Source organism: Microbacterium sp. Leaf288 (assembly GCF_001422925.1).
Taxonomy (GTDB): domain Bacteria; phylum Actinomycetota; class Actinomycetes; order Actinomycetales; family Microbacteriaceae; genus Microbacterium.
This window is the reverse complement of record NZ_LMNI01000013.1, coordinates 57,672-115,342: the sequence shown is the minus strand read 5'-3', so window position 1 is coordinate 115,342 and position 57,671 is coordinate 57,672. Positions and strand designations below refer to the sequence as shown.

The window sequence follows — 57,671 nt, the reverse complement described above, 5'->3', positions numbered from 1 at the left end:
GCGCGTGAGGAGCGACGTCTTCGGCCGACTCGGCGCGGGCCGGGTGGACGGATGCGGAGGTCAGAGACGGGTGAAGGTGCCGGGGGCGAGCTCCGCGGTGCGGGACTCGCCGCCGGGGAGCTCGACCTCGACCGTGCGCGCACGGCGGTCGAGGTTCGCGGCGAGCACGATGTCGCCGCCGGCGGTGCGGGCCCCGAGCGCCCACACGAGGCCGTCGGGGGAGTCGCCGCGCAGGCCCGGCTCGCCGGCGAGCGCGGCGAGCGCGGCGACGGCGTCGAACACGGGCAGGGTCGCGCCGTCGGCCGTGCGCAGTCCGCGCGGACCCCATTCCTCGAAGTAGGCGAGCGTCGCGACGCCGGGCACCGCGAAGGCCGCGGCGCTGGCGACGGTCCACGCGGCCAGTTCGGGGGCGGCCTGGCGCGCGTCGACGGCGTCCGTCAGCGCCGAGCCGTAGCCGTCGCGCAGGTCGTCGTGGTCGGGCATCGGCGGCGGGGTCGTCGCGACGTCGTTGAAGTGCGGGCGCAGCGAGATCGGCCCGATGTGCACCGGCAGGCCGCCCGCGAGGCGCACGGCCTGTGCGGCGGCGACCCGCTGCATGCCGACGGACTCGACCAGCTGGGCGGTGCTCAGGCTGTGGAACAGGGGCGTGCTGCTGAACACGATCCCGTCGAGGCCGCGCGGAAGGCGATGGTGCTCGCGGTTGAGTTCGGTGAAGTGCGAGCGTGCGCCGCCGACCACCTCGGCCTCGATGCCCGCCTCGGTGAGGGCGTGGCGGAGGGCGGCGATCGCATCGAGGTCGGAGACGTGTCGCGCCGGACCGGTCGGCGGGAACGCGGTGACGCGCGCGACCGACAGACCGTGAAGCGCGGGTACCGCGTGGTCGATGGCGGCCGGGTCGTCGTCCGCGAGGACGAACCTCACGTCCAGCGGGAGTCCGGATGCCGCGGCGCGGTCGAGCGCCGCGCGCCAGTTGCCGGTCGCGAGGTCGAGCTCGACGAGCACCGTCCCGCCGAGGGCTGCGAAGTCCGGGGCGGGGTCCGCAGCGGTCGATGCCGACACCCCGATCGCGGGCAGCGCCGGCCCCTCCTGGAGGCGGATGCGGGTCACCGGGTCGTCCACCACGGCGGCGGGGGTCCCCGATACGGCGATGTCGACCGATTGGACGACCCGCTCACCGGCGGCGAGAGCGTACGGGAAGGGGAGTGCGAGGGGGCGGCTGTACGTCTTGTACGAGGCATCCGTCCAGTTGCGCTGGTCCTCCATCTCGAAGACGTCGCCCGCGAAACGCACGTCGACGTCGAGGCCGTCGTGCGTCCAGGACAGGCCGGCGATGTCGAACGCGGGCTGATGGGGGCTGATGCCGGCCGGGAACCGGGAGCGCACCACGGTGCCGTCGGAGTGGCGGACGTGCAGAGTGGAGCCCGCGAGTGTCGGCGGGTGGAGCACGACGAGGCCGGTGCGGTTGGTCTCGAACTCCGAGGCGGACTCGAGGTCGGCGAGCACGCGCAGGCGTCCGGCGCCGCGCACCTCCGCGCGGACGATGCCGTGAAGGTCGGAGCCGAGCCCGGTCGAGTGCACGTGCAGCGTCAGCGCGATGCCGGACGAGTCGATGCGGTCGACCACGAGACCGGCGGTGTCCCAGTTGCGATCGCGCACCACCGCGCGCACCGAACGGAGCACGACGCGGCCGTGGTACGAGATGTCGGCGAGCTCGTCGTCACGGAGCTCGAGCGACCACGGGCCGCTCCGCCACTCGCGTGCGGGTTCGCCGTTCCACAGGTCCGTCATCGTCCCATCCTCGTCCTCCGCAGCGAGTCCTGCGCAACGTTCGTGGTCCTCGACCCTCGTCCCCCGTGTTCGGGGCGCGGAATCTCCGTTGGGGCGCAGAAGATGCGCCCCAACGGACGAAATGCGCCCCAAACCCCGAGTGGACGTGGGGTCAGAGCGAGGTCATGCCGCCGTCGACCTGGAAGGTCGCCCCCGTGGCGAAGGCGCCGTCGTCGCTGGCGAGGTACACCATGATGCCCGCGACGTCGTCGGGGGTGCCGGCGCGACCGATCGGGATGCGGCTGACGATCGCGGCGCGCGAGGCGGGGTCCTCGCTGATCGCCGCCACCAGGGGCGTCTCGGTGTACGCCGGCTGCACCGTGTTCACGCGGATGCCGCGGTCGGCGTACGCCGCCGCGACCGTGCGGCCGAGGCCGTGCATGCCGGCCTTCGACGCGCTGTAGGCGGTGAAGTCCTTGCCCTCGCCGTTGACCGCCGTCGGGCTGCCGGTGAGGATGATCGACCCGCCGCCGCGCGGCACCATGCTGCGCAGGGCGTGCTTGACCGTCAGGAACGTCCCTGTCAGGTTGATGTCGATCGTCCGGCGCCACACCTCCAGGTCGAGGTCGGCGGCCTGCGCATCCTGCCCGAACAGCTGCACGCCGGCATTGGCCACCACGACGTCGGGCGCCCAGCCGGCCGCCTCGACCTCGGCGAAGGCCGCGGCGACCGCGTCCTCGTCCGAGATGTCCATCGTGACGGCACGGGCGTTCTCGCCGATCTCGGCGGCCGCCGCGGCCGCCCCCTCGCCGTTGCGGTCGGCGAGGATCACACGGGCTCCCTCACGGGCGAAGCGCTGGGCGACCGCGAGGCCGATGCCCAGTGCACCGCCCGTGACGAGCGCGGTCTTGCCCTCGAGCTGTCCCATGGATCAGCGCTCGATGTGGTCGAGGTGCAGCATGCGCGCGAGGTTCTTGTCGAGCTCGTCGTCGCGGAAGATCTTCTTCCAGTCGTCCTTGATGATCGACTCGCGGCCGTAGTCCATCGCGATGAGGCACGCGTCCGAGAACGGGTTGTCGCCGCGCAGACCGTTGGCCAGCGCCACCTGGGTGTGGCCGTACAGGATGCTGCGCGCCGCCGCCTCGGGGACGCCCATGGTGTTGATCGCCTCGTCGAGCGCCTCGTTGAGGAGCGCGCCGATCATGCAGGCGACGGTCTCGACGAGGGTCGGCTCGAGCTGCGCGAGCTGCTTGACGGTGACGAAGTGCACGTCGATGACGGGGGCGTAGATCGCGCGGACCGTGGCCTCGACGATGGCCTTGTGGGCCGGGTCGTCGCTTTCCACAGCCGCGATGGCGTCCTGCGGGGCGGCGATGCCGCCGAACGTGTCGGCCCACTCCTCCTTGGTCGTGCGCTCGAGGAACACCGACGGGTGGCACGGGTGCGCGACCGCCTGGACGACGTCCTCACGCGTGGTGAGCAGGCCCGCGTAAGCGGCGGCCGGGTCGAGCGTCAGCACGATCGCGCCCGACTTCAGCTGCGGCACGAGGTCGGCCGTGACGGGGCCGAGGGCGAGGTCGGGCACGGCCAGGACGACGATGTCGGCGTCGGCGACGGCGGTGGCAGCATCCGTCAGCTCACGACCGGCGTCGATCGTGCGCTCCCGGCCGGCGGGAGAGTTCTCGACGTACCAGACGGTGTGGTCGGTCTTGACGAGATTGTTGGACACGCGCATGCCCATCTTCCCGCCGGCGCCGACGACGGCGATCTTGTACGTGTCGGTGGTCGTGCTCATGTCGTGCTCCTCAGATATTCGATGGTGCGGCGGGTCCATTCCCGCTCGGTGCGGACGGTGGTCTCGGCATCCCCCTGCCAGGAGAGCCAGTGCTCGACGACCTCGTTGATCCCGCGCTCGCGAGGGCGCACGGTCTCGAGCAGGTGGGGGTAGTCGTGGAGGCCGTCGCCCATGGGCGCGCCCCCGTACGTGAAGCCGACCCAGCCCGGCTGGCGGGCGAAGGCGAAGTCCTTGACGTGCACGTTCTTGACGTGCGCGGCGGTCAGCTCGACGCAGTCGCGCGGACGCTCGAGGCGGGCGACGACGTTGGCGGGGTCGAGGCAGATGCCGAGGCGCTCGCTGTCGATGCGTGCGACCAGGCCCACGAGGTCTTCCGTCGAGACCTGCTCGTAGGTCTCGAGCGCGAGGTCGACGCCAGCCGCCTCGAAGGAGGGGAGCACGGCGCCGAGCCACTCCGCGGCCTGATCGAGAGTGGGACGGGTGTCGGCGGAGTAGAGCATGCTGCGCACCAGGGTGGTGTCGAACGCGCTCGCGAGATCGAGGAACCGCGTGAGCCGATGCGGCTCGATGCCCTTGGTGCCCAGCTCGATCGTGAGCTCGAGGTCGCGCGCCGCGGCCGCAGCGTCGGCGAGCTCGGATCCGGTCATGGTCTCGAGCGGAGCGTAGTCGCAGATCTGGAACAGGTCGACGCCGAGCTCCTTGGTGGCCTCGAACGCCCCGATGAGCGACAGCGGCTCGGGCACCTGGTCGGAGTGCTGCCAGAAGAAGGCGTACGTCCCGAGGCCGATCATGCGTCCACCTCGCCCTCAGTCCCGTGAGACGACAGATGGCCGCCGAGACCCTGGGGTTCACCCACCGTCTCGGCCGCCGACTGGGGTCTCACTGAATCATCGGCGGGGTGGGGGCGGGAGGCGGCGAGGGCGGATGCCTCGTCGAGGACGGCGGTGAGGGCGTCGGGGTCGTGGGCGAAGCGGCCGAGGAAGAGGCCGTCGACGGCTTGGCCGAGGCGGGTGAGGAGGCCGGGGCCGGCGGAGCCGCCGTAGATGACGACGCTGCCGGCGCGGGCGGGGTCGGCGTCGACGGCGGCGCGCAGTGCCCTGGTGACGGTGGCGATGTGCGTGTCGGGGGCCGGCTCGGCGGCGCCGATCGCCCAGACCGGCTCGTACGCGACGATCACCGGACCGGCGGGGACGTTCTCGAGGTTCGCGGCGAGCTGCTCGACGTTCGCGAGCGCGGCGGCGGGTGCGCCGAGGTGTTCGGCTTCGCCGATGCAGAGCACCGGGGTGATGCCGTGGGTGAGGGCGGCGGTGGCTTTGCCGGCGGTGACGGTGTCGGTCTCATCGAACAGGCGGCGGCGTTCGGCGTGGCCGATCTCGGCGACCTGGACGCCGACCTCGGCGAGCTCGGCGGCGGTGACCTCGCCGGTGTAGGCGCCGGGCGGGTAGGCGGAGACGTCTTGGGCGCCGACCAGCACCGGGGTGCCCGCGAACGCCTGCAGGGCGGGGAGGATCTGCAGGTAGCTGGGGATGACGAAGAACCGCACGTCCCCGGCGGCCACGGCGGGGTGGCCGGCCGCGCGCTGCGCCACATCGGCGAACCACGCGCGTGCCCGCTCGTGCCCGAAGTACGTCTTCAGGCTCACTCCGACCGTGACCTGCGCCATCAGCAGGACCCGGTGGTCTCGAACTCGTCGATGACGGCGACCTTGTCGGCGGACGCGGAGGTGGTGTCGAACCGGTAGGTGAGCCACTCGCGCACGAGCCGGCGGGCGAGCTCGATGCCGATCACGCGCTGGCCCATGGTGAGCACCTGCGCGTTGTTGGACAGCACGCCGCGTTCGACCGAGAACGAGTCGTGGGCGGTGACGGCGCGGATGCCGGGGACCTTGTTCGCCGCGATCGCGACACCGAGGCCCGTGCCGCAGATGAGCAGTGCGCGGTCGGCGGTGCCGGCGGCGACCTGCTGCGCGGCCCCGATGGCGACCTTCGGGTACGGGGTGTGGCCGTCGGCGTCCACGCCCACGTCGATGACCTCGGCGACGCCGGGGTTGGCGAGGAGGTCCTTCTTCAGGATCTCCTTGTAGTCGAAGCCGGCGTCGTCGGCGCCGATCACGATGCGCAGCGGCTCAGCCATGTGCGTTCTCCTTGAGTGAGGTCTCGGCCGCGAGCGTCTCCCCCACGGCGGTCACGATGAGCGCGAGCGAGATCGCGCCCGGGTCAGGGGTGCCCACGCTGTTCTGGCCGTGCGTACGGGCGCGGCCCATGCGGGGCAGGAGGTCGGCGGTCAGAGCGGCGGCGCGGGTCGCGGCATCCGCCGCGGTCCGCCACGCGTCGGTGAGGCTCGCGCCGGCGTCGACCGCGCCGGTGAGGGTGGTGCTGAACGGCACGAGCGCGTCGACGAGCGTCTTGTCGCCGACCTCGGCCTTGCCGTAGTCGGTGACCCCGCGCGACCCTGCCGCGACCCCGGCGGCGATGGCGGCCGGGTCGGGGCGGCCGGTGTCGCCGAGCTTCGCGGCGACGGCGTTCAAGATGACGCCCCACAGTGCGCCCGAGGTGCCGCCGGCCTTGTCGGCCCACGCGTCGGCGGCGTGCGCGAGCGTGGTGCGCGCGCCGGCACCGGCGTCGACCGCGGCGGTCGCGGCGGCCAGCGCCGCGTGCGAGCCGCGCTGCATGCCGATGCCGTGGTCGCCGTCACCGGCGATCGCGTCGATGCGGCCGAGCTCGTCGACGTGCTCGTCGACGGTGGCCACGATAGTGCGGACCGCGGCGAGCACGGTCCGGGCGACGGACTGGGATGCCTCGTCCCCGGGCTCGATCGCCTCGGCCACGGTCGCAGCGGTGTCGGCGACGACGAGACGCTGCTGCGGGGCGACGGAGCCGCGCCGGTAGGCGGGGGTGTCCACGGGTGCGTCCCACAGCGCGGCGAGCTCGTCGTCCAGCCAGAACAGGGTCAGCGACGTGCCGGCCATGTCGAAGCTCGTGCAGTACTCGCCGACGTGCGGGTCGACGAGCTCGAGACCGGCGTCGGTGAGGAGCTGGGCGATGCGCCGGTAGACGACGAACATCTCCTCGTACTTCAGCGACCCCAGGCCGTTCAGGATCGGCACCACCCGGGCGCCGGCGACCTGCACCCCATCGGGCACCTCGCCCAGCAGCCGCGCGACGAGCAGCTCCGCAAGTCCGTCGGCGGTCGGGATGCCGGTCTCGTCGATGCCCGGCTCCCCGTGGATGCCGAGACCGATCGCCATCCGCCCCTCCGGGACCGTGAACAGCGGCTTCTCGGCGCCGGGCAGCGTGCAGCCGGTGAACGCGACCCCGAACGACCGGGTGCGCTCGTTCGCGAGACGTGCGAGCCGGGTCACCTCCGCCAGGTCGGCGCCCGCCGCGGCGGCCGCGCCGGCGATGCGGAACACCGTCAGGTCGCCCGCGATACCACGGCGCTTGTGCTTCTCATCCGGGGTGGCGCTGACGATGTCGTCGGTCACCGTGACGGTCTCGCACGCGATGCCCTCGGCACGCAGCCGCTCCTGCGCGGCGTTGAAGTTGAGCACGTCGCCGGCGTAATTGCCGTAGGAGAAGAACACGCCGCCACCGCCTTCGGCGGCCTTCGCCACGCTGTACACCTGCTGCGTCGAGGGCGACGCGAACAGGTTGCCCATCGCCGCGCCGTGCGCGAGCCCCGGACCCACCAGCCCCCCGAACGCGGGGTAGTGACCCGAACCGCCGCCCACCACGACCGCGACCTGACCCGCCGGTGACACCGTCGAACGCACCACGCCGCCCGGCACCCGCCGCACATACCGCTCGTTGGCCGCGACGAAGCCGTCGATCATCTCGTCGGCGAAATCCGCCGGCTCGTTCCAGAGCCGCGTCATCGCGCATCCCCCTTGGGCTCTGCCGCGGTGTGCAGAGCCTCGGCGTCCACGGCGGGTGCAGGGTCCGTGCTCACGGCTGCGTCGTCGACGACGACCGGGTTGATGCGGTTGCTGCGGGCCAGCAGCACCATCAGCACCGCCGAGACGAGCATGACGAAGCCGACGATGAACATCGGAACCTCGTAGCCGCCGGTCCAGTCGTGCACGAAGCCCGTGACGAACGGAGCCGAGAAGCCGGCCAGGTTGCCGATCGTGTTGATCAGCGCGACACCGGCCGCCGCGGCAGCGCCCGTGAGGAAGCGCGTCGGGAGCGTCCAGAAGTTCGGCAGCGCCGCGAAGATCGCGCACGCGGTGATCGTGATGACGGCGATGGTGGCCGCCGGCGATCCCATGAACAGCGCGAGCGGGATGCTGACGGCACCGGCGATCGCGGGACCCGCGATGTGCCACGTCTTGAGGCCGCGCTTGGAGGCGTCTCGCGACCAGAAGTACATGACGACGGCGGCCGGCAGGTACGGGATCGCGGTGATGAGGCCCTTCTGCAGCGTGTCGAAGGTCTGACCGGTCTGGCTCTGGAACCCCTCGATGATCGTGGGGAGGAAGAACGCGAGTGCGTACAGGCCGTAGATGAAGCCGAAGTAGATGAACGAGAGCACCCACACGCGACCGCTCTTGAAGGCGAAGCGCGCCGACACGTGGCCGTGCTCCTTCTTCTGCGTGGCGGCCTTCTCGCGGTCGAGCGCGTCGGTCAGCCAGACCTGCTCGTCACGGGTGAGCCAGGTCGCGTCGGAGGGCTTGTCCTTGAGGTAGAACCACGCGATGACACCGACGATGATCGCCGGGATCGCGACGCCGAAGAACATGAAGCGCCAGCCCTCGAGGCCGAAGAACACCTCGTGCTGCTGGATGAGCCACCCGGCCAGCGGGGCGCCGATGACCGTGGTGAGCGGCTGCGCCAGGTAGAAGAGCATGAGGATGCGGCCGCGGTACTGCGCGGGCACCCAGAGGCTGAGGAAGAGGATCGCCCCGGGGAAGAAGCCGGCCTCGGCGACGCCGAGGAGGAAGCGCAGCACGACGAGCTGCTCGAAGTTCTGCACCCACGTGAACAGCAGCGCGACGATGCCCCAGCTCACCATGATGCGCGAAAGCCAGCGGCGGGCGCCGAACTTGTGCAGCGCCAGGTTCGAGGGCACCTCGAGAAGGATGTAGCCGATGAAGAAGACGCCCGAGGCGAATCCGAACTGAGCGGCGCTCAGTGCGAGGTCTTCGTTCATGCCGTTGGGGGCGGCGAAGCCGATCGCGGTGCGGTCGAGGTAGTTGATGAAGAACATCAGCGCGACGAACGGCACGAGGCGGATCGACACCTTGCGGATGGCGGATCGCGCGACGGGGGGCGCGTCGGCGACGGTCTGGTTCTGGTCCACGGTGACTCCTGCTCATCGACGGTGATCGAGGTGGTTTCCGACGACCATTGTGACAAACCGGTTGACCAATTGCAAGTGAGAAGGGATGCCGCGGCCGCGCCGCCGCGTCACGCACGGAGCTGTGCGCACGCCGGCGCGGGGAAGCGCGGGTTCAGGCGACGCGGCGGGTCGCAGCATCCGCGATCTCGAACTCGAGCGTCTCGCCGCCGGGACTCGTCGCGGAGATGCGCAGCTCGACATCGCCGAAGCGCTGCGTCCAGACGTCGGGCTCGCCGGCGTGTGCGGCGATCGCGTCCTGCGCGGCGTCGTCGTCGAGCGTCTCGTACACGACCCAGCTTCCGCGGCCGACCCGCGCGGACCGCGAACGCTCGGGATCGCACAGCCAGGCGGCGATGAGCACGGTCGCGCCGGCCCGCGCGTGGGCGCGCAGCGCCTCGAGCGTCGTGCGGGGGAGCCGGCTGCCCGCGACCACGACCAGGCCCGCGTCGGCGAGCTGATCGGCACGCACGTGCTCGTCGAACACGAGCGTGCTGCGGGTCGGCTGGAACAGCCCGTGCATGCGGGTCGGCTCGGCAGCGCCCGCGTCGAGCGGGAACCGCGGCCGGGGGATGCCGTTCAGCTCGTGACGGGGGAAGTCGTAGCCGGGGATGTGGAGGCAGCTTCCGTGGTCGGGAAGCTGCCCGTGGCTGAGCGCGTGCCAGGCCTCGAAAACGCTGCGGGAGGTGGCGGGCGCCGTCGTCGCACGGTTGCCGAACGGCCGCGCGCCGCGGCCGAAGTCGCTGTCGTCGGCATGGACGAGGGCGATGTCGGCGCGGGCATCGCGATGGCTCCAGCGGAGTGGATGCCGCGGCACGAAGTCGCGGACGAACTCCCGCCAGACCTCGCCGTGGGCGGTGCGCTCGAACGCGCCCGAACCGCGGTGGCGCACCAGCACGTCGATGTTCTCGACGAACAGCCGCGTGGGGGCGAAGAGGTAGGCCAGGCGCAGCGCCGACGCGAACTCGGCGGGCGAGTGGCCGGGGAAGCCCGGGGCGCGGGTGAGCCACGGCCCGATGTCGGGGCCCCACAGATCCGCGCAGATCCACAGTTCGCGCCCGTACTGAACGGCCGCACCGAGCGCGGTGCCGAGCTGCAGCGGCTGGAACGACTCCTTCATCACCTTGGGCGCCGGCGTCATCCCGGCGCGGGCGAGCGTGTGGAACATCACGGGGAACACCTGCTCGGCGAGCACCGGAACGGACGCGGAGCCCGCAGCGGAGGTCGCGGCGTCGACGTCGCGCACGATGCCGCGCGCGGCGTCGTCGATCACCGCGACGGCCTCGTCCGCCCCGAGGCCCTCGGTCTGACCGAAGTGGGGCAGGTGGGCGTCGTGCCGGTACTGATCGGCGTGGATCTGGAGGTGTTCGGGCTCGTCGTACAGCACGCCGGCGAGCACGCCGGCGGTCGCAGCATCCCGGATCAGATCCGCCGGGAGGTCGTACCGGTTCGTGCCGTCGGCGAAGGGCCCGTTGATGTTGCCGTACTCGTTGCCCAGCACGAGGTCGATGCCGGCGTCGGCGAGGTCGCCCAGCAGCGCGCTGTGGTCGGCGTGGGTCGGGACCACGTGGTGCACGTAGAAGTCGGCGCCGAGGTCGCGCAGCACGCCCACGAACTCGCGCGGCGTCGGCGGCGGATCCTGCGACGGGATGGGGATGCCGGTCCCCGTGCGCATGATCTCGTCCGAGGCGGCTCCCGCCCAGGGGTCCTGGAACGCGACGACCGGCCCCTGGATGCCGAGCGACGGACGGGGCGGGGCGGGAGCGGATGAGGGGGCGGCGGATTCGTCGACGGGCACGGGGAGGCTCCTCGGAGGGTGAAAGCGAGGTGCGGCGGCCGACGTTCCCTGGAGTCGGCCGCCGCACGGAACGGGCTACTGGTTCAGCACCACGTCCATCTCGGCGAAGAACTGCTCGACGGCCTGGTCGACCGTGAGCGTGCCGAAGTTCAGCTCCTCCGTCAGCTCACGGAACTTCTCGTGCAGCGAGCCGTAGCCGACGATCGGCGCCGGCGGCGCCTCGCCCAGGCGGTCGGCGATCGACGCCTCGTAGTCCACGATGTCCTGGCTCACCGGATCGAGGTCCGCGGCCTCCCGCGCCGTCGCCGAGGCCGGCAGGCCGCGGTTGGTGCCGAAGATCTCGCCCGACTCCGGCGAGTTGATGAGGAAGTCGATGAGCGTGGCCGCCGCGGCGGGGTGCTCCGAGTTCGCCGCGATGGAGTACATCTGCGACGCCTTGAGGTAGAGGTCCTTCGCGCCGTCCACCGACAGCGGAGGTGCCTGCAGCGTGACCTCGTTGCCCTCGCCCAGGTTCGCGAGGTAGCCCGCGAGGAAGTTGTCCGTCTGCGTGTCGCTCGCGCCGAGTCCGGCATCGAAGGCGGTCAGCGGCTGCACCTCGGCGACCCGCTGCTGGGGCACGAAGGCGCCGCCCTCGCGCGCGTCGGCGCCCTCTTCCCAGTACTCCGTGAGGCGCTCCTCGTCGAAGCCGGGGTTGCCCTCGTCGTCGAAGAGATCCTTGCCCTCGGCGCGCAGCTGCATCTCGAAGTTCACGAAGCGCGAGGACGGGTCGACGCCGCCCCAGACGTCCGGCACGCCGGCCGCCTGCGCGGCGTCGGTCACCTCGGCGACCCACTCGTAGTACTCGTCCCACGTCCCGCCGGCGAACGGCTCGACGCCGACCTCGTCGAGCGTCGTCGTGTTCATGAACATCGACCAGGCGTTCGTGGAGATCGGCACCGCCGTGGTGACCCCGTCGACCACGCCGGCGCCGAGCACCGACGGCTCGATCGGGTCGGTCTGGATGATGCTGCCGAGGTACGGCTCGAGGTCGAGCAGCGACCCGCTCTGCGAGTACTGGCGGATGTAGGCGAGATCCATCGTGACCACGTCGGGCAGGCCCCCGCCGCTGGCTTCGATCTGGCGCTTCTCCCAGTAGTCGTTGGGGGAGAGGAACAGCACGGAGACATCGATGTTGGGGTGCTGCTCCTCGAACGCGGCGATCGCCTCGTTGTAGAGCTCGGCGCGCACATCGTTGCCCCAGAACGTGAAGGTGATCGATGCTTCCTCGTCGGGGTCGAGGGTCGGCTGGCTGCTCACGGGGGCAGCGGACGCGCAGCCCGTGAGTCCGGCGAGGGCGATCAGGCCCACTCCCGCCACTCCCGCGATGAGCCTCCTGTTTCGGAACTTCATTGTGATCGACCTCTCGTCTTCGAGCTTCAGGAAACGTTTTCTCGTTTGGCTGTGAGAAAGGCGACTGACGTCGCCGGTCCACAGTCTGACAAACCGGTTGACCGAAAGCAATCCCAGAGTCGTCGCGACTGCCGTAAGTTGTTCGCATGCCCGCCTACCCCGACGATCGCTCGGCCGAGATCACGGCGGCCCTGGGCGCCCTCCCGGCCGGCACGCCGGTCTCGGAGGTCGCTCGCCGCCTGATGGACCTCTTCACGAGCGGCGACCTCGAGGCGGGCACCCGCCTGCCGCCGGAGCGGCAGTTGGCGGCGACGCTGGGCGTCGGGCGGTCCGCGGTGCGAGAGGCCCTCGCTGCGCTCGAGATCCTCGGCATCGTCGACGTCCGCCCCGGGTCGGGCACGTACCTCCGCGGGACCGCGAGCGAGCTGCTGCCGCAGACGCTGCGCTGGGGGCTCCTCATCGGCCAGAAGAACACGGCCGAGCTGCTCGAGCTGCGCTCGGGGCTCGAGATCTACGTCGCGCGGCTCGCCGCGGGCCGGGCCGCAGCATCCGATCTCCGCGCGATCGCAGGGTCCCTCGAGCGCATGCGGTCCGGCGTGGGCGACCTCAAGGCCTTCGCGCGCGCGGACCTCGACTTCCATCACGCGCTCGCCGCGGCCGCGGGCAACGACACGCTGATCGACCTGCTGCATGTGGTGCGGTCGCTGCTGCAGGTGTACGCGGACCGGGCCGTCCACGACGAGGCCGAGGCCCGCACCGCCATCGACGAGCACGACGCCGTCTTCCGCGCGATCGAGGCGCAGGACGAGGATGCCGCCGCCTCCGCGATGGCCCTCCACATGGCGACCGCCTCGCAGCGCCTCGCGGCCGAAGCCGCACACTGACCCGGATCGTCCGAAGGAGGCGCGATGCCGCGCAATTGGGCTGGAACGTACGAGTACGCCGCGCACCGGATCGTCGAGGCGACGTCGGTCGACGACGTCCAGCGGGTGCTGCGTGAGCCGGGGCGCGTGCGCGCGCTCGGCACGCGGCACTCGTTCACCGACCTCCCCGACACCACCGGCACGCTCGTCGATGTGACCGGGTTCGCGGCCGAGTTCGAGCTGGACGAGGCCGCGCAGGCGGTCACGGTGCCCGCCGGCATCCGCTACGGAGTGCTCGCCGTGTGGCTCGACGACCGCGGGTGGGCGCTCGGGAACATGGGTTCGCTGCCGCACATCAACGTCGGCGGCGCGACGGCGACGGGCACCCACGGGTCGGGCGACGCGAATCGGGTGCTCTCGGCCTCCGTCCGGGCGCTGCGCTACGTCGGAGCCGACGCCGAGGTGCACGAGGTGCGCCGCGGCGAGCCCGACTTCGACGCCCTCGTCGTGGGCCTCGGCGCCTACGGCATCGTGGTGTCGCTCACCCTCGACATCGTGCCCGCGTTCCGCATGCGCCAGGACATCTACACCGGCATCACGTGGGAGGCCGCGCTCGCCGACTACGACGCCCTCACGTCCGCCGGATACAGCGTGTCGGTGTTCTCGCGCTGGGAGGAGCCGTCGGTCGGCTACGTGTGGCTGAAGACGCGCCTGGCCGCGGACGACGACTCGGTGCCCGACACGATCCTCGACGGCGTCCGCGCGACGGAGGGCGACTCGCCCCTCGGCGTGGAGGACAACATCACCGAGATCGCAGGCGTCCCCGGACCGTGGATGCTGCGCCTGCCGCACTTCCGCCTCGATGCCGAGCCGTCGTTCGGCGACGAGATCCAGAGCGAGTATTTCGTGGCGCGCGCCGATGCGCGGGCAGCGCTGGAGGCGGTGCGGACGCTGGGCGACAGCATCCGTCCCCATCTCATCTGGACCGAGCTGCGCACCGCCGCCGCGGACGAGCTGTGGCTGAGCCCGGCCTACCGTCGCGACGTCGTGATCATCCACTTCACCTGGCACAACCACCCCGACGACGTCGCCGCCGCGGTCGCACGCGTCGAAGCCGCGCTCGAGCCGTTCGACGCGCGCCCGCACTGGGGCAAGCTCCACGGCTTCGACCGCGCCGCGATCGAGCGCGTGCACCCGCGTCTCGCCGACGCACGCGCGGTGTTCGAGCGCCTCGACCCCGAAGGCCGCTTCTCGAACGCGCACCTCGAGCGCCTCGGCGTACGCGACCCCCGCTGACCCGGCGCGTCGCGTGGAGGACCGACAAGGCGGGAGTCGACCGTGAATTGGTCAACCGGTGTTACAGTGACCCGGGAGATCGTTCGTGACGCCGCGGCGAAAGGGAAAGTCGAAGATGACCCAGATTCCGAGCGGGGACACCCGCCCGACCGACCGCGCCGCGCGCAGCTGGAGCCTCGGGACCACGCCGTGGCAGAAGCTGCCCCCGCTGGGCCCTCCGCGCGCGAGGATCATCATCGACAACGACTTCTCGGGCGATCCCGACGACCTCTACCAGCTCGTGCACCACCTGCTGTCGCCCAGCGTCGAGGTGCGCCTCGTCGTCGCCTCGCACCTTCGTGCCGATGACGGCTTCGACCCCTCCGGCCGGAGTGCGCAGAACGCCGCCGTGATCGCGAACGACGTCTTCGTCCGCATGGGGCTGACCTCCACCGAGGTGATCGTGGTCGGGTCCGACGAGCCTCTCGCTGACCGGAGCACTCCGCGCCCGTCGCCGGCCGTCGACGCGATCATCGCCGAGGCGCTGCGCGACGACGTGTCGACCCCGCTGTTCTACGTCGCCGGCGGCGGGCTGACCGACATCGCCTCGGCCTACCTCGTCGAGCCGCGCATCGCCGAGCGGCTGACGCTCGTGTGGATCGGCGGCGAAGAGCACGAGGGGCTCGCGGTGCCGCCGCCGAGCGCCATGCCGATCGAGTACAACCTGCTCATCGACCCGGTCGCGGGGCAGGTCGTCTTCGGCGACTCGCCGATCCCGCTGTGGCAGGTGCCGCGCGACGTGTACCGCCAGTGCCTCGTCTCGGATGCCGAGCTGCGCGTGCGCGTCGCCGAGACGGGTCCGCTCGGGCGCTACCTGTACGACGAGGTGGCCTTCGTCATGCGGATGGTCGCGACCCACGTCGGCGGCGGAGCAGAGACCTACGCCCTCGGCGACTCGCCGCTCGTGCTGCTCACGGCGCTGCAGTCGGTGTTCGAGGCCGACCCGTCCTCGAGTCGGTACGTCGAGCGCCCGACCCCTGCCCTGAGCGACGACGGAGGGTATGTCGACGTCCCCGGTGCGAGACCGATGAGGGTCTACACGTGGGTCGACACGCGGCTCATGTTCGAGGACTTCTACGTCAAGCTGGCCGAGTTCGGCCGGTGGCAGGCGGCGGGCGCGTGACCGCCCCGCCGAACGTGGCCCCGCGGCCCCGGACCATCGTCACCGCCGACCCTGAGCTCGACGACCTCAACTCGATGATCCGGCTTCTGCTGTTCAGCAACGAGGTCGAGATCGAGGGCCTCGTCTACGCGAGCAGCAGGTTCCACTGGCGCGGTGACGGCGCCGGCACGGAGTTCTTCCTGCCCGGTCGCGAGTACGACGCCCCGCAGACCTCCTGGCGCTGGGCGCCGGGGGAGCGCTTCATCGACGACGCCGTCGACGCCTATGCCGAGGTGTACGACAACCTCGTCGTGCACGACCCGCGGTATCCGGATCCGTCCCACCTGCGCTCGCTCATCCGTGAGGGCAACGTCGACTTCGAGGGCGACATCTCGTCGGAGTCGCCGGGCTCGCGCCTCATCGCCGACGCGCTCCTCGACGATCGGCCCGGGCCGCTCCACCTGCAGCTGTGGGCCGGGCCGAGCACGGTCGCTCGCGCACTCCTGTCGATCGAGGAGCGCTTCGCCGACACCGCGGACTGGGAGCGGATCCGCGCAGAGGTGTCGGCGAAAGCCGTCATCACGAAATTCGCCTCTCAGGACGCCACCTACGACGAGTACATCGCGCCGACGTGGCCCGGCATCCGGGTGATCGAAGTGGCGACCCTCGCCTGGGGGTACATGGCACGCAAGACGGTACCGGCGCGTGATCAGCATCTGCTCGGTGCCCGGTGGATGCGCGACAACGTCACGAGCGTCGGTCCGCTCGGCGCGCTCTACCGCGTGTGGGGCGACGGGCGGCAGATGGTGCCCGGCGACGTCACGGACTACTTCCACCTCTCCGGTGTGTCGGCCTACGACCTGCGGGCGCAGGGCTACCAGGTGTGGATGGACCCGCAGCCCGCGGGCGAGTGGATCTCCGAGGGCGACACCACGAACATGCTGAACCTTATCGCGCCGGGGCTGCGCGCCCACGAGCATCCGTCGTACGGCGGCTGGGGCGGCCGCTACGTCCGGACCGACGAGGGCGCCGACACGTGGGGTCTCGCGGATGCCGCGTTCCGGCCCGGCGTAGCCGAATGGGCGGACGGCGCCCCCGCGGGCGACGAGGGATCGGTGGTGCGGTGGTTCGCCCACGCGCAGGCCGACTTCGCCGCACGCCTCCGGTGGAGCGTGACCCCGCGGTTCGAGGATGCCGACCACCACCCCACGCTGACGATCGAGCAGGGAGTCGACCTGGAGGTCGTGGCGGGCTCCGACACCCGGCTCTCGGTCGTGGTCGGCGGACCGGGCGGCGCGCATGCGCAGGTGGGCTGGTGGATCAACCGCGAAGCGGGCACGTGCACGGCCGACGTCGTGCTCGAGCCCGCCGAGGGTTCGCAGGTCACCGTCCGGGTTCCTGGCGACGCGCGCCCCGGCGACACGATCCACGTGGTGGCCGAGGCATCCGACCCCCGCACACCGCTGCCCCTCCACGCCTACCAGCGAGTGATCCTCACGGTCGCCGCCGGGTAGCGCCCCCGGTTCGGGTGCCCGGTTCGCCGAAACAGGGGACCCTCGCCGAACCAAGGGCCGAAGTCCTCGGTCTCGTCGCGGATCCCCTGTCTCGGCCCGCCGTCAGACGTCGTCGCCTTCTGCGACCCAGCGCAGCACGGCGACGTCGCCCTCGACGGCGTACACGCCGATCACGCGGCCGGTGAACGACTCCGTCGTCTCGGACGACAGGAAGCGGCCGTCGACCTCGGCGAGCTCGACACGCTCACCTCCGGCCGCGGTGAAACCGAGGTGGAAGACGTCGCTCGTGCGCGGGAACCCGCGAGTCGGCTCGGGCGCCCGCGACTCGAGATGCAGATCGACCACGCCGCCGCCGAAGGGCGCGCGCCACTCCTGCACGAGGCCGCCGAGGACGGCGCGGCCGACGACCTCGCCGCCGCGCGCCTCGATCTCGACGTGGAAGCGCTCGTCGTAGCGCACGGCCAGGCCGCCCACGCCGGCGGAGGCATCCACGGTCACCGTCACGGCGTTGGTGAGGTGCTCCTGGCGGCGTCCGACGAAGACCGGGTGCGCATCGTCGAGGGTCGAGCCGTCTGCGCGCAGAGTGAGCCAGCCCGGCCGCGCCGAGAGATCGGCGTGGTCGGCGGGCAGCGAGCGGACGGCGATCCACTCGCCGTCGAGCGCGCGGTCGGGGGCGAAATCCACCTCGACGCGCGTGCCGGGTCGAGGGTTGAGCAGCACCGGATCGATCGCGGGCCAGCCGTCGTCCTCCCAGCGCACGGGCGTGACGAAGGTCTCGCGACCGAGAGCCGAGAATGCGCGGGTCATGCTCCGGGGCCGCACCCCCAGCAGCACGCACAGCCAGTCGCCGTCCGGACCGATCACCAGGTCGCCGTGTCCGGTGTTCTGGATGGGACGGATCGTCGAGCGGGCCGAGACGAGCGGGTTGTGCGGCGCGGTCTCGAACGGGCCCTCGGGCGAGTCGCCGCGCGCGATCGAGATGCCGTGCCCACGCTCGGTGCCGCCCTCGGCGATCATCAGGTACCAGCGGCCGTCGACGTCGTAGAGGTGCGGCGCCTCGGGGAACTGGCCGCCCGTGCCCGACCACAGCGATCGGGGCTCCTCGAGGGCGAGGTGACGCTCGAGGTCGACCTTCACCTGCTGGATGCCGAGGTGCTGCCCGACGTTCTCGCCGCCGAGGATGAGGCCCGAGAACGTGATGTACACGTTGCCGTCGGAGTCCCACGCGATGTCGGGGTCGATGCCGTCGACGGATTCCGACCCGTCCGCCTTCAGGATGAGGTCGCCGTCGCTCCACGGGCCCGCGGCGTCCGTCGCCGTGAAATGCAGCATGCCGCGGCCCATCGCGTCGGTGATGACGAGGTGGAACACGCCGTCGCGGTGACGGATCGTCGGCGCCCAGGCGCCTCCGGCCGTGGGCACGTCCTCGACGGCGAGCTGCCCGGGCCTGGTCGCGACGTGGCCGATGAGCTCCCACGTCTCGAAGTCGGTCGAGCGGTGGATCGGGATGCCCGGCAGGTACTCGAACGTCGAGGTCGCGAGGTAGTACACGCCGTCCACCGCCACGACGCTCGGGTCGGGGTGGAAGCCGTTGATGAGGGGGTTGTAGAGCGTGGTCACGAGGTTCCTTCGGAGGCGAGGTTCAGGACGAGAGACGGATGCCGAGTTCCCGGGCGAGTGCCACGGCGCGCGGGTCCGCCCCGCCCGGCCACGGGCCGCGCGCGATGGTCCATGCGAACGCGAGGCCGGTGTCGGGGTCGACGCAGGCCAGCGCGCCGGCCGCGCCATCGTGGCCGAACGCGCGCGGCCCGCCGAACGCGAGCTGCTGCGACGGCTTCTGGAACACGATCGCGTGGGCGCGGTCCTGCTGGTGGAGCACCTCGTCGTACCCGCGGATCTGCTGCTGTCCGATCTCGGCGACCGTGTCGGCGCTGAGGAAGGGCTCGGCGCCGTCGACGCCGGTGACGGCCGCCGCGAACAGTCGCGCGATACCACGGGCCGTGCCGGTCCCCGAGCCGGCCGGGTGCCCGTACTCCCAGCTGCGGCGCGAGTTGCCGAGGTCGACGTCGCCGCCCATCGAGCCGAAGACGACGGGGCCCAGGGCCGAGAACGTCGGCGCGGACGTGTCGGAGACGGGCTTGATCATCGGCAGCACGTCGACGCGACGGCCCTCGTGCTCGGGCGGGAGGCCGAGGAAGAAGTCGATGCCGTGCGGCGCCCGGATCTCCTGCTCGTAGAACTCGTGGAGCGTGCGGCCGGTCACCCGGAAGACGAGCTCGTCGCCCAGGTTGCCGATCGTGATGGCGTGGTAGCCGAACGCGCTTCCCGGGTGCCAGTACGGCCGGCTCGCCGCCAGGCGCTCCGCCGCCGCGTGGTGGTCGAGCAGCTCGTCCCAGCTGAGCGCGGGGTCCGCCTGCGGGAGGCCCGCCTGGTGCGACAGCAGCTGCCGCACCGTCACATGCTGCTTGCCCTTCGCCGCGAACTCGGGCCAGTAGGTCGCGACGCGCTCGTCGAGGTCGAGCTCGCCGCGCTCGACGAGCAGGCCGATCGAGAGCCCGATCGTGTTCTTCGTGACCGAGTAGGGCACGATGACCGAGTCCTCGACCAGGTGCGGTCCGCCCCACGCGTCGAGCACCGGCTTGCCGTCGTGGAACGCCGCGACCTGGAACGACAGATCGGGGTCGGCGGCGAGCAGTCCGTCGAGGCGCGTGACGACCTCCTCCAACCGCTCGTCTGCGCTCCCGCTCAGGTGGGCGGTGTCGAGCGCCTTCACGCAGCGGTCCAGTCGACCGCGAGCGGCAGGTCCACCACCGACGCGCCGGCGCGGAGCGTGAACGCGCCCGGCTCGACGACCCACTCGCCCGCCCAGTGGGCGAGGCGGCGGGCCGGCACGGGGACGGTCGCGGTGACGGTCTCGCCAGGTGCGGCGTGCACGGTCGCGAAGCCGACGAGCCAGCGCTCGGGGCGCTCCACCGCGGACTCCGCGCGCTCGGCGTAGACCTGCACGACCTGCTTGCCGGCGCGGTCGCCGGTGTTCGCGAGCGTCACCTCGACCGCGTCGCCGATGCGCTGCGCCGCACCCCACGACCATGTCGTGTAACCGAGCCCGTGACCGAACGGGAACGCCGGCTCGGCATCGGCCTTCAGCCACGCGCGGTAGCCGATGTGCAGCCCTTCGCGGTAGTCGAGCCGGCCGTCGGTCGGAACGACCTCGGTCACCGGCACGTCGGCGAGGGCCGCGGGCCACGTCGTGGGCAGGCGCCCGCCGGGCTCGGCGGCTCCGGTCAGCACGTCGGCGATCGCGTGCCCGAACTCCTGGCCCCCGAAGTACCCCTGCACGACGGCCGCGACCTCGTCCGCCCACGGCAGCACGACCGGCGAACCGGCGTTCACCACGACGATCGTCGGGGTTCCGGTGGCGGCGACGGCGCGCACCAGGTCGTCCTGGCGGCCGGGGAGGTCGAGGCTGGTGCGGTCGTAGCCCTCCGACTCGACCTTCGCGTTCGTGCCCACGACGACGATCGCGACCTCGGATGCCGCGGCCTCCGCGACCGCGCGCGCGATGAGCTCGTCGGGATCGGTGCGCTCGGGCGCGATGCCCAGCGTGGCGCTGAGGGCGCCGGACAGCGCGCCGTGGCTCTCGCGCGTGAACTCCACGCGGACGGCGGTCTCGCGGCCGGCCTCGACGGCGACCGTGGCGGTGATCGACGGCGGGTTGAGGAAGGCCGCGCCGAGGTCGGTGCCCTCGATGACCGGGGCGTCGTCGAGGACGAGACGCTCGTCGACGTACAGCCTGCCCGGGTTCGCGCCGGCGAAGCCGAGCTCGATGTCGCCCGACTCGGCGGGCGTGTACACCGTCTCGAACACCACCGTGGCGCTCGCCGAGATCGGGGCGTCGCCGCCGAACCAGACCAGCGCCGTGGAGCGACGGTTCTCGGCGAACAGCTCGGTGCCGTCGGCGTCGAAGAACGCGACGCGGATGCCGGCCTCACCGGTCGCCGGGTTGGTCAGCTGTGCGAGGGGGATCTCGGCGACCCCCTCCTGCACGACTGCGCCGATCTCGAACTTCACCTCGGCCGCCGGCACCGCGGCGCGGATCGCCTCGAGCGGCGAGACCACGGACTCGGGGATCACCGTGGCGCTGCCGCCGCCCTGCGTGCGGGCCTCGCGGGCGTTCTGCCCGATGACGGCGACGCGGCCGAGGGACGAGGCATCCAACGGCAGGACACCCTCGTTGCGCAGCAGCACCGTGCCCTCGATGGCGGCGTCGCGCGCGAACGCGGGGCCGTCGAGTCGAGCGGGCTCGAGAGGGGTCGCGTCGCCGAGGGCGCCGACGCGCTCGGCGAGCAGCAGCAGGCGCAGCCCCTTGCGGTCGAGGTCGGCCTCGTTCACGCGGCCGTCGCGGATCGCGTCCACCAGGTCGGCCCACGCGGGAGCGGGACCGGGCATCGCGAGGTCCTGCGCGGCCGGCACGGAGCCGAGCGAACGGACGGCGGTCCAGTCGCTGATCACGACGCCGTCGAAGCCCCACTCCGAGTTGAGCGGCGTCTCGAGCAGGTCGTTCTCGGTCATCGTGACGCCGTCGACCGCGTTGTAGGCGCTCATGATGGTCCAGGCTCCGGCCTCGACGGCGCGCTCGAACGGGGCGAGGTAGAGCTCCCGCAGCGCCCGCTCGTCGACGCGGACGTCGACGGTGAAGCGGTCGGTCTCGGCGTCGTTGGCGACGTAGTGCTTCGGCGTCGCGGCGACGCCGTTGTCCTGCAGGCCGCGCACGTATGCGGCGGCGAGCTCGGCGCTCAGCTCGGGGTCCTCGCTGAAGCACTCGAAGTGGCGGCCGCCGAGCGGCGAGCGGTGCAGGTTGATCGTCGGTCCGAGGACGACGTCGACACCCTTGCGACGGGCCTCGGATGCTGCGGCCGCCCCGTACCGGTAGGCCAGGTCGACGTCCCACGACGCCGCGAGGGCCGAGCCCGACGGCAGGTTGAGCGACGGCTCGCGCTCGTCCCAGCGCGGACCGCGGACGCCGGCCGGGCCGTCCGACAGGGTCATCGCGCGCAGCCCGATCTCGGGAACGGGGACGGTCGTCCAGAAGTCGGCACCCTGCACGAGAGCCGCCTTCTGCTCGAGGGTGAGGCGCTCGAGCAGCGGCACGAGGTGCAGCACCGACTCGGGGTGCGTGGAGGTGGCGGTCTCGGTCATCGGGGGAGTTTCCGTTCTCGGAAGGAGGGTCAGTGGGGCGGATGCAGCGACCCGGCCCTCATGGGCCGGGTCGCAGCATCGGTCGTGTCAGAGGACGCCCGCGGCCGACTCAGCGTCGAGGAGTGCGCGCCGCGCGATGCGGCGCTCCTCCTGCTTGTCGGGGTCGGGCACGGGCGCGGCCATGAACAGCCGCTGGGTGTAGGGGTGCTGGGGGTCTGAGGTCACCCGGTCGCCGTCGCCCGTCTCGACGATCTCGCCGCGGTACATCACCGCGACGCGGTGGCTGATGTGGCGCACCACCGCGAGGTCGTGCGTGACGAAGAGGTATGCGACGCCGGTGCGGTTCTGGATGTCGATGAAGAGGTCCAGCACACGAGCCTGAGTCGACAGATCGAGCGCCGACACCGGCTCGTCGCACACGATGAGCCGCGGCCGCAGGGCGAGCGCCCGGGCGATCGCGACGCGCTGGCGCTGACCGCCCGAGAACTCGCGGGGCAGGCGTCCCCGCGCGTCGGCGGGAAGCCCCACCTGATCGAGCAGATCGCGCACCCGCGACTTCGCCTCGCTCGACGAGACCCCGGCCGCGGTGAGCGGCTCGGTGAGGATCTGCTCGATCGTCATCGACGGGTTCAGCGACGAGTACGGGTCCTGGAAGACGACCTGGATCTCGGAGCTGAGCGCGCGGCGCTCCTGGCGCTTGAGGTGCGAGATGTCCTTGCCGTCGTAGACGATCGACCCCTCGGTCACCGGTGCGAGGCCCAGGGCCGCGCGGCCGAGAGTGGTCTTGCCCGACCCCGACTCGCCGACGAGTCCGACCGTCTCACCCGGAAGGATGTCGAGCGACACGCCCTTGAGGGCCCGGAACGGCTGGGCGCGGAAGCCCTTGCCCGGGTACTCGACGACGAGGTCCTTGATGTCCAGCAGCGGAGTGCTCATGCCCGTGCTCCCTTCGTGACGAGCGGACCGCGGGCAGGACCCTCGTCGAGGATCGCGTCCAGCAGTGCCTGCGTGTACGGGTGCTGCGCGTCGTTGAAGATCGCGCGCACCGGTCCCTGCTCGACGAATCGGCCACTCTGCATGACGGTCACCCGGTCGCACAGGTCGGCGACGACGCCGAAGTTGTGGGTCACCAGGAGCATCGCCATGTGGCGCTCGGCCTGCAGGTCGCGCAGCAGCTCGAGCACCTCCGCCTGCACCGTGACGTCGAGGGCCGTGGTCGGCTCGTCGGCGATGATGAGGTCGGGGTCGGTCGACACGGCGCCTGCGATGAGCACGCGCTGCGCCATGCCGCCCGAGACTTCGAACGGGTACGCGTCGAACGTGCGCTTCGGGTTCGGGATGCCGACCCGGGCGAGCAGCTCGAGCGAGCGGTCGGTGGCCGCCCTCTTCGAGAGACCGAGGTTCTTGCGCAGCGGCTCGACCAGCTGGCTGCCGATCGTGAACGACGGGTCGAGGTTCGACATCGGCTCCTGCGGGATGTACCCGATGCGCTTGCCGCGCAGGCCCGCGTAGGCGCGGTCGTCGCCATCGGCGATCTCGGTGCCCTCGTACAGGATGGAGCCGCCGGTGACGTGGCCGCCGCGGGGGAGCAGGCCCAGCACCGCGAACGCGGTCTGCGTCTTGCCCGAGCCGGACTCGCCGATGAGACCGTGCACCTCGCCCTTGCGGATGTCGAGCGAGACGCCGTGGACGACCTCGATGTGCGAGCCGTCGGGCTGGTCGTAGCCGACGTGCAGGTCGCGGACGTCGAGCACCTTCTCGGTCGCCTTGCTGCGCGCGTCGCCCTTGTGGACGATGACGCCGTCGGTCTCGAAGATCGGCGGCTCGTCGAGGTCGACGACGTCGCCCCCGCTGAGTCCCACCGACGTCGTGACGGCGGCGACCGAGCCGGTCGCGGTCGCGACCGCGCGGCGGCGCTTGCGCCGCACCGAGACGGTGCGCTCGATCTCGTCGCGCATCACGTTGGCCAGGAGCGTCAGCGCGATGCAGGTCAGGGCGATCGCGAGCGACGGCCAGAGCATCAGGAGGGGCTCCTTGTAGATGTTCTTGAAGCCGTCGTTGAGCATCTGGCCCCAGGTGGGCACGGCGATGTCGCCGAGGCCGAGGAACTCGAGGCCGGACTGGATCGCGATGGCGATGCCGGCGATGATCGCGGACTGGATGATGATCGGAGCCCGCACGACCGAGAGCACGTGGCGGCCGATGATGCGCGTGTCGCTGAGGCCCGACACGCGGGCGGCGTCGACGTAGAGCTCGGTGCGCACCGCCGTCACCGACGCGTACACCAGCCGGTAGAACGCCGGCGCGAGCAGGATGCCGAAGATGAACATCGAGATCCAGACCGACGGGCCGAGCACGGCGCGCGCCGCGAGCAGCACCACGATGCCGGGAAGGGCCATGTTCAGCTCGGTGACCCACGTGGCAGCGTTGTTGAACCAGCCCTGGTAGTAGCCGGCGATGAGGCCGCTGACCACACCCAGGACGAGCGCGACCACGAGGGCGAGAAGAGCGGCCAGGACGGTCGTCTGGGTCGCGGCCAGCAGACGCGAGAGCACGTCGCGGCCGCTGCCGTCGGTGCCGAGGAGGTGCTCTGCGCTGGGCGACGCGAGGACGTTGCGGATGTCGGCGTAGTTGGGGTCCTGCGGAGCGATCCACGGCCCGATGATCGCGATGATCCCCAGGAACACGAGGAAGATCAGCGAGGCGAGGCCGACGGGGCGGCGCACCAGCCGGCGCCAGAGCGAGACGCGTACCGGCGCGACCGGTACGTCGAGGGGGACGTCGATGGCGGTCATGAGAGTCGCACCTTCGGGTTCAGCGCCGCCTGGGCGAGGTCGATGAGGAGGTTCACGATGACGACGATGACCGCGAAGGCGATCACGACGCCCATGACGACCGGGATGTCGCCGAGGGTGGTGGCGCGGACGGTGAGCTGGCCCATGCCGGGGATGGCGAAGACCTGCTCGACGATGACGGCCCCACCGAGGAGGCCGATGAACTGCACGGCGAGCACCGCCAGTGCGGGGCCGCCGGCGTTGCGGAGCACGTGGCGGTATACGACCGCGTTCGTGCTGAGGCCGCGCGAGCGGAGCGTGCGGACGTAGTCCCGCGACATCGCGTCGATGACCGAGCCGCGGACCTGCTGCGACACCGCCGCGATCGCGCCGATCGACAGCGCCACGATGGGCAGCGTCACGGACGAGAGCCAGCCCGACACCGAGGTGGTCGCAGGCACGTATCCGGTCGCCTTGAACCAGCCCAGGTTGATCGCGAACACGAGCACGAGGCCCAGTGCGATGAGGAAGCCGGGGATCGCGAAGCCGATGAGGGAGATCACCTGGACGCTGCCGTCGACCCAGCCGCCGCGGCGGGCGGCGAGGATGCCGAGCACGACCGAGACGATCGCCGAGACGACGGTCGCGCCGATCACGATCGCGAGGGTGACCGCGAGGCGGTTGCTGACGCTCGTCGAGACGAGCTCGCCGGTGAACCAGCTGCGACCGAGATCGCCCGTGAGGGCGCCGGTGACCCAGTTCCAGTACTGCTGCAGCAGCGGCTGGTCCAGCCCGAGCTGCTCAGTCTTCTTGGCGACGGTCTCGGCGGTGGCGTTCTCGCCGAGGATGCGGCGGGCGATGTCGCCGCCCGCGGCGTACAGGAGGACGAACGCGAGGAACGAGATCACCGCGATGAGGATGACGCCCGACAGTACGCGCCGGAGGATGAATGAGAGCATGTCGCTTTCCCGTGGGTGGTGTCTCCCCGCCCGCCCGCGGCGTGCGGGCGGGCGGGGAGAGGTTTCAGTTCTTCGGCGAGAAGTCGAAGATCGACGGGTAGGCGTTGGTGGGCCAGAACTCGAGGTTCGTGTTCGCGTCGGTCGCGTACGTGCCCTGGACCCGGTAGAACGGTGCGAACCAGGCCTGCTCGACCAGGTAGGCGTTGAGGTCCTTGGTCGCCTGGTCGGCCTCCTCCTGGGTGCCCATCTGGATCGTCGAGATGTACTCGTCGACCTGCGGGTCCTGCGAGTGGAACGGGTTGAACGTCGCATCAGGCGCGATCATGAAGTTGATCAGCTGCCAGTCCGGGTTCTGCTCGAGCGCCATCCACGTCGCCGGGTACTTCGGGGCGAGCATGTCGGTGATGAAGTTGCCCGTGCCGGGGTCGGTGTAGTTCACCGTGATCCCGATGTCGGCGAGCTGCTGCGCGACCAGGTCGAACGTGGTCTGGAACGCCGGGGTCGACATCATGTCGATCGAGAACCCGTCGGGGTAGCCGGCCTCGGCGAGGAGCTCCTTGGCGCCCTCGGGGTCGTACTCGTAGGTGCTGTCCAGGGCCTCGTCGTAGCCGACCGAGGTCGCAGGGAAGACCTGCTCGGTGACCGTTCCGTAGCCTGCCTGCAGCGCCTCCAGCAGCGCCTCGCGGTCGAACGCCATGTTGATCGCCTGGCGCACCTTGACGTCGGCGAGCTCGGGCGCCATCGTTCCGGCGCGGTCGAACAGCAGCAGACCCTGGAAGTCGAGCTCGTTGGACTCGATCGTCCAGCCGGATGCCTCGATCTCGGGGATCGTGTCGTTGTTCACGATCTTCGCGCCGTTGGCCTCGCCGGCCTTGAGGGCGTTGAGCGTCGCGGTCGGGTCCTCGATGACGTTGATCGTCAGGTTGTCGTACTTGACGGCATCCGGGTTCCAGTAATCCGGGTTGGCCGTGTAGACGTACGTGGTGCCGGTGACGGTCGCCGCGGTGTCGAGCACGTACGGGCCGGAGCCGATCGGCTCGGTTGCCGAGTCGGGGTCGTCGAACGTGGACGGCGCCTGGATGAGGCCGGGGGCGATCGAGAGCATGTTGACCAGGGACGGGTCGGGCGCGTCCTGCGTGATGGTCACGGTGGTGGCGTCGACGGCCGCGAACTCTTTGCCGGCCAGCGTCGCGGCCTGCGGCGAGGTGCCGTCGCGGAAGCGCTCGAGGCTCGCCACGACGGCGTCGGCGTCGAGCTTGGTGCCGTCGGTGAACTCGACGTCGTCGCGGAGCGTCAGCGTCAGCACCGTGTTGTCTTCGTTGTACTCCCACTCCGTGGCGAGCCAGGGCTCGATCTCACCGTCGGAGTTCTTCTGCAGGAGCGTGTCGAACACGGCCTGGAAGAAGGGGCTGCGGTTGCCGTACTCGGCGCCCTGCCCGATGTCGTAGCTCGTAGGGCCGATGATCGCGGTGAGCGTGAGCCGGTCTGCCCGACCGGAGTCGCTCCCGCCCGACCCGTCGTCTCCTGCACCGGCGCAGCCGGTGAGGGCGAGTGCGGCGATCGCGATGGTGGCTGCTGTGGCCTTCCAACGGAACATCCTTGGTCCCTTCATCTGTGGCGATGCCCCTGCGGATCGCCATCTGCCGGGAGACGCTAACAGCAATTTCTAGCGGCCGCTAGGTTTTTGGGCTAAAAAACTAGCGAGCATTAGGAATTCGTTATAGAACGGAAGAAGAGGACCCCGACGGGCATCGATGGAGGTGCCCCGGCTGATGCGGGGATACGGTGTGACGATGACCGAGACGACTGCCGCTCAGACAAAGGCGGGGACCGCTCCCACGAGGACGCGCAAGCCGCGGGGCGAGTACGCCAAGTCGGCAGAGACACGCACGGCGATCCTCGATGCCGCGCTCGAAGTGTTCTCGCAGTCGGGATACCGGGCAGGATCCCTCCGGGAGGTCGCGGAGCGCGTCGGCATGAGCGAGGCGGGCCTCCTGCACCACTTCCGGAGCAAGAGCGCCCTGCTGATGGCGCTGCTCGAGCACCGCGACGAGCTGTCGCGCGCCCGCGTCGACTTCGACCTCCCCGACGGCGTCGAGGCGCTGCGGGCGCTCGCCGAGCTGGCGCGGTTCAACGCGGCGCAGCCCGGCATCGTCGAGTTGTACACGACGCTGTCGGCAGAGGCGACCGCGCCGTCCCACCCCGCGCACGACTACTTCGTCAACCGCTACAACGAGGTCCGGACCAGCGTGACGGGCTCGTTCGAGCGCGCCGCCGCCGTGGGACGCCTGGTCGACGGCGTCGACCCCCGGCGTGCGGCCGTCGCCATCATCGCGCTCATGGACGGCCTGCAGGTGCAGTGGCTGCTCGCTCCCGACTCGACCGACATGGCGGAAGCGCTCCACGAGACCCTCCGCGCCCTCATCCGCGGCTACGACCTCGTCTCGATCGAGAACGCTCTGGATGCGCAGGCGGCAGCCGTCGAGGCCGGCAGCGAGTCCGCTTCGGAGCGGTCGGAGGAGCAGGCATGATCCGCGAGCCGTTCCTCGAAGGCTGGACAGCAGGTCCGAAGCTCGGGGCGTTCGAGGCGCCGACGCCCGAGTCCGCACCGCGACCGGTGCGGCTGCCGCACGACGCGGTGCGGGACCTCCCGCGCTCGGCCGACAGCGACCAGGGCGTGCACACGGGGTACGTCCCCGGCGGTGTCTTCGAGTACGCGAAGACGTTCGACGTTCCCGACGACTGGCGTGACAAGACCGTGCGCCTCGAGTTCGAGGGCGTCTACCGCGACGCCGTCGTGTTCGTCAACGGCGACGCCGTGACGCACGAGCCGAACGGATACAGCGCGTTCGAGGCCGTGCTCGACCCGTACCTGCGGCCCGGCGAGCCCAACCGCGTGACGGTCGAGGCCCGCGCACACCGCGACAGCCGGTGGTATTCCGGCGCGGGAATCTATCGCCCGGTTCACCTCGTCGTCGCCGATCCTGTGCACATCCCGCTCGACGGGACGCGCGTCACGACGCCCGACATCGACGCCGATCGGGCGGTGGTGCAGGTCGCGACCACGGTGCGAAACGGCACGCGCCGCACCCGCACGCTGCGACTCACCTGGACGGTGGAGGCGCCGGACGGCTCCGACGTCGCGACGGGAACGGCGCCGGTGACGGTGCTTGCGAACGCCGACGCCGTGGCCCGCGTGCGCCTCGCGGTCGACGACCCTGCGCTGTGGAGCGTCGACGCCCCCGCGCTGCACCGCGTGCGGACGATCCTCGCCGACGAGGGCGGGAACCTGATCGATACGGATGCCGCGACCTTCGGCATCCGTCGCCTGCAGGTCGATGCGGCGCGCGGGCTGCGGATCAACGGCGAGACCGTCAAGCTGCGGGGCGCGTGCGTGCACCATGACAGCGGGCCGCTCGGCGCGGCGACGTTCGCCGTGGCCGAGGACCGGCGTGTGCGTCTGCTGAAGGCCGCCGGGTTCAACGCGCTGCGGAGCTCGCACAATCCCATGAGTCGCGCCATGCTCGACGCGTGCGACCGGCACGGCGTGCTCGTGATGGACGAGCTCACCGACACCTGGACCCGCTCGAAGGTCGCGTTCGACGCCGCTCCGACCTTCCCCGACCGGTGGCGCCACGACGTCGAAGCGCTCGTCGCCAAGGACGTCAACCACCCGAGCGTCATCATGTACTCGATCGGGAATGAGATCCTCGAGCTGGCGACGCCCGCGGGGTCCGCGTGGAGCCGGCGACTCGCCGAGGCCTTCCGTGAGGCCGATGACACGCGCCTCGTCACGAACGGCATCAACGGGATCATCGCGAATCTCGACAAGATGGGCCGCCCCGAGGACTCCGATGAGACGGGGCCGACCGATCCGAACACGATGATGGCGACGATGGGCGACACGATGGCCCGCGCCAACGCGTCGGAGCTCGTCACCGCGTCGACCGAGGAGTCGGCATCGGTGCTCGACGTCGTCGGGTTCAACTACGCCGAGTCGCGGTACGAACTCGATCGCGAGCTGTTCCCGAACCGCGTGATCGTGGGGTCCGAGACCTTCCCGTCGCGCATCGAGAAGATGTGGGACCTCGTCGAGCGGCTCGACCACGTCGTGGGCGACTTCACCTGGACGGGCTGGGACTACCTCGGCGAGGCCGGCATCGGCCGCGTCGATTACACCGACGAGCCGGGCTACGAGCCGACCGGCACGGCGGGCCCGTATCCGCACCTGCTCGCCGGGTGCGGCGACATCGACATCACGGGCTTCCGGCGCCCGGTCTCGTACTACCGCGAGATCGTGTTCGGCCTGCGCGCAGAGCCCTACCTGGCCGTGCACCCGCCGCGGCACCACGGCCGGCCCACCGCGACGACGCCGTGGTCCTGGGACGACTCGGTGTCGTCGTGGACGTGGGATGCCGAGCCCGGCGCCCCCGTCACGGTCGACGTCTACGCGCCGGCCGACGAGGTCGAGCTGCTGCGGGATGGCGTCTCGCTCGGCGTCACCGCGGTCGGAACCGAGAAGGCGTTCCGCGCCCGCTTCGAGACCGAGTACCGCCCGGGCGAGCTCGTCGCGATCGCGCGCAGCGGCGGCGTCGAGGTCGGGCGCACGGCGCTGCGCACGGCCGGCGAGGTGGGGCTCGCAGCATCCGTCGAGGAGTCCGAGATCTCTTCCGACGGGCTGGGGTTCGTCGCGATCTCGCTGGCCGACGCGGACGGCGTGGTCGTCGTCGACGCCGACCGGCTCGTCACGGTGACCGTCGACGGCGACGCCGAACTCGTCGGACTCGGCACCGGACGCATCCGCACCGAGGAGTCGTTCGCGGGCCCCGCGATCACGACGCACGACGGGCGCGCCCTCGCGATCGTCCGGCCCACGGGGCCGGGATCGGCGACGGTGAGGGTGACCGCCGACGGGCTGGCCGCAGCATCCGTCGCGCTCACCGTCTCCTGAGGTCGCGGGATCGGCGGGTCAGCTTGCGCGGGCGCGAGCGCGGAGCTTGTCTTCCTCGTCGCTCGGAAGCACGCGGATCGGCGTGGTGCCGGCGACCTCGTCGCTGAACTCCTCGGGGGCGACGATGGTGAGCGGACGCGTCTCGTCGAGCGTGAGGCGGAACCGCTTCTGCTCGTGGCGGTGCAGGCGCCCCGACCAGAGCAGCCACGTGGCGCCGATCGCGAAGGCGACGAACGCGGCGACGGCGCCGACGAGGATCGCCGCGCGCGGTCCGAACTCGCCGGCCACCCATCCCACGATGGGCGCGCCGATCGGGGTGCCGCCCATGAGGATCGCCATGTACAGCGCGAGCACCCGGCCGCGCAGCACCGGGTCGGTGGTGGTCTGCACGTAGCCGTTCGCGGTGGTCATCATGGTGACGACGGCGAAGCCCGTGAACATGAGGGTGATCGCGTAGAGCCAGTACGTCGGCATGAACGCCGACACCACGGCGGCGATCCCGAACATCGCGGTGCCGCTGATGAGGACGCGCAGCCGTGCGCGGTCGCGGCGGGCGGCGAGCAGCGCGCCCGCGACGGAGCCGATCGCGAGGATCGAGCTGAGCAGGCCGAAGCCGTCGGCCTCCTTGCCGAACTCGACGGCCATGGTCGACGCGAGGATCGGGAAGTTCATGCCGAACGCGCCGATCAGGAACACCATCGCGCATGTCACGATGAGGTCGGGGCGGCCGGCGACGTAGCGGAATCCGTCGGCGAGGCGCGAGGACTGCGGCGCCTTCACGCGTGGCACGAGCTCATGGGTGCGGATCAGCACGAGCGCGGCGAGCATCGCGAGGAACGTCACCGCGTTGGCGACGAACACCCACCCGGTGCCGATCGCGACGATGACGATGCCCGCGACCGCGGGACCGATCATGCGGGCGCCGTTGAACGACGCCGCGTTGAGTGCGACCGCGTTCGACGCGTTCTCGCGGGCGACGAGGTCCGACACGAAGGCCTGGCGGGCGGGGTTGTCGAACGCGGCGACGACGCCCAGTGCGAGCGCGAACCCGTACATGATCGGCAGCGTCATCGCGCCGGCGAAGATGAGCACGCCGATCGCGACGCCGAGCAGGAGCAGCAGGCTCTGCGTGACGAGGAGCAGCTTGCGGCGGTCGAAGCGGTCTGCGACCAGCCCGGTGACGCCGACGAGAAGCAGCGGCGGGGCGAACTGCAGCGCCATCGTGACGCCCATCGCGGCGGCGTCGTTGTCGGTCAGCTCGGTGAGCACCACCCAGCTGATCGCGGTGGCCTGCATCCACGCGCCGATGTTCGACACCAGCGCGCCGATGAACCAGACGCGGTAGTTGAACGCGGAGAACGAGCGGAACATGGCGCTCATCGGGCCACCATCCGCTCCATGATGTCGGCCGCGGCGGCGAGGGTCTCGCGCTCGGCGGGCGAGAGCTCGGCGAGCGAGGCCTCGACCCACGCATCGCGGCGACGGGCGGTCTCTTCGACGACCGCCACGCCCTCGGGGGTGAGCGAGATGACGACCTTGCGGCCGTCCCGCTCGTCGGCGCCGCGCACGATGTATCCGGAGTCCTGCAGGCAGTTGACGGTGCGGTTCATCGACGGGGCAGAGACGCGCTCACGCTCGGCGAGATCGCCGAGCGTGTGGGGTCCGTGCACCTTGAGGGCGGCGAGCACCGCGAACTGCCCGTCGCTCATCGAGTCGACGGCGCGCTGCGTCCGCATGCGTCGGGCGAGGCGGAACGTCGCGATGCGCAGCTGCGAGGCGGCGGGGGAGAGGTCTGCGTGAGGGCCGGCATCGGGGCCGGTGTCTGAATCTGAAGTCTCGTTGCTGCTCATCCGGTTAGTTAGCATAGCTCATTAGTTTGGCTAAATAAAGCCGGATGAGACGGATGCTGCGGGCGGAAGCACCGCCGAGGGGCGGGGAGCGTCCCCCTAGACTTCTCCGCATGCCCGAGTTCATCGATGCGCACGACATCACGATCTACTACGACGTCCATCCGGCGCAGGTGGAGCCGCGGGCGATCGTGCAGCTGCTGCACGGCGTCGGTGAGCATGCCGGACGATACGGCGACCTGATCGCCGCCCTCACCGGCGCCGGGTACATCGTGTACGCCGCCGATCACCGCGGCCACGGCCGCACGGGCATGGCGCAGCACGGCGGTGACGTCTCCCGCCTCGGTCATCTGGGTCCCGGCGGCCTGCGCGGAGCGCTCGCCACGATGTGGCAGTTCACGCAGCAGATCCGCGCCGAGAACCCGGGGCTGCCGCTCGTGCTGCTGGGTCACTCCGGCGGCTCGGTGCTCGCCCAGATGCTCGTCAACGAGCACCCCGATGCGTACGACGAGCTCGTGCTCACCGGCACGGCGCTGCGCATGCCCGGTTCGATCCACACCAGCGGCCTCAACAAGCCGTGGGACGGTCCCGGCGCCATGGGCACCGAGTGGCTGTCGAGCGACCTGTCGGTGGGGCGGGCCTTCCTCGACGATCCGCTCACCACCAGCGAGGATCCGATCAAGCTCATCGGCGTGATCGACTCCTTGCGCATGTACGGCAAGCCGCGCAAGAACCTCGGCGTCGACATCCCGACGCTCCTCATGATCGGCCGCGACGACACCGTGGGTGGTCCGCGCAGCGTCCACCGGCTGGCCGATGCGTACCGCACGCGCTCGGGCTTCACCGACGTGACGACGCTCGTGTACCCGGACGCGCGCCACGAGATCTTCAACGAGGTCATGCAGGCAGAGGTCCGTGCGGACCTGCTCGCCTGGCTCGACAAGCACATCGCGGACCGCACCTGAGTGCGGCGGCGCCCGCCCGATCGGCGTCCGTGCCCGCCGCGCGAATAGGCTGAAGCCCATGCACGGCGAATACAAGGTGCCCGGCGGCAAGCTCGTGGTCGTCGACCTCGAGGAGCGCGACGGACGCATCGCGGACTTCCACCTCGCGGGGGACTTCTTCCTCGAACCCGACGACGCGCTCGCCGACATCGACGCCGCCGTCAACGGGCTCCCGATCGAGGCGGACGTCGCGGCCATCGCCGCCGCCGTCCGCTCGGCTCTCCCCGACGGGGCACAGCTGCTCGGCTTCACGCCCGAGGCCGTCGGCACGGCGGTCCGCCGCGCACTCGTGACGGCCCCGGGCTGGCGCGACTTCGACTGGGAGATCGTGCACGAGAAGCCGGTCTCGCCCCGCATGAACCTCGCGCTCGACGAGGTGCTCACCGGCCGGGTGGGCGACGGCCGCCGGCGGCCCACGCTGCGCATCTGGGAGTGGGACGAGAACGCCGTGGTGATCGGCTCGTTCCAGTCCCTCCGCAACGAGGTCGATCCCGACGGCGCTGCCGCGCACGGTTACGACGTCGTCCGCCGCATCTCCGGGGGCGGCGCCATGCTCATGGGCGCGAACTCGATCGTCACCTACTCGCTGTACGTGCCGGCATCCCTCGTCGCCGGGCTCACCTTCGCGGACTCGTACGCGTTCCTCGACGACTGGGTGCTGCAGGCGCTGCGCGCGCTCGGCATCGAGGCGACCTACCAGCCGCTCAACGACATCGCCTCGCCGCAGGGCAAGATCGGCGGTGCCGCGCAGAAGCGCCTCGCGAACGGGGGAGTGCTGCATCACGCGACCCTCAGCTACGACATGGACGGCGAGGTCATGACCGAGGTCCTGCGTATCGGCCGCGAGAAGCTGAGCGACAAGGGCACGACGTCGGCGGCCAAGCGCGTCGACCCCCTGCGCCGCCAGACGGGCCTGCCGCGCGAGGCGATCATCGCCAAGCTCGAGGCGACCTTCACGAACCTCTACGGCGCGGTCCCCGGGCACATCACCGACGACGAGTACGCCGAGGCCGAGGCGCTCGTCGAGTCCAAGTTTGCGACCGACGCATGGCTTCGCCGGGTCCCGTGATCGCGGAGCCCGCACCGGTCCCTGACCCCGCACCGGTCCCTGAGCCGGCCGGAGGGTCCGTCGAGATCCACCAGGGCGACAACCTCGAGGTGATCCGTCGGCTGCCCGACGCGTCGTTCACCCTCATCTACCTCGACCCGCCGTTCAACACCGGCCGTTCGCAGGAACGCTCGCTCGAGACCGCACGCTCGGTCGACCGTTCTCAGGACCGGTCCGCCGAAACCGCGTCCGTCGCCCCGGGTTCCCGCGGGGCCGCTGGCAGCGCGCCCGAGGCGGTCCTGAGAACGGCGACGGCGCAGGAGGCGGCATCCGTCGTGCGTCGGGGGTTCCACGGGCGCGAGTACGAGCGCATCCGCGGCGACCTGCGCGCGTACGACGACCGGTTCGACGACTACTGGGGCTTCCTCGAGCCGCGGCTCATCGAGGCGTGGCGGCTGCTGGCCGACGACGGCACCCTGTACCTGCACCTCGACTACCGCGAGGCCCACTACGCCAAGGTGCTGCTGGACGCGCTCGTCGGGCGCGACCGCTTCCTCAACGAGCTCATCTGGGCATACGACTACGGCGCGAAGACGCGCAAGCGCTGGCCCACGAAGCACGACACGATCCTGGTGTACGTCAAGGATCCGAAGGCGTACTGGTTCGATTCGGATGCCGTCGACCGCGAGCCGTACATGGCGCCCGGGCTCGTCACCCCCGAGAAGGCCGAGCGCGGAAAGCTCCCGACCGACGTCTGGTGGCACACGATCGTGCCGACCACGGGCCGTGAGAAGACCGGGTACCCGACGCAGAAGCCCGAGGGCATCCTCCGGCGCATCGTGCAGGCCTCCTCGCGCCCCGGCGACCGCGTGCTCGACTTCTTCGCCGGCAGCGGTACGACCGGCGCGGTCGCGGCGGCGCTCGGCCGCGATGCGGTGCTCGTCGACCACAACCCCGCCGCGATCGCGGTGATGCGCGAGCGGATGCCGCACGCCCGGGTGTTCGGTGCGACGCCGGAGCGGACGCGTCCCTAGGCTGGGGACCATGCGCTTCGGAACCTTCATCCCCCAGGGCTGGCGATTCGATCTCGTCGGCATCGATCCCTCCGAGCAGTGGGCGGTGATGAAGGGGCTCGCCCAGCGCGCCGACGCCGGGCCGTGGGAGTCCCTCTGGGTCTACGACCACTTCCACACGACCCCGGTGCCGAGCGACGAGGCGACGCACGAGGCGTGGACGCTCATGGCGGCCTTCGCGGCCTCGACCGACCGCATCCGTCTCGGCCAGATGTGCACCTGCATGGGCTACCGCAACCCCGCCTACCTCGCCAAGGTCGCGGCCACCGTCGACATCGTCTCGGGCGGACGCACCGAGATGGGCATCGGCGGCGGGTGGTACGAGCACGAGTGGGAGGCGTACGGCTACGGCTTCCCGCCGGTTCCCGAGCGGCTCCGGATGCTGCGCGAGGGCGTCGACATCATGCAGCAGGCCTGGACGACCGGGCGTGCCACGCTCGACGGCAAGTACTACCAGGTGGACGGCGCCATCGTGCAGCCGCTGCCGCTGCAGGACGGCGGAATCCCCCTCTGGGTCGCCGGCGGCGGCGAGAAGGTCACGCTCAAGATCGCGGCGAAGTACGCGTCGTACACGAACTACGCCGGGTCGCTCGACGACATCGACCGCAAGAGCGCGATCCTGCGCGAGCACTGCGACGCGCTCGGCCGCGACTTCTCCGAGATCACGCGCACGTCGAACTTCAACACGATCGTCGGTGCGACCGAGGCTGAGGCGCGCGACCGCCTGGCCGCGGTCAAGGCGCGCCTGCTGCCGCACGTCGGGCAGGAGCGCGCCGACCACATCGAGCACGACTACCTGACGTCGCCCGCGTTCGGCACCCCCGAGCAGGTCGCCGAGCGTCTCGCCGAGCGCGAGCGCCACGGCATCGCCTACGCGATCCACTACTTCCCCGAGGCCGCCTACGACCTCTCGGGCGTTGAGCTGTTCGAGCGCGAGGTCGTCGCCGCGCTGTCCTGACGCACCACGCACACGAAGAGGGTGGGTCCTCACCTCTGCATCGGCGGGGACCCACCCTTTCGCGATTCCCGCGCTGCAGGGGCGGCGGGAGTCTGAGGTCAGAGCAGCGACGCGACCGCGGCGTAGCCGTGGGGGTCGACGTCGGGAGATCCCGCCGGCCCGCCGAACACGCGCGTGGTGCCTGGAGCGCCCGACCATGCCGGCCAGCCGGGATCGGCGTCGACGATGAGGCCGACCGCGGCCGAGTGCGTCTGGTCGGCGAGCATCTGCGGCGGGTTCGGGCCGGTGAGGGGCTCGATCTGCACCGAGTCGAGGCAGTCGAACCAGAACGGCACGTCGATGCAGTGCACGGCCGAGCCGTTCACCGCGCCGGGCTGCGACGAGCGGAACGCGTAGCGGTACACCCACGTCGGGGCGGCGCCGCGCGCCCGCGCCGTGCGCACGACGGCGCTCCGGAACATCCGGTCGGTGATGTAGCGGCCGAGCACGGCGGCATGACCACGTGCCACGACATCCCGGTTCGCCGCGAGGTACGCCTTGCGCTGCGGCCCTTTCAGTCCGGACCGGCCGAGCAGGAGTCGCAGCGGGATCCAGCGGAGCGTCTTCGCGCGCCCCGCCACGACCATCGAGAACTCGTCGTCGGTGGCGCCGAGCACGAGCGGCTTGTCGGCGCCGACGCCCGCCGCGAGCGAGGCGATCGTGGGCCGGGTGAGCAGGTCGCCGTCGATCGACGGGCCGAGCAGCAGCCCGTCGTCGAGCAGCTTGGTGATCGCGTCCGGGCCGGCCACGCTCGTCGCCTTCTTCTGCGCGTCGATGATGCGCTCCTCCGGCACGGTCGACAGCGCTCGGCGGGTCGGTGCGACCCCGACGCGCGCCGCGACGTCGCGCCCGATCGCCTCCCAACGATCGGCGGCCACGTCTGCGGTGGCGCCGGACAGCGCCCACACCGAGTGGAAGAGGTGCTGGGCCGCCGGCATCCCGAGCAGGGTCAGCACCGCACCGCCGCCCGCGGACTGTCCCGCGATCGTGACCCGCGACGGGTCGCCGCCGAAGCCCCGGATGTTGTCCTGCACCCACTGCAGCGCCAGCAGCCAGTCCCGCACACCCCGGTTCGAGGGGGCGTCCTCGATCCAGCCGAACCCGTCGAAGCCGAGCCGATACGAGATCGTCACGGTGACCACGCCGTCGCGGTTGAACGCACGGCCGTCGTACCAGGGGCTCGCGGGCGAGCCGGCGAAGTAGCCGCCGCCGTGGATCCACACGAGCACCGGGAGGGCCGCATCCGTCTGTCCGGGAACCGGCGTGAAGACGTTGACATTGAGGGTCGACTCGCCCGGCACGGACGGCTCGGGGATGAGGGTCACGCCGGGGTCGCCGCGCTGGGCGGTCGCCCCGAACGCGAGGGCGTCCCGCACGCCCTCCCAGGGCTCCGCCGGCACCGGCGCCGCGAACCGCAGCTCGCCGACCGGCGGCTTCGCGAACGGGATGCCGAGGAACGCGGCCGATCCGCCGGCGCCCGGCTCGCCCCGCCAGAAGCCGCGCACCCTTCCGGTGACGGTGCCGGCCTCCGCGTAGCGGGTGGTCGTCGTGGTGTCGGTCATGCACTCTCTCCTATCGCATGGTTCTAGATGTCTACCGTGGATCCGTCGGCTACCGCACGCTCTTGATCGGGATGAGCGCGAGCGCGGCGAGCACCACGAAGACCATGCCGAACACGAACAGCGAGGCGTAGCCGCCGAACGCCGAGATGATCGCGAGCGCGATCACCGAGCTGAGCGCCTGCGGGATGTTGGTCGCCACATTGAGGATGCCGAGGTCCTTGGCGGCCGCCTCCTGGCTGGGCAGCACCTCGGTCATGAGGGCCGCGTCGCACGCCATGTAGAGGCCGAACCCGATGCCGTTGAGGACGCTCATGACGATCATTCCGGTGAGGTCCGGCATGAACAGCGGGAACGCCAGGGCCACGACCATCACGACGGATGCGGCGTAGATGAACACCTTGCGACGGCCGGCCTTGTCGCTCCACCATCCCGACACGATGATCGCCGCGAGCGTCGGCGCGAGCGACAGGAGGGTCAGCGTGACCACGGCGCCCTGCGCCTCGCCGAGCGACATCTTGATGTAGTCGGTGAGGATGTAGAGCTGGAACGCGGTCACGACGAAGTAGCCGAGGATGAGCAGGAACCGCGCGGTGAAGGCCCAGAAGAAGTCGGGGTGCTTGCGCGGGTCGATCCAGAAACCGGCGAAGAAGCGCGCCCAGCTCCAGGGCTCGACCGCCGCGTCCTTCGACGACCAGTCGCGGTTGAGGAGCACGAACAGCACGGTCGCGATGACGACGATGATGCCGAAGACGCTGTAGCCGATCCCGATGCTGCTGCCCAGCGCGCCGGCCAGCATCACGCCGAGCGTCATGCCGACCTGTGTGCCGATGCCGAACATCGCGCTCGCCGCGCCGCGCCGATCGCGCCGGAATCGGTCGGGGGTGATGGCCGTCAGCGGCCCCTGCACCGCGTTGAGCGACACCTGGATGACGACCCAGAAGATCGCGATCCAGAACACCGTGTTCATCGCCCCGAGGCCGAAGAGGAACAGCGCGCCGATCACCGCACCCGAGACCATCCACGGCGCCCGACGCCCGAACCGCGAACGCGTGCGGTCGCTCAGTGCGCCGACGATCGGCTGCGCGAACAGCGTGAACACGAACGAGATGGTCTGGACGATCGTGAGGTTCTCGGCCTTGTGCTCGGGGTCGAGCAGGTACAGCTGCGAGGGGAGCAGCACTGCGATGAGGCCGCCGTAGGTGGCGAACAGGGCGAGCGCGTTGATCAGGATGCCGGGCAGCAGCGCTTTCGACGGCGGCGGGCTGGCCGCGGGCTCGCCCGCCGCGGGCGGGGTGTTCGCGATGGTGCCGGTGGGCGCGATCGCCGAGGCCGGATCGCCGGCGGGGTGCGTGGTCATGGGACTCCTCATCGTCGAGACGTCGGGTGCGGGGTGAAACACGAACAGCGTTCGGCTTACAGTGTGGGACTCTTCGGAAGAAAGTTCAAGTCCTGAATTATGTTGTGCGTGCCGCGCTATGCGAGGGCCGGCGCGGCGCTCAGATCGCGAGGGGATCGGCGAGCAGGCGTTCGCGGGCGCCGTGCTGCGCACCCCGGAGGGCGGCGTCCGCGCCGAGCGCGCTGCCGATGACCGGCGCCGGCGTCAGCTCGGCCGCATGGGCGATGCGCGGCTGGATGGCGCGGAATGCGGCATCGACCTCGTCCGCGAGCGACGCGAGGTAGCCGCCGACGACGATGACGTCCGGGTCGACGGAGAGCGCGACGATCTGGAGCGATCGAGCGATCTCCGCGACGCCGGCACGCCAGGCCCCGGTGGCTGCGGATTCGCCAGCTCGGATGCGGCGGACGAACTCCTCGCTCGCGGCCGCGAGCCCCGCCTGGTCGGCGAGTCCCGCGAGTCCGGCCGCAGCGAGGAGGTGGTCGGGGCCGGCGACCGTGACGAGGCATCCGTGCTGGCCGCACAGGCACAGCTGGCCGCCGGGGACCACCGGCAGGTGGCCCAGCGCGGCGCCGACGACCCGCGGCGAGTCTTCGTCGAAGACGATGGCCCCGCCGATGCCCGAGTCGCTCTTGATGTAGAGGAGAGTGGCCGGCCGGCCCGCGGAGGCGTGTTCGGCGAGCGCCGCCACTTGGCTGTCGGGCACGAGGCGCACCTCGCCGCCGGAGGCCTCGAAGGCCGAGACGACGGTCGACCGCGCTCGCAGCAGGGCGAGGAGATCGACCTCGCCCCACTCGAGGTCGGTGTCGGCGAGCACCCGCGGGGGAGCGCCGCCGACGGGCGCCCAGACGACGGCGGTGAGATCGACGATCCGTCGCCCGGTCAGTGTCGCGGCCGCCTCGTCGACGACGTCCGCGAGCACGCCGACCACGGCGTCGGGATCGCCCATCGGCCGGCCGTGCCGCTCGTCGACGCGGGCGAGGGTGGTGCCGTCCAGCGCCGCGAAGACGGCGGTCGCCTTGTCGGCGTCGAGCAGCGCGGTGAGCGTGCACACGTCCTCGCCGGCGGGCTCCAGGTGCACGCGGGGCCGGCCGAGGCCCTCGGCGGGGACCACATCGGCCTCGCGCACGAGGCCGGCGTCCAGGAGATCCGCGACCAGCGAGGTCACCGCGCCCCGCGAGAGGCCGGTTCGCCCGGCGATGTCGCTGCGGGCGATCGCCCCCGTCTCGAGCACCTGCCGCAGCACCAGCCCGAGGTTGTGGCGACGGACGTCGGGGGTGGCCAGGGGCATACGTGCATCGTAGATGTCGGGCGGGAGATGCAGCTCCCGCCCTCGGGTCAGCCGGCGTAGCTCGTGTCGTTGACGGACTTCACGCTCCAGCGCCCCGCCTTGTACTCGAGCAGGTTCACGGCGCCGTTCGCGATGCCGGTCGGCGGCAGCTCGGAGCCCAGGGCGTCGAGCACGCACATGATCGACAGGCCGCTCGAGACGACGAGCACCTGGTCGTCGCGGTGCTTGGCGGCATCCGCGGCGATCTCGTTCAGGCTGTCCATCATGCGGGCGTTGACGTCGCCGCAGTCCTCGGCGGGCAATGCCGGGTCGGGATCGATCTCCTTGATCACCCCGACGAGGTCGGTCATGCTCCGGCCGTCCAGGGCCTCCTCGATCGTCGAGACGCCGAGGTGCTCCAAGATCTCCGACCACATCTCGCCGTTCTCGGCGCCCTCGAAGGCGCCGAAGTTGATCTCGCGCAGTCCTTCGAGGCGGACCGGCTCGAGCTTCGAGCCCATCGCGTCGAGCATGAGGCTCGCCGTCTCGTAGTGACGGACCATGTCGGCCGAGTAGGCGGCATCCATCCGTCCCTCGCGCTCGCCGAGGTTCTCGCCCACGACTTCCGCGACGGCCCGGCCGGGTGCCGTGAGCGGCGAGTCCGACCAGCCCTGCACGCGATCGAGCGTGTTGAGCACGGTCTTGCCGTGGCGGGTGAGGAACACCTGGACGGTGGCATTCTTCTGGGCGTGGTCCGGCGGTGCGGCCTGCACCTGCTGCTGCACGGTCCAGCCGCCCAGCAGCGACGCGCCCAGCACGATGCTCGCGGCTATCGCGAGACGTCCGGTCGTCCGATTCATGTCATCTCCTTCGATGGGGTTCGCGGTCGATCGACCGCGAGACTGAAACCTAGCGGCGTTCGGTTTCAGTTGCGAAGGAGGGTTGCGGAATCGTTACTTCTGGCCGTCGGCCTCGCGGGGTGCTGTCGATGCGGGCGCGAGCAGCTCGAACAGCGCGCCCACGGTGGCGGCCATGTCGACGTCGGGCTCCAGCATCCACTGCAGCTGCATGCCATCGGCGACGGCCTGGAACAGGCGCGCGATCGTCTCGGAGTCGACCCGGTCGGTGATCTCGCCGGCGGCCTGCTTCGCAGCGACCGCCTCGGCGAAGAATCCGCGCAGGCTCTCGCCGCGGGTGACGAAGAACTGGTGGGCCGGATGCTCCGGATCGGCCGCGTCGACGGACAGCCGGGCGAACAGGTGCACGAGCCCGGGGACGTCGGCGTTGTGACGGATGATGTCGAGGTAGCCGGAGCGGATGTCGAGCGGCTCGCCGGTCCGGGCTGCGATCAGTCCCTGCTGGAGGTCGCCCCCGAGTCCCTGGCCGACGGAGTCGAGCTCGTCGCGTTTGCGGAGGATCTCGGTGAAGAGTTCCTCCTTGCTGTCGAAGTAGTGGAGGAGTCCGGCCTGGCTGAGGCCGACGGCATCCGCCAGCTCCTTCACCGATGCGCCGCGGTAGCCCTCGCGGGCGATGACGTCCAGTGCGCGCGTGAGGATCTCCTCGCGCTTCGCGACGCCCTTCGCATAGGAGCCCCGTCGCCCCGGCCCGCTCTCTGTCATGAGAGAAGTAAACCCGAACATCGCTTGATTTCTCAAAACCAAATAACATAAGGTTTTCGCGAGCGAGCTCACCGCCGAGCGCTCGCCACCCCTCAGCATGGAAGGACCTCCATGAGCATCCCCGATGTCACGGAACTCACCCTCGAAGAGAAGGCGTCGCTGACCAGCGGCGCGAGCTTCTGGTACACCAAGCCGGTCGAGCGCGTGGGCGTGCCCGCGGTCATGGTGACCGATGGCCCGCACGGCCTGCGCAAGCAGCGCGAGGGCGGCGACCACCTCGGCATCGGCGACAGCGTGCCCGCCACCTGCTTCCCGCCCGCCGTGGGCCTCGGCTCGTCGTGGGACGTCGACCTCGTCCACCGCGTCGGTGAGGCGCTCGGCACCGAGACCTCGATCGAGGGCGTCGCGGTGCTGCTCGGCCCCGGCATCAACATCAAGCGCTCGCCCCTGTGCGGCCGCAACTTCGAGTACCTCTCCGAGGACCCGATCGTCTCGGGCGTCCTCGGCGCCGCGATCGTGCAGGGCATCCAGTCGAAGGGCGTGGGCACCTCGCTCAAGCATTTCGCCGCCAACAACCAGGAGAACGACCGCATGCGGTCCTCGTCCGACGTCGACCCGCGGCCGCTCCGCGAGATCTACCTGCGCGGGTTCCAGCGCGTCGTCGAGGACGCCCAGCCCTGGACCGTCATGTGCTCGTACAACCGCATCAACGGCGTGTACGCGTCAGAGGACCCGTGGCTGCTCACCCAGGTGCTGCGCGACGAGTGGGGCTTCGAGGGCCTCGTGGTGTCGGACTGGGGGGCCGTCAACGAGCGCGTGCCGGGCCTGGCCGCGGGCATGGACCTCGAGATGCCGTCGTCGAACGGCGTCACCGACGCGCAGATCGTGGCGGCCGTTCAGGACGGCTCGCTGGACGAGTCGGTGGTGGATGTCGCGGCCGGCCGCGTGCTGGACCTCGTGCGCAAGGCGACCGAGGGTTCCGGAGCCGTCGCAGGACCGCTCGACGTCGACGCCCACCACGCCCTCGCCCGCGAGGCCGCCGGCCGATCGATCGTGCTGCTCAAGAACGACGGCGGCGTGCTGCCGCTCGCGAAGGACGCGAAGCTCGCCGTCATCGGCGAGTTCGCCGAGAAGCCCCGCTACCAGGGCGCGGGTTCGTCGATGATCAACCCGACGCGCCTCGACACCGCCCTCGATGGGATCCGCGCGCTCGCGAGCGGTGACGTCGCGTACGCGCAGGGCTTCAGCAACGCGCTCGAGGTCTCGGCCGACGAGACCACGGCGCTGCGCGACGAGGCCGTGGCCGCAGCATCCGTCGCCGACGTGGCCCTGCTGTTCCTGGGCCTGCCCGCCCGACTGGAGTCGGAGGGCTACGACCGCGACGACATCGATCTGCCCGCGGCGCAGCTCGAGCTCGTCGACGCGGTGCTCGCGGCGAACCCGAACACCGTCGTGGTCCTGTCGAACGGCGGCGTCGTCTCGCTGCCGTTCGCCGACCGCGTGCCGGCGATCCTCGAGGGCTGGCTGCTCGGCCAGGCCGGCGGCGGTGCGACCGCCGACGTGCTGTTCGGCGATGTCAACCCGTCGGCCAAGCTCACCGAGACGATCCCGGCGCGCCTCGAGGACACCCCCGCGTTCCTCGACTTCCCGGGCGAGTTCTCGCACACCCGGTACGGCGAGGGCCTGTTCGTCGGCTACCGCTGGTACGACGCGCGCCGCCTCGAGGTCGCGTTCCCGTTCGGCCACGGGCTGTCGTACACGTCGTTCTCATACGCGGATGCTGCGGCGCAGGTCGACGCGAGCGGCGACGTCGAGGTGACCGTGGCCGTCACGAACACCGGCGACCGCGCGGGCCGCGAGGTCGTCCAGGTCTACACGTCGCTGACCGGATCGACGGTGCAGCGCGCACCGCGCGAGCTCAAGGCCTTCGCATCGATCGCGCTCGAACCGGGCGAGACCCAGGTCGTGACGCTGACCGTGCGTCGCAAGGACCTCGCCTACTGGGACATCCGTGCCGACCGCTGGGTCGTCGAGGGCGGCGAGTACACCGTCGACGTCGCGGCGTCGAGCCGCGACATCCGATCGTCCGTCGCCGTGACTGTCGAGGGCGACGTGCTCACGCTGCCGCTGTCGCGCACGTCGTCGATGGGCGAGGTGCTGAGCCACCCGGTCGCGGGCCCGGTGGTGCAGGCCGCGATCGCGCAGATGATGGGCGGCCTCGGCGACAGCGCGGCGTCGATCATGCCGGAGGGCGTCGACATGTCCAAGATGATGGAGTCGTTCCCGATCGGCCGCATCGGCATGATGGGCGCGCTCGCCGGCGACGGCGCGGGCGCCGGCCCCGAGATGATCGACGACCTCCTCGCGATGGCCAACGCCCCGCAGCAGGACTGATCTGCACGACCGGATGCCTCAGCTGTTGAGGAAGGCGAGCAGCGCCTCGTTGACCTCGGCGCCGTGGGTCCACAGCAGGCCGTGCGGGGCGCCCTCGATCTCCACGTACGTGGCGTCGGGGAGGAGTTCCTTGAAGCGCCGGGCCGTCTTGTCGATCGGCAGGATGTTGTCGGCGGTGCCGTGCAGGATGAGCGCGGGGACGTCGACGGCGGGGATGTCGGCGCGGAAGTCCGTCGGCCAGGTCAGCGGCGCAGCGGCGATCGCGGCGTTGCCGGCGTAGGTCGCGACCTGGATGCTCGCGTCGAGCGCCTCCTGCGAGATGCGCGAACCGAGCGTGTCGTCGAGGTTGTAGAAGTCCTTGTAGAACCCGGCGATGAAGGCATAGCGGTCGTCGCGCACAGACTGCGCGATCCCGTCGAAGAACTCCTGCGGGCCGGCCCCGTCGGGGTTGTCGTCCGTGATGAGCAGGAACGGTTCGAGCGAGCCGAGGAACGCCGCCTTCGCGACGCGGCCGCTGCCGTAGCGCGACAGGTAGCGCGCGATCTCGCCCGTGCCCATCGAGAAGCCCACGAGCACGGCATCGCGGAGGTCGAGGTCCTCGATGAGCGCATGCAGGTCGCCGGCGAACGTGTCGTAGTCGAACCCCGAGCCGACCTTGCTCGACTGGCCGAATCCGCGGCGGTCGTACGCGATCACGCGGTACCCGGCGTCCAGCAGCGCCGCCTGCTGCTTGCCCCACGACTCGCCGTTCAGCGGAAAGCCGTGGATCAGCACGACGGGCTGGGCGTCCGTCGGTCCCTGGTCGGTGTAGTAGAGGTCGATGTCCACCGAGTTCTCGGTCCCGACGGTGATGTACGCCACGATCGCTCCTTCCGGATCGCGAACGGATGCCGCGACCCTGCGTTCGACGCTAGGCCGCGGCATCCGTCCTCGCCAGTGTCTTGCACCGGCGCGTCACGAGCGTTCACACGGCGTTCAAGAGCGAGGTGTCTGCGCCGCGCTCGGGCGTTTCGACTCGCTCGTTCCTCGCTCGCTCAACGAACGGAATTGCCGGGGCGTGTCGACTGACTCGTTCCTCGCTCGCTCGACGACCGGAATTCCCGCTCGTTGAGCGAAGGGCGCTCTGGCGCCCGCAGTCGAAACGCGTCGGGCCCGCGAGCAACCCGGGCGCGAGACCGTCAGTCGCGCGCGGCGCCTGCCGACGGAGTGACCGTGAAGATCGTGGGAGCGGCGAAGCCGGCGGCCGCGAAGGCGGCGGTGGCGGCATCCGTCACGGCCAGCACCTTGTCGTGGGCGACCAGCGCGATCGCGGCGCCGCCGAAGCCGCCGCCGGTCATGCGGGCGCCGACGGCACCCGCCGCAAGCGCGGCCTCGACCGCCGTGTCGAGCTCGGGGACAGAGATCTCGAAGTCGTCGCGCATCGAGGCGTGCGACGCGACGAGGAGGTCGCCGATCGCGGTCGGGCCCTGCTCGCGGAGCGTGCGCACGGTGTCGAGCACGCGCTGGTTCTCGGTCACGACATGGCGCACGCGGCGGTACGTGACGTCGTCGACCAGCTCAGCGAGGCGCGGGAGGTCGTCGACACTCACGTCGCGGAGCGCCGGCACGCCGAGGGCGGCCGCACCGCGCTCGCAGGCGGCGCGGCGCTCGCCGTAGCCGCCCGTCGCGTGGGAGTGCTTCACACCGGTGTCGATGACCACGAGCTCGAGGCCGGCGTCCGCGAATCCGAGGTCGATCACCTGCGCGTCGAGTGAGCGGCAGTCCAGGAAGATCGCCGCGTCGGCGCGGCCGAGGAGTGACGCCATCTGGTCCATGATTCCCGTGGGCGCGCCCACGGCCTCGTTCTCGGCGCGACGCCCGACCTTCGCGAGCGCCACGCGGTCGAGGGAGATTCCCCACGTGTCGGCGAGGGCGACGGCGGTCGCACCCTCGATCGCCGCGGACGACGACAGGCCCGCGCCCACCGGCACGTCCGACGCGAAGGCGAGATCGACGCCGGTGACGGCCCGCGGATCGGTTCCGGATGCCGCGAGCAGCGCCCAGGCGACGCCCAAGGGGTAGCGGGCCCACTCGGGGACGTCGTCACGCTGCGCGGGGAAGATCTCGTCGAGGTCGTCGAGGGCGACCTCCACCGTCGCGTCGTCGAAGGTCGAGGCGACGCGCACGCGGAAGACGCCGTCGGCCCGCGGGGCGAGCGCGACGTGGGTGCGGTGCTGGATCGCGAACGGCAGCACGAAGCCGTCGTTGTAGTCGGTGTGCTCGCCGATGAGGTTCACCCGCCCGGGCGCCGACCACGTGCCGACGGCGTCGGCGCCGAAGCGGGCGGCGAACAGGGCCCGCGCGATGGCGGCGGTGCGGATGTCGGTGGCGGTCACAGGGTCTCCTCGGGGATGGATGCGACGGCGTCGCGCAGCGACGCTGCGGCCGTCTCGGGTGGGACGTCGCCGATCCAGGCGCCCATGGCGGCCTCGGACCCGGCGAGGAACTTGAGCTTGTCTGCCGCGCGGCGCGGCGACGTCAGCTGGAGGTGAAGGCGCGCGCTGTCGCGGCCGCGGTGCACCGGCGCCTGGTGCCAGGCGGCGATGTACGGGGTGGGGGTGTCGTAGAGCGCGTCGACGCCCCGGAGCAGCCGCAGATAGAGCGGAGCGAGCTCGTCGCGCTCGGCATCGGTCGTCTCGGCGAAATCCGCGACGTGGCGGTGCGGCAGCAGGTGGATCTCGATCGGCCAGCGCGCGGCGAAGGGCACGAACGCCGTCCAGTGCTCGCCCTCGAGGATCACGCGGTCGCCGGCGCGCTCGAACTCGAGGATGCGGGAGAACAGGTCGGGCCCCTCGCGGTCGATCGAGGCGAGCAGGCTCGTCGTGCGCGGGGTGATGTACGGGTACGCGTAGATCTGCCCGTGCGGGTGGGGGAGCGTGACGCCGATCGCCTCGCCGCGGTTCTCGAACGGGAACACCTGCTCGATCCCCGGCAGTGCCGAGAGCGCGGCGGTGCGGTCCGCCCACGCCTCGATCACGGTGCGGGCGCGGGTCGCCGAGAGCGAGCCGAACGAGCCCGAGTGCTCGGGGCTGAAGCAGACGACCTCGCAGCGGCCCACGCTCGTGCGGGTGCGGCCGAGACCGGGCGCGACGAGGTCGTCGAGGTCACGGGGAGCGTCGACGCCGGCGGGCGCATCGCCGTGCGTGACGGCGAGCGCGGGCCCGAACGACGGCGACTTGTTCTCGAACACGGCCACGTCGTAGAGCGACGGGATCTCGGACGGGTTGGTCGGCGTCTGCGGGGAGAGCGGGTCGAGGTGCGCCGGCGGCAGGAAAGCGCGGTTCTGCCGGGCCGCAGCGACCGACACCCAGTCCCCGGTGAGCACGTCGCGGCGCATCGTCGCGGTCTCGGGCCGCGGCGCGAGGTCGCGTGCGTCGACCGCACGGTCGGGGCCGAGCGTCGTCTCGGGGTCGTCGTAGTAGATCAGCTCGCGACCGTCGGCAAGGCGGGTCGGGCGCTTCACCACTCCCGCGCCGAGCGTCTCGGCGGGGAGGTCCTGGGCGGACACGACGGTGTCATCCTGAGGCATGTTCACGTCAACACGGTACCAACTCGGCTATGTTATCGTCAACATGGATGCTGCAACCCGATGTGACATCGACGGCATCCCAGCGAATCGGGGTGGGGCATGACGGCCAGGCGCGTGTCGATGGCGGACGTCGCGGAGCGCGCGGGCGTCTCCGGTCAGACCGTGTCGCGGGTGGTGAACGCGAGCCCCCGCGTCGACCCCGAGACCCGCGCGCGCATCGAAGCGGCGATGACGGAGCTCGGCTACCGCCCGCACCGTGCCGCGCGGGCCCTGCGCACCGGCCGCACGCAGACCATCGGGCTCGTGGTGTCGACGCTCGCCTCGGTGGGCAACTCCCGCATGCTGCAGGCGGTGGCGGATGCCGCGGCCACCCGCGGCTACGCGCTCACGGTGGTGACGCTCGGCGCCGACGGAGACGTTGCCGCGGCCTTCGAGCGACTCGCAGAGCAGGGCGTGGACGGCGCGATCGTGCTCAACGAGGCGACGGCCCACGTCCGCGGAGCCGATGTCGGCGCCGCGGGGCTCCGGCTCGTGGTGGTCGACTCCCCGCGCGACGATCGCTTCGGCGTGGTCGAGACCGACCATGCCGGCGGGGCTCGGCACGCCACCGAGCACCTGCTGGCGCTCGGGCACGCGACCGTGCGCCATCTCGCCGGCCCCGGCGGGTCGTTCGCCGCCGCCGAGCGCGAGCGCGGCTGGCGCGAGGCGCTGACGGCAGCCGGCGCGTCGGTGCCGCCCGTGGTGCGCGGCGATTGGACGTCCGCGTCGGGCTTCGCGGCAGCATCCGCTCTTCTCGAATCCGGTGCGACCGCCGTCTTCGCCGCCAACGACCAGATGGCGCTGGGAGTGCTGCGCGCGGTCGCCGAGTCGGGGCGCAGCGTGCCGGGAGACGTGAGCGTGGTCGGCTTCGACGACGTGGCGGATGCCGCCGACTACCGGCCGCCTCTCACCACGGTGCGGCAGGACTTCGACGCCCTCGGCGCGCGCGCGGTCGCGGCCCTCGTCGACGGCATCGAGGCCGCCGCGCCGGCCGCATTCGAGACCGTGCCCACGCGCCTCGTCGTGCGCGAGAGCACCGCGCCCGCCCCAACTCCCGGTCGTTGAGCGAGCGAAGCGAGTCGAAACGCCTCGAACCCGGCGCAGACCGCGGGGTCGAGGCGTTTCGTCTGCGGCGCCGGAGCGCCCTCCGCTCACCGAGCGGGGGTCGCCGCCTGGCGGGCCTCCCAGCCGGTGCGGACCATCTCGTCGACGCTGTAGCGGTTCTTCCAGTCCAGGTCGCGGGCCGCGAGCTCGCCGGTGGCGACGATGCGGTCGGGATCACCGGGCCGGCGGGGTGCGATCTCGGGCGTGAAGTCGATGCCGGTGACGCGGCCCATCGCGTTCATGATCTCGCGGACGCTCAGGCCGTTCTGCGAGCCGAGGTTGTACGCGGGCTCGATCGGCCGGTTCGCCAGCAGGCGCTGAGCGGCCGCGACGTGGGCCGCCGCGATGTCGGCGACGTGCACGTAGTCGCGCACGTTCGTGCCGTCGGGGGTGTCGTAGTCGTCGCCGTTGATGCGGGGCGTCTTCCCGGCGAGCAGCGCCTCGAACACGAGAGGGAAGAGGTTGTGCGGGCTGGTGTCGTACACCGACGGGTCACCCGAGCCGACGACGTTGAAGTAGCGCAGTGCGGTGTAGCGGAGGGCGTGCTCGGAGGCGGCCGTCGCGATCGCCTGGTCGCGGATGATCCACTCGCCGATGAGCTTCGACTCGCCGTAGGGCGAGGCCGGGCGCTTGGGCAGGTCCTCGGTCACGAGCGGGACGTCGGGGGTGCCGTACACCGCGGCTGACGACGAGAAGACCAGGTTCGCGACACCCGCCGCCTGCATGGCGGCCAGGAGCACGCGCGTGCCCTCGACGTTCTGCGCGTAGGTGTGCAGCGGACGCTGCACCGAGACCCCGGCGTACTTGAAGCCGGCGAGGTGGATGACGCCCACGACCTCGTGCTCGCGCAGGGTGCGCTCGACGAGTTCGCCGTCGAGGATCGACCCCTGCACGAACGGCACGCCCTCCGGCACGAACGACGCATGCCCGCTCGAGAGGTCGTCGATCACGACGGAGTTCAGGCCCGCATCTGCGAGCGCACGGACGATGTGGGCGCCGATGTAGCCGGCGCCTCCGGTCACGAGCCAGGACATGTCACTCCGGATTCAGGTGGGGGCGAATGCGCCGAGCGGCGCCGCCTCCATTCTGCCCGGTCGGACGGATGCCTCGAATCCGGTGTCGGCCGGGGGTCGGCGTGCACGGCGTCGGAGGTTTCGGCCGACACGCCGGGTCGCGGCATCCGTCATCCGGCGTGTCGTGCAAGAGCTCCGATTCTGTGCACCGGTGTCGAGCCTCAGACCCGCGCGGCCCAGCGTGCCGCGCGCTGGAGCAGTGCCACGTGCTCCGGGGCGTCGTAGGAGCGCTCGTCGTGTCCGAGCGAGCACACCACCGCACGGGTCGGCGCCTCCCGCACCCACACGGCGGCGTGCTCGGCGCCGTCGACGTCGTGCACCGCGAGGATGCGTGCGCCGTCATCGACCACGAGGTCGCTGTAGCGCTCGTCGAAGACGTCGAGGTGCGGCATCCGTCCGCTCACGGGGTGATCGCCGTCGACGACCCGCACCTTCGCGTCGCCGATCGGGGGATGCCACGAGACTCCGGGCTGCCATTCGCCGCCGATCGCCTCGCGCCAGGCGGGGTGGTCGCGCAGGCTCGAGAGCGCGGCGTGCACGGCGATGAGCCCGATGCCGCGGGCGATCGCGGAGCGGAGGCCGGCGTCCGCCGCGGGGTCGGCGCGATGCCCCAGCTCGGTCGCACCCTCGCGCCACGGGTCGCCGGCGTTGACGACGAGCAGATCGAACCCGTCGAGGCTCGAGAGCGCATGGTCGACATCGTCATCGACCGTGACGTCCCAGCCGTCCGCGCGCAGCGCGTCGGCGATGCGGGAAGAGGTCGCGGGGAAGGGATGCCACGGGTCGGCGTACCGGCCGGTTCCGGTCGCGATCACCGCGCGGCGTGGGCTGGACTCGGCTTCCGGTCGCTCCATGGATACCATGATCTGCAGGATAACGCTTTCCCGCGCTCCTGTCGGCCGGAAAAGACAACACCGTGCATGTCCGAGGAGAATGACGACCATGGCTCACACCGTCGTGATCGCCCCCGATTCGTTCAAGGGAACGATCGGCGCGGCCGCCGCCGCCGAGGCGCTCGCCGCCGGGTGGCGCCGCGAGAGCACCGACAGCGACCTCCGGCTCCTGCCGATGGCCGACGGCGGCGAGGGCACCGTTGACGCCTTCGCGGCCGCGGTGCCGGGCGCGCAGCGCATGCCGGTGACGGTGACCGGCCCCGAGGACGAGCCCGTCGAGGCGTCATGGGTCCTCCTGCCGCCGACGCCCGACGCACCCCACGGGACCGCCGTCGTCGAACTCGCGAACACGAGCGGCATCGAGCTGCTCGGCACCCCGCCGCGCCTGCGCGCCTTCGACGCGCACACGCGCGGCTTCGGCGAGGCGATCGCCGACGCCCTCGCGCACGGCGTCTCGCGACTCGTGCTCGGCATCGGCTCGAGCTCGTCCACGGACGGCGGCACCGGCATGCTCACCGCGCTCGGAGCGCGATTCACGGATGCTGCGGCCCGGCCCGTCGTCGCCGGCGCACGTGGGCTCGGCTCTGTGGCGGCGGCGGACCTCTCAGGGCTGGCGCCGCTCCCGCCCGGCGGTGTGACGGTGCTCAGCGATGTGACCAACCCGCTGCTGGGCCCGCGCGGGGCCGCTGCGGTGTTCGGGCCTCAGAAGGGTGCGCTGCCCGACGACATCGCGGTGCTCGACGCCGGGCTCGCGCGGCTCGCCCAGCTGGTCGACGCCGACCCCGAGGCTCCGGGCGCCGGCGCGGCGGGCGGGACCGGGTTCGGACTGCTCGCGTGGGGCGCAAGCCTCGTGCCCGGGTCGGCGGCGGTCGCGGAGCTCGTGGGACTCGACGCGGCGGTGGGCGAGACATCCGTCGTCGTCACGGGCGAAGGGTCGTACGACGGTCAGTCCGCGGCGGGCAAGGTGCCCGCCCACGTCGGCGCGGTCGCCGCCGCGGTCGGCGTGCCGGTCGCCCTGGTGGCGGGCCGCATCGCGGCGGACGCCGACACCTCGGGCTTCGCCGCGACCGCGTCGCTCACCGAGCTCGCGGGCTCGGGCGAGGCCGCGATGGCCGAGACCGCGCGGTGGCTCGAGGAGGCCGGCGCTCAGCTCGCTCGCGAGCTCGATCCCCGCTGACCTCGGCAGCACAACCTGGGCCCTCGGCGGGGTGGGCAATGTCCCGGTCGTTGAGCGAGCGAGGAACGAGCGAGTCGAAACGCCCCGGACCAACGGGCAACCGGGGCCCTCGGAACCGCGTCAGCGGCCGGTGCGGAGCACGCCGTTTCGGCGGTGCGGCAGGCGCGTCAGCGACTCGTCGCGAAGCGCCTCGGGAAGGAGCGCCTCGGGCGCGTCCTGGAACACGACCGGCCGCAGGAACCGGCGGATCGCGGTCGCGCCGACCGAGGTGTGCAGCGACGTCGTCGCGGGCCACGGGCCGCCGTGGTGCTGCGACCAGGTCACGGCGACGCCCGTCGGCCAGCCGGCGAAGAGCACGCGCCCGGCCTTGCGGGTGAGCACCTCGAGCACCGCCGCGACGTCATCGCCGGACTCCGAGTGCAGCGTCGCGGTGAGCGAGCCGGGCACCGCCTCGAGCGCGGCGTGCAGCTCCTCGTCCGAGGAGTAGCGCACGAGCAGCGTCACGGGACCGAAGCACTCCTCGAGAAGCGTCTCGGGGCGCGCGGCGACGGCCGCCGCATCCGTCGACAGGACGACCGGCTGCGCCGACCCGGGCTCGGCCGGAAGCCCCTGGGCGACCACCGACACCGACGGGTCGGCCTCGAGGTGGTCGATGCCCGACGGGAACGCAGCGGTGATGCGGTCGGTGAGCAGGGGGCCGCCCGCGGCACCGGTCGCGAAGCCCGCGACGAGGGCTTCGAAGCCGGCGCCCTCGGGCACGAACACGACGCCGGGCTTCGTGCAGAACTGGCCGACGCCGAGCGTGAACGATCCGACGAGGCCCTGTGCGAGCGCCTCGCCGCGTGCCGCGACGGCGGCCCGCGTGATGACGACGGGGTTCACCGAGCCGAGCTCGCCGTAGAACGGGATCGGGTCGGGACGCCCCGATGCCAGGTCGAACAGGGCGCGGCCGCCGCCGAGCGAGCCGGTGAAGCCCGCGGCCTGGATGGACGGATGCTGCACCAGCGCGTTGCCCGCCTCGCGGCCTTCGACGAGCGCGAGGGAGCCCTCCGGCGCGCCGGCCGCGACGAGCGCGGCGGCGACGATGGCCGCCGTCCGCTCCGACAGCCGCGGGTGGCCCGAGTGCGCCTTCACGATGACCGGGTTGCCGGCCGCGAGGGCCGACGCGGTGTCGCCGCCGGCGACCGAGAACGCGAACGGGAAGTTCGACGCCGAGAAGACCGCGACGGGGCCGACGCCGGTCAGCATGCGGCGCAGCTCGGGGCGGGGCGGGGTCGCCGACGGGTCGGCGTCATCGACCGTGAGCTCCAGGTGCGAGCCCTCCTCGACGACGGTCGCGAACAGGCGCAGCTGCCCGGTGGTGCGTCCGACCTCGCCGCGCAGACGGGTTTCACCCAGGCGGGTCTCCTCGTCGGCGATCTCGACGAGCTCGTCGATGTTCGCATCGAGCGCGTCGGCGGCGGCGCGCAGCCACGACGCCCGGGTCGCAGCATCCGTCGCCCGCCAGATCGGTGCCGCCGCGGCGGCGGCCTGCGCGAGAGCGTCGAGTTCGGTCGCGCTCGTCGTGGTGGTGGTGGTCATGAGGGTGAACCTTCCCGATGAGGATTCGATGTCAACAGAAGCGGAGGCCGAGGCCCGCGTGGGGGACCTCGGTGAGGGCGCCGTCGGCGATGCGCACGGGCGACGGGTCGCGGAGCGCGCCGAGGGCGCCGAAACCGGCGTCCTCCACATCCTCCGCCATGGGCTCGGGAACTCCCGGCACCGAGCGCAGGCAGAGGGCGAGCTGGCCCGAGAGCTCCGGCAGCAGATGCGGGTGCACGGCGGCGCCGTAGACGCCCGCGATGGCCGCGATCCCGAGGAACGGGGTGATGCCGCCGACGCGGACGATGTTCGGCTGCACGATCTGCGCGGCGCCGGTGCGGAGGAAGTCGTCGAACCGGTACACGTTGTGCAGGTTCTCGCCGACCGCGATCGGGATGCCGCTCGACGCCGCCAGCCGCTTCGACAGCTCGTAATGGCCGTACAGGTCGTCGGCGCGCAGCGGCTCCTCGATCCAGGCCGGCGCGGCCTCCGCGAGCACCTCGAGCGAACGCGTCGCGCGATCGAGGTCCCACCGCTGGTTCGCATCGATCATGAGCTGCCGGTCGGGCCCGAGAACCTCGCGCACGGCCTTCATGCGGTCGAGGTCTTCCGCGACGTCGGGCTTTCCGACCTTCACCTTCACGGCGTCGAAGCCCGCGTCGACCCAGCGGCGCACCTGCGCCACCAGCTCGTCGGTCGAGTAGTGCAGGTTCACGCCCGACCCGTACGCGCGCACGCTCTCGCGCTGCGGACCGAGCCACTGCGCGACCGACCGCTCGTCGGCGCGTGCCGCGGCATCCCACAGTGCCAGGTCGAGCCCGGCCATCGCGATGGTCGTGATCCCGCCGCCACCCGCCTCATGGAGGTGCTCCCAGAGCGGCAGCCATCCTTCGCCCGGCTCGGCCGAGCGCCCGATCGCCCACGCCGTGATGTCGTGTGCGAGCAGGGCGTGCACCGCTTCGGCGCCGATCTGCGGCGTCCACGAGAAACCCCAGCCCTCGGCGCCGTCCGAGCGCACGACGTGGGTGGCCACGACGCCCACCGACGTCAGGTCGGCCGCCCACGGCCGCGTCAGCGGCACGCGCACGAGGCGCGCGTCGAACGAGGCGATCGTGGTGCGGGGCGAGGCCGCCGTCGATGGCGCGGCGGAGGTCACAGGAGTGCTCGCCCCGCTTCGAGGATCTCGGCCAGGCGCGCCTCCTGCGCCGGGGTCGGGTCGACGAGCGGTGCGCGCACCGACCCGACGGGCAGGCCGCCCAGGCGGAGGCCGGTCTTGATGAGCGAGACGCCGAAGCCGGGGGTCTCGTCGCGCAGCGCGACGAGCGGCGAGTAGAAGCCGTCGAGCAGTTCGGCGCGGCGCGCCTCGTCGCCGTCGACGTACGCGCGGTAGTACGCGTTCGCGACCTCGGGGATCATGGCGAACGCCGCCGACGAGTACAGCGGGATGCCGATGCCGCGGTATGCGCCCTGGGTGAGCTCCGCAGTGAGCAGGCCGTTGAAGAACGCGAAGTCCTCGCGTCCCTCGGCTGCGACGGCGCGCACGATCTGCTGCGCGAGGCCGACGTCGCCGACGCCGTCCTTGAACCCCACGACCTTGGGGTTCTGCGCGAGGCGGCGCACCGAGTCGACGGAGTACTGCGCGGTGCCGCGGTGGTAGATGACGACGGGGAGATCGGATGCTGCCGCCACGGCCTCCACGTAGGCCACGAGCCCTGCCTGCGGACCGCCGACGAGGTACGGCGGCAGCACGAGCAGCGCGTCGGCTCCGGCGTCGGCGGCAGCACGCGCAAGGGTCGTCGCGTGGCCGAGCGGACCGCCGGTGCCGGCGACGACCGGCACGCGGCCGGCCACGGTCTCGGTCGCGATCTGCACGACGCGCGTCGCCTCGTCGGTCGAGAGGGCGTGGAACTCGCCCGTGCCGCACGCGGGGAAGACTCCGCCGGGGGAGTGCGCGAGGGTCGTGTCGAGGTGCTGCCGCAGCAGGCCTTCGTCGACGCGGCCGTCGGCGTCGAACGGGGTGACGGGGAAGAAGAGGATGCCGTCGAAGTTCACGCCAGCACGTCCTTTCGGGCGGAGTCGGTGGTGGGGGCGGAGTCGAAGCCGATCGGGTTCGCGGGGCCGGCAGCGGGCTCACCGAGCTCGCCGCGCCAGGTGTGGGCCGGGCGCCAGCCCAGCACGCGCCGGGCCTTCGCGTTCGAGAACGCGGGCGCCGTGCCGGTGAGCTCCGCCGCGAGCTCGTCCGAGCCGGGCACGAACTGCGGCAGCAGCTCGGCGAGCGGACGGCGTGCAAGCGCGTCATCGGCGCCGACGAAGAACACCTCGGCGTTCGGGATCTCGGGAAGTGCGACCAGGAGGGTGTCGACGAAGGTGGCGACGTCGCGCGCGTCGACATAGTTGAAGAGCGCGGGCGCCGACAGTGCGGGGTCGGCGAGACGCTCACGCACAGTGTGGCCCTGCTGCGTGAGTGCGCCCTGCCACTCCTCGGGGGCGATGACGTAGCACGGCCGGAACGCCGCGAAGCGAGTGGCATCGCCGGTCTGGCGCGCCAGCATCGCGATCGTCTGCTCGGCGAGGTGCTTCGACAGCGCGTACGCGTTCCACGGCTTCGGTGTCGTCTCCTCGTCGAGGGGGAACCGATCGGGGAGCCAGCCTGTGGGGCAGTTGTACCCGAGGACGGTCGGGCTCGACGCCGTCACGATCTTCGGGATGCCCGCGGCCACGCCGGCCGACATCACGTTGAGGGCCATCGTCGCGTTCGTGCGGAGGATGACGTCCTCGGGGGCGCTGAACGGCACGGCGATCGCGGCGAGATGGATGAGCGCGTCGGCCCGGGTGCCGGCGATCGCGCGGGTTGCGGCATCCGTGTCCGTCAGATCCACGGCGATCTGCTCGAGGCCCTGAAGCTCACCCGCTTCGGACACCGCGCGGTCGAGCGAGACCAGTTCGTGCCCGGCCGCGGCGAGTCCCGCGACGAGGCTGCGGCCGAGGCGCCCCGCCCCGCCGGTGACGGCGATGCGCGTCATGACCGGACGGCCTCGGCGCGCGCCGCGTCGCTCGCGAGGAAGCGGATGCCGAGGTCGGCGACCTGCACCGGCAGGCCGGTCTCGAGGGAGCGGTTGCCGGCGATGCCGACCGCGATGGAGCGGACGCCGTCTCGCCAGTCGGCGGGGCGGGCGAGCGGGTCGTCGCCCGGGCCCTCGAACACGTCGGCGAGCAGGAGCGCGTCGCCGCCGCCGTGGCCGTCGC

47 protein-coding genes (1 of these 47 only partly in view) are annotated in these 57,671 nt (G+C 71.6%); 13 read left to right on the top strand and 34 right to left on the bottom strand.

Annotated elements, in window-relative coordinates:
• Positions 1–60: 60 nt before the first annotated feature.
• From ASF40_RS18290 to ASF40_RS18245, 10 genes are all read right to left on the bottom strand, one after another.
• The gene (locus ASF40_RS18290) at positions 61–1,788 is read right to left on the bottom strand and encodes a hypothetical protein (protein WP_056371796.1); all 1,728 of its coding nucleotides are present in this window, start codon (positions 1,786–1,788) and stop codon (positions 61–63) included.
• A 151-nt stretch (positions 1,789–1,939) separates the two neighbouring features.
• Complete coding sequence (locus ASF40_RS18285; RefSeq protein WP_056371794.1) at positions 1,940–2,695, bottom strand: SDR family NAD(P)-dependent oxidoreductase; 756 nt, start codon at positions 2,693–2,695, stop codon at positions 1,940–1,942.
• Between the two features lie 3 nt (positions 2,696–2,698).
• Positions 2,699–3,562 carry a phosphogluconate dehydrogenase C-terminal domain-containing protein gene (locus tag ASF40_RS18280; RefSeq protein ID WP_056371792.1) on the bottom strand — a complete coding sequence of 288 codons (864 nt, stop codon included), beginning with the start codon at positions 3,560–3,562 and terminating at the stop codon, positions 2,699–2,701.
• A complete protein-coding gene (locus tag ASF40_RS18275; RefSeq protein ID WP_056371785.1) occupies positions 3,559–4,353 on the bottom strand; it encodes a sugar phosphate isomerase/epimerase family protein in 795 nt (264 codons plus the stop codon). The genes ASF40_RS18280 and ASF40_RS18275 overlap by 4 nt, the downstream gene beginning before the upstream one ends.
• The gene (locus tag ASF40_RS18270; protein WP_056371783.1) at positions 4,350–5,225 is read right to left on the bottom strand and encodes a triose-phosphate isomerase family protein; all 876 of its coding nucleotides are present in this window, start codon (positions 5,223–5,225) and stop codon (positions 4,350–4,352) included. Before ASF40_RS18270 ends, ASF40_RS18275 begins: the two co-directional genes overlap by 4 nt.
• On the bottom strand, positions 5,225–5,695 hold the full coding sequence (locus ASF40_RS18265; RefSeq protein ID WP_056371782.1) for a ribose-5-phosphate isomerase: 471 nt from the start codon (positions 5,693–5,695) through the stop codon (positions 5,225–5,227). Before ASF40_RS18265 ends, ASF40_RS18270 begins: the two co-directional genes overlap by 1 nt.
• Positions 5,688–7,436: a dihydroxyacetone kinase family protein gene (locus ASF40_RS18260; RefSeq protein ID WP_056371780.1), complete on the bottom strand. Its 1,749-nt coding sequence runs from the start codon at positions 7,434–7,436 to the stop codon at positions 5,688–5,690. The genes ASF40_RS18265 and ASF40_RS18260 overlap by 8 nt, the downstream gene beginning before the upstream one ends.
• Positions 7,433–8,860 carry an MFS transporter gene (locus tag ASF40_RS18255; RefSeq protein ID WP_056371778.1) on the bottom strand — a complete coding sequence of 476 codons (1,428 nt, stop codon included), beginning with the start codon at positions 8,858–8,860 and terminating at the stop codon, positions 7,433–7,435. The genes ASF40_RS18260 and ASF40_RS18255 overlap by 4 nt, the downstream gene beginning before the upstream one ends.
• Before the next feature lie 151 nt (positions 8,861–9,011).
• Positions 9,012–10,694, bottom strand: coding sequence for a hypothetical protein (locus tag ASF40_RS18250; protein ID WP_056371776.1), 1,683 nt, complete (start codon positions 10,692–10,694; stop codon positions 9,012–9,014).
• 75 nt (positions 10,695–10,769) lie between these two features.
• On the bottom strand, positions 10,770–12,083 hold the full coding sequence (locus ASF40_RS18245) for an ABC transporter substrate-binding protein (protein ID WP_056371774.1): 1,314 nt from the start codon (positions 12,081–12,083) through the stop codon (positions 10,770–10,772).
• Between the two features lie 146 nt (positions 12,084–12,229).
• Here ASF40_RS18245 and ASF40_RS18240 point away from each other — a divergent pair, with 146 nt between their 5' ends.
• From ASF40_RS18240 to ASF40_RS18225, 4 genes are all read left to right on the top strand, one after another.
• Positions 12,230–12,967, top strand: coding sequence for a FadR/GntR family transcriptional regulator (locus ASF40_RS18240; protein WP_056371772.1), 738 nt, complete (start codon positions 12,230–12,232; stop codon positions 12,965–12,967).
• Between the two features lie 24 nt (positions 12,968–12,991).
• Positions 12,992–14,242: a D-arabinono-1,4-lactone oxidase gene (locus ASF40_RS18235; RefSeq protein WP_056371770.1), complete on the top strand. Its 1,251-nt coding sequence runs from the start codon at positions 12,992–12,994 to the stop codon at positions 14,240–14,242.
• A gap of 115 nt (positions 14,243–14,357) precedes the next feature.
• A complete protein-coding gene (locus tag ASF40_RS18230) occupies positions 14,358–15,404 on the top strand; it encodes a nucleoside hydrolase (protein WP_082497187.1) in 1,047 nt (348 codons plus the stop codon).
• Complete coding sequence (locus tag ASF40_RS18225) at positions 15,401–16,897, top strand: DUF1593 domain-containing protein (protein WP_235560282.1); 1,497 nt, start codon at positions 15,401–15,403, stop codon at positions 16,895–16,897. Before ASF40_RS18230 ends, ASF40_RS18225 begins: the two co-directional genes overlap by 4 nt.
• A gap of 102 nt (positions 16,898–16,999) precedes the next feature.
• Here ASF40_RS18225 and ASF40_RS18220 read toward each other — a convergent pair whose 3' ends face one another.
• The 7 genes from ASF40_RS18220 to ASF40_RS18190 all read right to left on the bottom strand — a co-directional run bounded on the left by ASF40_RS18220 (position 17,000) and on the right by ASF40_RS18190 (position 27,426).
• Positions 17,000–18,517: a glycoside hydrolase family 43 protein gene (locus tag ASF40_RS18220; protein WP_056371768.1), complete on the bottom strand. Its 1,518-nt coding sequence runs from the start codon at positions 18,515–18,517 to the stop codon at positions 17,000–17,002.
• 22 nt (positions 18,518–18,539) lie between these two features.
• Positions 18,540–19,670, bottom strand: a complete 1,131-nt coding sequence (locus ASF40_RS18215) for a serine hydrolase domain-containing protein (RefSeq protein WP_056371765.1) — start codon at positions 19,668–19,670, stop codon at positions 18,540–18,542.
• Complete coding sequence (locus tag ASF40_RS18210; protein ID WP_056371763.1) at positions 19,667–22,096, bottom strand: beta-glucosidase; 2,430 nt, start codon at positions 22,094–22,096, stop codon at positions 19,667–19,669. Before ASF40_RS18210 ends, ASF40_RS18215 begins: the two co-directional genes overlap by 4 nt.
• An 87-nt stretch (positions 22,097–22,183) precedes the next feature.
• Positions 22,184–23,032, bottom strand: a complete 849-nt coding sequence (locus tag ASF40_RS18205; protein ID WP_056371762.1) for an ATP-binding cassette domain-containing protein — start codon at positions 23,030–23,032, stop codon at positions 22,184–22,186.
• Positions 23,029–24,891, bottom strand: coding sequence for a dipeptide/oligopeptide/nickel ABC transporter permease/ATP-binding protein (locus ASF40_RS18200; protein WP_056371759.1), 1,863 nt, complete (start codon positions 24,889–24,891; stop codon positions 23,029–23,031). Before ASF40_RS18200 ends, ASF40_RS18205 begins: the two co-directional genes overlap by 4 nt.
• Positions 24,888–25,829 carry an ABC transporter permease gene (locus tag ASF40_RS18195; protein ID WP_056371757.1) on the bottom strand — a complete coding sequence of 314 codons (942 nt, stop codon included), beginning with the start codon at positions 25,827–25,829 and terminating at the stop codon, positions 24,888–24,890. The genes ASF40_RS18200 and ASF40_RS18195 overlap by 4 nt, the downstream gene beginning before the upstream one ends.
• A gap of 64 nt (positions 25,830–25,893) precedes the next feature.
• Positions 25,894–27,426 carry an ABC transporter substrate-binding protein gene (locus tag ASF40_RS18190; protein WP_056371755.1) on the bottom strand — a complete coding sequence of 511 codons (1,533 nt, stop codon included), beginning with the start codon at positions 27,424–27,426 and terminating at the stop codon, positions 25,894–25,896.
• A gap of 196 nt (positions 27,427–27,622) precedes the next feature.
• On the opposite strand from ASF40_RS18190, the gene ASF40_RS18185 reads away from it, so the two are divergent.
• On the top strand, positions 27,623–28,360 hold the full coding sequence (locus ASF40_RS18185; RefSeq protein WP_056372038.1) for a TetR/AcrR family transcriptional regulator: 738 nt from the start codon (positions 27,623–27,625) through the stop codon (positions 28,358–28,360).
• Positions 28,357–30,780, top strand: a complete 2,424-nt coding sequence (locus tag ASF40_RS18180) for a glycoside hydrolase family 2 TIM barrel-domain containing protein (RefSeq protein WP_056371752.1) — start codon at positions 28,357–28,359, stop codon at positions 30,778–30,780. The genes ASF40_RS18185 and ASF40_RS18180 overlap by 4 nt, the downstream gene beginning before the upstream one ends.
• 18 nt (positions 30,781–30,798) lie before the next feature.
• On the opposite strand, the gene ASF40_RS18175 is transcribed toward ASF40_RS18180, so the two are convergent.
• Positions 30,799–32,160 carry an MFS transporter gene (locus tag ASF40_RS18175; protein ID WP_056371750.1) on the bottom strand — a complete coding sequence of 454 codons (1,362 nt, stop codon included), beginning with the start codon at positions 32,158–32,160 and terminating at the stop codon, positions 30,799–30,801.
• Positions 32,157–32,630 carry a MarR family winged helix-turn-helix transcriptional regulator gene (locus ASF40_RS18170; RefSeq protein ID WP_056371749.1) on the bottom strand — a complete coding sequence of 158 codons (474 nt, stop codon included), beginning with the start codon at positions 32,628–32,630 and terminating at the stop codon, positions 32,157–32,159. The genes ASF40_RS18175 and ASF40_RS18170 overlap by 4 nt, the downstream gene beginning before the upstream one ends.
• Before the next feature lie 110 nt (positions 32,631–32,740).
• Here ASF40_RS18170 and ASF40_RS18165 point away from each other — a divergent pair, with 110 nt between their 5' ends.
• Genes ASF40_RS18165 through ASF40_RS18150 form a run of 4 tightly spaced genes read left to right on the top strand, consistent with a single transcriptional unit; the run spans position 32,741 to position 36,710 of the window.
• Positions 32,741–33,592, top strand: coding sequence for an alpha/beta hydrolase (locus ASF40_RS18165; protein WP_056371747.1), 852 nt, complete (start codon positions 32,741–32,743; stop codon positions 33,590–33,592).
• A 58-nt stretch (positions 33,593–33,650) separates the two neighbouring features.
• Positions 33,651–34,700, top strand: coding sequence for a lipoate--protein ligase family protein (locus tag ASF40_RS18160; protein WP_056371744.1), 1,050 nt, complete (start codon positions 33,651–33,653; stop codon positions 34,698–34,700).
• Positions 34,679–35,713, top strand: coding sequence for a DNA-methyltransferase (locus tag ASF40_RS18155; protein WP_235560281.1), 1,035 nt, complete (start codon positions 34,679–34,681; stop codon positions 35,711–35,713). Before ASF40_RS18160 ends, ASF40_RS18155 begins: the two co-directional genes overlap by 22 nt.
• Before the next feature lie 10 nt (positions 35,714–35,723).
• A complete protein-coding gene (locus tag ASF40_RS18150) occupies positions 35,724–36,710 on the top strand; it encodes an LLM class F420-dependent oxidoreductase (protein WP_056371742.1) in 987 nt (328 codons plus the stop codon).
• A 98-nt stretch (positions 36,711–36,808) separates the two neighbouring features.
• On the opposite strand, the gene ASF40_RS18145 is transcribed toward ASF40_RS18150, so the two are convergent.
• The 5 genes from ASF40_RS18145 to ASF40_RS18125 all read right to left on the bottom strand — a co-directional run bounded on the left by ASF40_RS18145 (position 36,809) and on the right by ASF40_RS18125 (position 42,596).
• Entirely contained in the window at positions 36,809–38,311 is a 1,503-nt protein-coding gene (locus ASF40_RS18145) for a carboxylesterase/lipase family protein (RefSeq protein ID WP_056371741.1), read from the bottom strand.
• Positions 38,312–38,360: 49 nt separating this feature from the next.
• The gene (locus ASF40_RS18140) at positions 38,361–39,668 is read right to left on the bottom strand and encodes an MFS transporter (RefSeq protein ID WP_056371738.1); all 1,308 of its coding nucleotides are present in this window, start codon (positions 39,666–39,668) and stop codon (positions 38,361–38,363) included.
• A gap of 139 nt (positions 39,669–39,807) precedes the next feature.
• Entirely contained in the window at positions 39,808–40,998 is a 1,191-nt protein-coding gene (locus tag ASF40_RS18135; protein WP_056371736.1) for an ROK family transcriptional regulator, read from the bottom strand.
• Positions 40,999–41,045: 47 nt separating this feature from the next.
• Complete coding sequence (locus tag ASF40_RS18130) at positions 41,046–41,837, bottom strand: histidine phosphatase family protein (RefSeq protein ID WP_056371734.1); 792 nt, start codon at positions 41,835–41,837, stop codon at positions 41,046–41,048.
• 93 nt (positions 41,838–41,930) lie between these two features.
• Positions 41,931–42,596: a TetR/AcrR family transcriptional regulator gene (locus ASF40_RS18125; RefSeq protein ID WP_056371733.1), complete on the bottom strand. Its 666-nt coding sequence runs from the start codon at positions 42,594–42,596 to the stop codon at positions 41,931–41,933.
• 111 nt (positions 42,597–42,707) lie between these two features.
• Between ASF40_RS18125 and ASF40_RS18120 the strand changes: the two genes are divergently transcribed.
• Entirely contained in the window at positions 42,708–44,990 is a 2,283-nt protein-coding gene (locus ASF40_RS18120; RefSeq protein WP_056371731.1) for a glycoside hydrolase family 3 C-terminal domain-containing protein, read from the top strand.
• Positions 44,991–45,008: 18 nt separating this feature from the next.
• On the opposite strand, the gene ASF40_RS18115 is transcribed toward ASF40_RS18120, so the two are convergent.
• The 3 genes from ASF40_RS18115 to galT form a co-directional block, all read right to left on the bottom strand.
• The gene (locus ASF40_RS18115) at positions 45,009–45,851 is read right to left on the bottom strand and encodes an alpha/beta fold hydrolase (protein WP_056371729.1); all 843 of its coding nucleotides are present in this window, start codon (positions 45,849–45,851) and stop codon (positions 45,009–45,011) included.
• A gap of 317 nt (positions 45,852–46,168) precedes the next feature.
• Positions 46,169–47,365: a galactokinase gene (gene galK / locus ASF40_RS18110; RefSeq protein WP_056371726.1), complete on the bottom strand. Its 1,197-nt coding sequence runs from the start codon at positions 47,363–47,365 to the stop codon at positions 46,169–46,171.
• Positions 47,362–48,558 carry a galactose-1-phosphate uridylyltransferase gene (gene galT, locus ASF40_RS18105; RefSeq protein ID WP_056372034.1) on the bottom strand — a complete coding sequence of 399 codons (1,197 nt, stop codon included), beginning with the start codon at positions 48,556–48,558 and terminating at the stop codon, positions 47,362–47,364. The genes galK and galT overlap by 4 nt, the downstream gene beginning before the upstream one ends.
• Positions 48,559–48,657: 99 nt before the next feature.
• Between galT and ASF40_RS18100 the strand changes: the two genes are divergently transcribed.
• Positions 48,658–49,662 carry a LacI family DNA-binding transcriptional regulator gene (locus tag ASF40_RS18100; RefSeq protein WP_056371724.1) on the top strand — a complete coding sequence of 335 codons (1,005 nt, stop codon included), beginning with the start codon at positions 48,658–48,660 and terminating at the stop codon, positions 49,660–49,662.
• Between the two features lie 86 nt (positions 49,663–49,748).
• Here ASF40_RS18100 and galE read toward each other — a convergent pair whose 3' ends face one another.
• Both galE and ASF40_RS18090 read right to left on the bottom strand, forming a co-directional pair.
• Positions 49,749–50,735 carry a UDP-glucose 4-epimerase GalE gene (gene galE / locus ASF40_RS18095; RefSeq protein WP_056371721.1) on the bottom strand — a complete coding sequence of 329 codons (987 nt, stop codon included), beginning with the start codon at positions 50,733–50,735 and terminating at the stop codon, positions 49,749–49,751.
• Positions 50,736–50,935: 200 nt separating this feature from the next.
• Positions 50,936–51,628: a ThuA domain-containing protein gene (locus ASF40_RS18090; RefSeq protein ID WP_056372032.1), complete on the bottom strand. Its 693-nt coding sequence runs from the start codon at positions 51,626–51,628 to the stop codon at positions 50,936–50,938.
• 88 nt (positions 51,629–51,716) lie between these two features.
• Between ASF40_RS18090 and ASF40_RS18085 the strand changes: the two genes are divergently transcribed.
• Positions 51,717–52,844 carry a glycerate kinase gene (locus tag ASF40_RS18085; RefSeq protein ID WP_056371718.1) on the top strand — a complete coding sequence of 376 codons (1,128 nt, stop codon included), beginning with the start codon at positions 51,717–51,719 and terminating at the stop codon, positions 52,842–52,844.
• A 120-nt stretch (positions 52,845–52,964) separates the two neighbouring features.
• On the opposite strand, the gene ASF40_RS18080 is transcribed toward ASF40_RS18085, so the two are convergent.
• The 5 genes in view from ASF40_RS18080 to ASF40_RS18060 are tightly spaced (at most 31 nt apart) and all read right to left on the bottom strand, a layout consistent with a single transcriptional unit that may run on beyond the window.
• Positions 52,965–54,425, bottom strand: a complete 1,461-nt coding sequence (locus ASF40_RS18080; RefSeq protein WP_056371716.1) for an aldehyde dehydrogenase (NADP(+)) — start codon at positions 54,423–54,425, stop codon at positions 52,965–52,967.
• A gap of 31 nt (positions 54,426–54,456) precedes the next feature.
• Entirely contained in the window at positions 54,457–55,581 is a 1,125-nt protein-coding gene (locus tag ASF40_RS18075) for a mandelate racemase/muconate lactonizing enzyme family protein (protein WP_082497186.1), read from the bottom strand.
• Entirely contained in the window at positions 55,578–56,477 is a 900-nt protein-coding gene (locus ASF40_RS18070) for a 5-dehydro-4-deoxyglucarate dehydratase (protein ID WP_056371714.1), read from the bottom strand. Before ASF40_RS18070 ends, ASF40_RS18075 begins: the two co-directional genes overlap by 4 nt.
• On the bottom strand, positions 56,474–57,448 hold the full coding sequence (locus tag ASF40_RS18065; protein WP_056371712.1) for an NAD-dependent epimerase/dehydratase family protein: 975 nt from the start codon (positions 57,446–57,448) through the stop codon (positions 56,474–56,476). The genes ASF40_RS18070 and ASF40_RS18065 overlap by 4 nt, the downstream gene beginning before the upstream one ends.
• Positions 57,445–57,671 carry the final stretch of a Gfo/Idh/MocA family protein gene (locus ASF40_RS18060; RefSeq protein ID WP_056371709.1) on the bottom strand. Its footprint extends 1,129 nt past the window's final position, so only the last 227 of its 1,356 coding nucleotides appear in the window; the start codon falls outside the window, past its right edge; the stop codon is at positions 57,445–57,447. The genes ASF40_RS18065 and ASF40_RS18060 overlap by 4 nt, the downstream gene beginning before the upstream one ends.

Bases quoted from the DNA above. Each gene is read 5' to 3' on its own strand.
- ASF40_RS18290 (WP_056371796.1), bottom strand. From the start codon at position 1,788: ATGACGGACCTGTGGAACGGCGAACCCGCACGCGAGTGGCGGAGCGGC.
- ASF40_RS18285 (WP_056371794.1), bottom strand. From the start codon at position 2,695: ATGGGACAGCTCGAGGGCAAGACCGCGCTCGTCACGGGCGGTGCACTG.
- ASF40_RS18280 (WP_056371792.1), bottom strand. From the start codon at position 3,562: ATGAGCACGACCACCGACACGTACAAGATCGCCGTCGTCGGCGCCGGC.
- ASF40_RS18275 (WP_056371785.1), bottom strand. From the start codon at position 4,353: ATGATCGGCCTCGGGACGTACGCCTTCTTCTGGCAGCACTCCGACCAG.
- ASF40_RS18270 (WP_056371783.1), bottom strand. From the start codon at position 5,225: ATGGCGCAGGTCACGGTCGGAGTGAGCCTGAAGACGTACTTCGGGCAC.
- ASF40_RS18265 (WP_056371782.1), bottom strand. From the start codon at position 5,695: ATGGCTGAGCCGCTGCGCATCGTGATCGGCGCCGACGACGCCGGCTTC.
- ASF40_RS18260 (WP_056371780.1), bottom strand. From the start codon at position 7,436: ATGACGCGGCTCTGGAACGAGCCGGCGGATTTCGCCGACGAGATGATC.
- ASF40_RS18245 (WP_056371774.1), bottom strand. From the start codon at position 12,083: ATGAAGTTCCGAAACAGGAGGCTCATCGCGGGAGTGGCGGGAGTGGGC.
- ASF40_RS18240 (WP_056371772.1), top strand. From the start codon at position 12,230: ATGCCCGCCTACCCCGACGATCGCTCGGCCGAGATCACGGCGGCCCTG.
- ASF40_RS18235 (WP_056371770.1), top strand. From the start codon at position 12,992: ATGCCGCGCAATTGGGCTGGAACGTACGAGTACGCCGCGCACCGGATC.
- ASF40_RS18230 (WP_082497187.1), top strand. From the start codon at position 14,358: ATGACCCAGATTCCGAGCGGGGACACCCGCCCGACCGACCGCGCCGCG.
- ASF40_RS18210 (WP_056371763.1), bottom strand. From the start codon at position 22,096: ATGACCGAGACCGCCACCTCCACGCACCCCGAGTCGGTGCTGCACCTC.
- ASF40_RS18205 (WP_056371762.1), bottom strand. From the start codon at position 23,032: ATGAGCACTCCGCTGCTGGACATCAAGGACCTCGTCGTCGAGTACCCG.
- ASF40_RS18200 (WP_056371759.1), bottom strand. From the start codon at position 24,891: ATGACCGCCATCGACGTCCCCCTCGACGTACCGGTCGCGCCGGTACGC.
- ASF40_RS18195 (WP_056371757.1), bottom strand. From the start codon at position 25,829: ATGCTCTCATTCATCCTCCGGCGCGTACTGTCGGGCGTCATCCTCATC.
- ASF40_RS18190 (WP_056371755.1), bottom strand. From the start codon at position 27,426: ATGTTCCGTTGGAAGGCCACAGCAGCCACCATCGCGATCGCCGCACTC.
- ASF40_RS18185 (WP_056372038.1), top strand. From the start codon at position 27,623: ATGACCGAGACGACTGCCGCTCAGACAAAGGCGGGGACCGCTCCCACG.
- ASF40_RS18180 (WP_056371752.1), top strand. From the start codon at position 28,357: ATGATCCGCGAGCCGTTCCTCGAAGGCTGGACAGCAGGTCCGAAGCTC.
- ASF40_RS18175 (WP_056371750.1), bottom strand. From the start codon at position 32,160: ATGAGCGCCATGTTCCGCTCGTTCTCCGCGTTCAACTACCGCGTCTGG.
- ASF40_RS18170 (WP_056371749.1), bottom strand. From the start codon at position 32,630: ATGAGCAGCAACGAGACTTCAGATTCAGACACCGGCCCCGATGCCGGC.
- ASF40_RS18165 (WP_056371747.1), top strand. From the start codon at position 32,741: ATGCCCGAGTTCATCGATGCGCACGACATCACGATCTACTACGACGTC.
- ASF40_RS18160 (WP_056371744.1), top strand. From the start codon at position 33,651: ATGCACGGCGAATACAAGGTGCCCGGCGGCAAGCTCGTGGTCGTCGAC.
- ASF40_RS18155 (WP_235560281.1), top strand. From the start codon at position 34,679: ATGGCTTCGCCGGGTCCCGTGATCGCGGAGCCCGCACCGGTCCCTGAC.
- ASF40_RS18150 (WP_056371742.1), top strand. From the start codon at position 35,724: ATGCGCTTCGGAACCTTCATCCCCCAGGGCTGGCGATTCGATCTCGTC.
- ASF40_RS18145 (WP_056371741.1), bottom strand. From the start codon at position 38,311: ATGACCGACACCACGACGACCACCCGCTACGCGGAGGCCGGCACCGTC.
- ASF40_RS18140 (WP_056371738.1), bottom strand. From the start codon at position 39,668: ATGACCACGCACCCCGCCGGCGATCCGGCCTCGGCGATCGCGCCCACC.
- ASF40_RS18135 (WP_056371736.1), bottom strand. From the start codon at position 40,998: ATGCCCCTGGCCACCCCCGACGTCCGTCGCCACAACCTCGGGCTGGTG.
- ASF40_RS18130 (WP_056371734.1), bottom strand. From the start codon at position 41,837: ATGAATCGGACGACCGGACGTCTCGCGATAGCCGCGAGCATCGTGCTG.
- ASF40_RS18125 (WP_056371733.1), bottom strand. From the start codon at position 42,596: ATGACAGAGAGCGGGCCGGGGCGACGGGGCTCCTATGCGAAGGGCGTC.
- ASF40_RS18120 (WP_056371731.1), top strand. From the start codon at position 42,708: ATGAGCATCCCCGATGTCACGGAACTCACCCTCGAAGAGAAGGCGTCG.
- galT (WP_056372034.1), bottom strand. From the start codon at position 48,558: ATGCCTCAGGATGACACCGTCGTGTCCGCCCAGGACCTCCCCGCCGAG.
- ASF40_RS18100 (WP_056371724.1), top strand. From the start codon at position 48,658: ATGACGGCCAGGCGCGTGTCGATGGCGGACGTCGCGGAGCGCGCGGGC.
- galE (WP_056371721.1), bottom strand. From the start codon at position 50,735: ATGTCCTGGCTCGTGACCGGAGGCGCCGGCTACATCGGCGCCCACATC.
- ASF40_RS18090 (WP_056372032.1), bottom strand. From the start codon at position 51,628: ATGGAGCGACCGGAAGCCGAGTCCAGCCCACGCCGCGCGGTGATCGCG.
- ASF40_RS18085 (WP_056371718.1), top strand. From the start codon at position 51,717: ATGGCTCACACCGTCGTGATCGCCCCCGATTCGTTCAAGGGAACGATC.
- ASF40_RS18080 (WP_056371716.1), bottom strand. From the start codon at position 54,425: ATGACCACCACCACCACGACGAGCGCGACCGAACTCGACGCTCTCGCG.
- ASF40_RS18065 (WP_056371712.1), bottom strand. From the start codon at position 57,448: ATGACGCGCATCGCCGTCACCGGCGGGGCGGGGCGCCTCGGCCGCAGC.